The 57,671-nt window shown below is 52.2% G+C and carries 64 protein-coding genes (2 of these 64 running past the window's edge); 44 read left to right on the top strand and 20 right to left on the bottom strand.

From position 1 onward, the window contains the following. Together KA369_14740 and KA369_14735 are read left to right on the top strand one after the other, a co-directional pair. Positions 1-45 carry the 3' end of a hypothetical protein gene (locus KA369_14740; GenBank protein MBP7737234.1) on the top strand. The gene continues 399 nt to the left of window position 1, outside the view, so only the last 45 of its 444 coding nucleotides appear in the window; its start codon lies beyond the left edge, outside the window; its stop codon occupies positions 43-45. Further along, positions 35-553, top strand: coding sequence for a hypothetical protein (locus tag KA369_14735; GenBank protein ID MBP7737233.1), 519 nt, complete (start codon positions 35-37; stop codon positions 551-553). The genes KA369_14740 and KA369_14735 overlap by 11 nt, the downstream gene beginning before the upstream one ends. Positions 554-567: 14 nt before the next feature. Here KA369_14735 and KA369_14730 read toward each other — a convergent pair whose 3' ends face one another. The 3 genes from KA369_14730 to KA369_14720 all read right to left on the bottom strand — a co-directional run bounded on the left by KA369_14730 (position 568) and on the right by KA369_14720 (position 2,206). After that, complete coding sequence (locus KA369_14730; protein MBP7737232.1) at positions 568-720, bottom strand: hypothetical protein; 153 nt, start codon at positions 718-720, stop codon at positions 568-570. Between the two features lie 117 nt (positions 721-837). Next, complete coding sequence (locus KA369_14725) at positions 838-1,143, bottom strand: hypothetical protein (GenBank protein ID MBP7737231.1); 306 nt, start codon at positions 1,141-1,143, stop codon at positions 838-840. An 88-nt stretch (positions 1,144-1,231) separates the two neighbouring features. After that, positions 1,232-2,206 (bottom strand): tRNA-dihydrouridine synthase family protein, encoded by a 975-nt coding sequence (locus KA369_14720; protein ID MBP7737230.1) that lies wholly within the window; start codon positions 2,204-2,206, stop codon positions 1,232-1,234. Between the two features lie 244 nt (positions 2,207-2,450). On the opposite strand from KA369_14720, the gene KA369_14715 reads away from it, so the two are divergent. Continuing rightward, positions 2,451-2,909, top strand: coding sequence for a hypothetical protein (locus tag KA369_14715; protein MBP7737229.1), 459 nt, complete (start codon positions 2,451-2,453; stop codon positions 2,907-2,909). A 102-nt stretch (positions 2,910-3,011) separates the two neighbouring features. Further along, positions 3,012-4,346: an amino acid permease gene (locus tag KA369_14710; protein MBP7737228.1), complete on the top strand. Its 1,335-nt coding sequence runs from the start codon at positions 3,012-3,014 to the stop codon at positions 4,344-4,346. Between the two features lie 25 nt (positions 4,347-4,371). On the opposite strand, the gene aroH is transcribed toward KA369_14710, so the two are convergent. The 3 genes from aroH to KA369_14695 all read right to left on the bottom strand — a co-directional run bounded on the left by aroH (position 4,372) and on the right by KA369_14695 (position 6,906). After that, positions 4,372-4,767 carry a chorismate mutase gene (gene aroH / locus KA369_14705; protein ID MBP7737227.1) on the bottom strand — a complete coding sequence of 132 codons (396 nt, stop codon included), beginning with the start codon at positions 4,765-4,767 and terminating at the stop codon, positions 4,372-4,374. Between the two features lie 4 nt (positions 4,768-4,771). Next, positions 4,772-6,043, bottom strand: coding sequence for a 3-phosphoshikimate 1-carboxyvinyltransferase (aroA, locus tag KA369_14700; GenBank protein MBP7737226.1), 1,272 nt, complete (start codon positions 6,041-6,043; stop codon positions 4,772-4,774). Positions 6,044-6,126: 83 nt separating this feature from the next. Next, positions 6,127-6,906: a class I SAM-dependent methyltransferase gene (locus KA369_14695; GenBank protein MBP7737225.1), complete on the bottom strand. Its 780-nt coding sequence runs from the start codon at positions 6,904-6,906 to the stop codon at positions 6,127-6,129. Positions 6,907-7,247: 341 nt separating this feature from the next. Between KA369_14695 and KA369_14690 the strand changes: the two genes are divergently transcribed. Next, a complete protein-coding gene (locus tag KA369_14690; protein MBP7737224.1) occupies positions 7,248-8,066 on the top strand; it encodes a WecB/TagA/CpsF family glycosyltransferase in 819 nt (272 codons plus the stop codon). A 2-nt stretch (positions 8,067-8,068) separates the two neighbouring features. Here the strand turns inward: KA369_14690 and KA369_14685 are convergent, their stop codons facing one another. After that, on the bottom strand, positions 8,069-8,287 hold the full coding sequence (locus KA369_14685; GenBank protein ID MBP7737223.1) for a hypothetical protein: 219 nt from the start codon (positions 8,285-8,287) through the stop codon (positions 8,069-8,071). 69 nt (positions 8,288-8,356) lie between these two features. Beyond that, positions 8,357-9,643 (bottom strand): SpoIIE family protein phosphatase, encoded by a 1,287-nt coding sequence (locus KA369_14680; protein MBP7737222.1) that lies wholly within the window; start codon positions 9,641-9,643, stop codon positions 8,357-8,359. 529 nt (positions 9,644-10,172) lie between these two features. On the opposite strand from KA369_14680, the gene KA369_14675 reads away from it, so the two are divergent. After that, positions 10,173-11,450, top strand: a complete 1,278-nt coding sequence (locus KA369_14675) for a hypothetical protein (GenBank protein MBP7737221.1) — start codon at positions 10,173-10,175, stop codon at positions 11,448-11,450. Between the two features lie 354 nt (positions 11,451-11,804). On the opposite strand, the gene KA369_14670 is transcribed toward KA369_14675, so the two are convergent. After that, a complete protein-coding gene (locus KA369_14670; protein MBP7737220.1) occupies positions 11,805-12,968 on the bottom strand; it encodes a hypothetical protein in 1,164 nt (387 codons plus the stop codon). Positions 12,969-13,172: 204 nt separating this feature from the next. Here KA369_14670 and KA369_14665 point away from each other — a divergent pair, with 204 nt between their 5' ends. From KA369_14665 to KA369_14650, 4 genes are all read left to right on the top strand, one after another. After that, positions 13,173-13,661, top strand: a complete 489-nt coding sequence (locus KA369_14665) for a hypothetical protein (protein ID MBP7737219.1) — start codon at positions 13,173-13,175, stop codon at positions 13,659-13,661. Continuing rightward, positions 13,648-14,085, top strand: a complete 438-nt coding sequence (locus tag KA369_14660) for a hypothetical protein (GenBank protein MBP7737218.1) — start codon at positions 13,648-13,650, stop codon at positions 14,083-14,085. The genes KA369_14665 and KA369_14660 overlap by 14 nt, the downstream gene beginning before the upstream one ends. 262 nt (positions 14,086-14,347) lie before the next feature. Next, on the top strand, positions 14,348-15,448 hold the full coding sequence (locus tag KA369_14655) for a fused response regulator/phosphatase (protein ID MBP7737217.1): 1,101 nt from the start codon (positions 14,348-14,350) through the stop codon (positions 15,446-15,448). Between the two features lie 3 nt (positions 15,449-15,451). Beyond that, positions 15,452-15,916: a metallophosphoesterase family protein gene (locus tag KA369_14650; protein MBP7737216.1), complete on the top strand. Its 465-nt coding sequence runs from the start codon at positions 15,452-15,454 to the stop codon at positions 15,914-15,916. A 50-nt stretch (positions 15,917-15,966) separates the two neighbouring features. Here the strand turns inward: KA369_14650 and KA369_14645 are convergent, their stop codons facing one another. After that, a complete protein-coding gene (locus KA369_14645; protein MBP7737215.1) occupies positions 15,967-16,155 on the bottom strand; it encodes a hypothetical protein in 189 nt (62 codons plus the stop codon). A 629-nt stretch (positions 16,156-16,784) separates the two neighbouring features. On the opposite strand from KA369_14645, the gene KA369_14640 reads away from it, so the two are divergent. The 7 genes from KA369_14640 (at position 16,785) to KA369_14610 (ending at position 22,707) form a co-directional block, all read left to right on the top strand. Further along, on the top strand, positions 16,785-17,483 hold the full coding sequence (locus tag KA369_14640) for an outer membrane lipoprotein carrier protein LolA (GenBank protein MBP7737214.1): 699 nt from the start codon (positions 16,785-16,787) through the stop codon (positions 17,481-17,483). A gap of 3 nt (positions 17,484-17,486) precedes the next feature. Further along, a complete protein-coding gene (locus KA369_14635; GenBank protein ID MBP7737213.1) occupies positions 17,487-18,614 on the top strand; it encodes a DUF4115 domain-containing protein in 1,128 nt (375 codons plus the stop codon). Between the two features lie 246 nt (positions 18,615-18,860). After that, complete coding sequence (gene rimO, locus KA369_14630) at positions 18,861-20,210, top strand: 30S ribosomal protein S12 methylthiotransferase RimO (protein ID MBP7737212.1); 1,350 nt, start codon at positions 18,861-18,863, stop codon at positions 20,208-20,210. Continuing rightward, on the top strand, positions 20,207-20,812 hold the full coding sequence (pgsA, locus tag KA369_14625; GenBank protein MBP7737211.1) for a CDP-diacylglycerol--glycerol-3-phosphate 3-phosphatidyltransferase: 606 nt from the start codon (positions 20,207-20,209) through the stop codon (positions 20,810-20,812). The genes rimO and pgsA overlap by 4 nt, the downstream gene beginning before the upstream one ends. After that, positions 20,809-21,288 (top strand): phosphatidylglycerophosphatase A, encoded by a 480-nt coding sequence (locus KA369_14620; protein ID MBP7737210.1) that lies wholly within the window; start codon positions 20,809-20,811, stop codon positions 21,286-21,288. The genes pgsA and KA369_14620 overlap by 4 nt, the downstream gene beginning before the upstream one ends. A gap of 17 nt (positions 21,289-21,305) precedes the next feature. Then, positions 21,306-22,160, top strand: coding sequence for a hypothetical protein (locus KA369_14615; protein ID MBP7737209.1), 855 nt, complete (start codon positions 21,306-21,308; stop codon positions 22,158-22,160). Positions 22,161-22,221: 61 nt separating this feature from the next. Further along, positions 22,222-22,707 carry an HIT domain-containing protein gene (locus KA369_14610; GenBank protein MBP7737208.1) on the top strand — a complete coding sequence of 162 codons (486 nt, stop codon included), beginning with the start codon at positions 22,222-22,224 and terminating at the stop codon, positions 22,705-22,707. Between the two features lie 228 nt (positions 22,708-22,935). Here the strand turns inward: KA369_14610 and KA369_14605 are convergent, their stop codons facing one another. Both KA369_14605 and KA369_14600 read right to left on the bottom strand, forming a co-directional pair. Continuing rightward, complete coding sequence (locus KA369_14605; GenBank protein MBP7737207.1) at positions 22,936-23,412, bottom strand: GNAT family N-acetyltransferase; 477 nt, start codon at positions 23,410-23,412, stop codon at positions 22,936-22,938. A 278-nt stretch (positions 23,413-23,690) separates the two neighbouring features. After that, a complete protein-coding gene (locus KA369_14600) occupies positions 23,691-24,617 on the bottom strand; it encodes a DUF1566 domain-containing protein (protein MBP7737206.1) in 927 nt (308 codons plus the stop codon). A 464-nt stretch (positions 24,618-25,081) separates the two neighbouring features. On the opposite strand from KA369_14600, the gene KA369_14595 reads away from it, so the two are divergent. From KA369_14595 to KA369_14585, 3 genes are read left to right on the top strand one after another with little or no spacing between them, the layout of a single operon-like run. Then, positions 25,082-25,843, top strand: a complete 762-nt coding sequence (locus KA369_14595; GenBank protein MBP7737205.1) for an IclR family transcriptional regulator — start codon at positions 25,082-25,084, stop codon at positions 25,841-25,843. A 44-nt stretch (positions 25,844-25,887) separates the two neighbouring features. Further along, positions 25,888-26,874 carry a 2-hydroxyacid dehydrogenase gene (locus tag KA369_14590; GenBank protein MBP7737204.1) on the top strand — a complete coding sequence of 329 codons (987 nt, stop codon included), beginning with the start codon at positions 25,888-25,890 and terminating at the stop codon, positions 26,872-26,874. A gap of 59 nt (positions 26,875-26,933) precedes the next feature. After that, the gene (locus KA369_14585) at positions 26,934-28,577 is read left to right on the top strand and encodes a dihydroxy-acid dehydratase (protein ID MBP7737203.1); all 1,644 of its coding nucleotides are present in this window, start codon (positions 26,934-26,936) and stop codon (positions 28,575-28,577) included. A gap of 118 nt (positions 28,578-28,695) precedes the next feature. On the opposite strand, the gene KA369_14580 is transcribed toward KA369_14585, so the two are convergent. After that, positions 28,696-29,085, bottom strand: coding sequence for a hypothetical protein (locus KA369_14580; GenBank protein ID MBP7737202.1), 390 nt, complete (start codon positions 29,083-29,085; stop codon positions 28,696-28,698). Positions 29,086-29,287: 202 nt separating this feature from the next. On the opposite strand from KA369_14580, the gene KA369_14575 reads away from it, so the two are divergent. Continuing rightward, positions 29,288-30,097, top strand: a complete 810-nt coding sequence (locus KA369_14575; protein MBP7737201.1) for an SDR family NAD(P)-dependent oxidoreductase — start codon at positions 29,288-29,290, stop codon at positions 30,095-30,097. Positions 30,098-30,155: 58 nt separating this feature from the next. On the opposite strand, the gene KA369_14570 is transcribed toward KA369_14575, so the two are convergent. From KA369_14570 to KA369_14555, 4 genes are all read right to left on the bottom strand, one after another. Further along, on the bottom strand, positions 30,156-30,971 hold the full coding sequence (locus KA369_14570) for an enoyl-CoA hydratase/isomerase family protein (GenBank protein MBP7737200.1): 816 nt from the start codon (positions 30,969-30,971) through the stop codon (positions 30,156-30,158). A gap of 41 nt (positions 30,972-31,012) precedes the next feature. Further along, positions 31,013-32,011 (bottom strand): YhdH/YhfP family quinone oxidoreductase, encoded by a 999-nt coding sequence (locus KA369_14565; protein MBP7737199.1) that lies wholly within the window; start codon positions 32,009-32,011, stop codon positions 31,013-31,015. Positions 32,012-32,098: 87 nt separating this feature from the next. Further along, positions 32,099-32,683, bottom strand: a complete 585-nt coding sequence (locus tag KA369_14560; GenBank protein MBP7737198.1) for a TetR/AcrR family transcriptional regulator — start codon at positions 32,681-32,683, stop codon at positions 32,099-32,101. Positions 32,684-32,865: 182 nt separating this feature from the next. After that, positions 32,866-33,624 (bottom strand): metallophosphoesterase, encoded by a 759-nt coding sequence (locus KA369_14555; protein ID MBP7737197.1) that lies wholly within the window; start codon positions 33,622-33,624, stop codon positions 32,866-32,868. Between the two features lie 113 nt (positions 33,625-33,737). Between KA369_14555 and KA369_14550 the strand changes: the two genes are divergently transcribed. The 13 genes from KA369_14550 to KA369_14490 all read left to right on the top strand — a co-directional run bounded on the left by KA369_14550 (position 33,738) and on the right by KA369_14490 (position 45,541). Further along, positions 33,738-34,115 (top strand): DUF3467 domain-containing protein, encoded by a 378-nt coding sequence (locus KA369_14550; GenBank protein ID MBP7737196.1) that lies wholly within the window; start codon positions 33,738-33,740, stop codon positions 34,113-34,115. A 3-nt stretch (positions 34,116-34,118) separates the two neighbouring features. Continuing rightward, positions 34,119-34,694 (top strand): hypothetical protein, encoded by a 576-nt coding sequence (locus KA369_14545; protein MBP7737195.1) that lies wholly within the window; start codon positions 34,119-34,121, stop codon positions 34,692-34,694. A gap of 184 nt (positions 34,695-34,878) precedes the next feature. Then, positions 34,879-35,250, top strand: a complete 372-nt coding sequence (locus KA369_14540; protein MBP7737194.1) for a VOC family protein — start codon at positions 34,879-34,881, stop codon at positions 35,248-35,250. A 23-nt stretch (positions 35,251-35,273) separates the two neighbouring features. Continuing rightward, positions 35,274-35,906: a bifunctional 4-hydroxy-2-oxoglutarate aldolase/2-dehydro-3-deoxy-phosphogluconate aldolase gene (locus tag KA369_14535; GenBank protein ID MBP7737193.1), complete on the top strand. Its 633-nt coding sequence runs from the start codon at positions 35,274-35,276 to the stop codon at positions 35,904-35,906. A gap of 12 nt (positions 35,907-35,918) precedes the next feature. Then, on the top strand, positions 35,919-36,875 hold the full coding sequence (locus KA369_14530) for a class I SAM-dependent rRNA methyltransferase (GenBank protein ID MBP7737192.1): 957 nt from the start codon (positions 35,919-35,921) through the stop codon (positions 36,873-36,875). A 163-nt stretch (positions 36,876-37,038) separates the two neighbouring features. After that, positions 37,039-37,659, top strand: coding sequence for a hypothetical protein (locus KA369_14525; GenBank protein ID MBP7737191.1), 621 nt, complete (start codon positions 37,039-37,041; stop codon positions 37,657-37,659). Position 37,660: 1 nt separating this feature from the next. Next, positions 37,661-38,659 (top strand): hypothetical protein, encoded by a 999-nt coding sequence (locus KA369_14520; protein ID MBP7737190.1) that lies wholly within the window; start codon positions 37,661-37,663, stop codon positions 38,657-38,659. A gap of 250 nt (positions 38,660-38,909) precedes the next feature. Next, positions 38,910-39,935: a rod shape-determining protein gene (locus KA369_14515; protein MBP7737189.1), complete on the top strand. Its 1,026-nt coding sequence runs from the start codon at positions 38,910-38,912 to the stop codon at positions 39,933-39,935. Between the two features lie 73 nt (positions 39,936-40,008). After that, positions 40,009-40,890, top strand: a complete 882-nt coding sequence (mreC, locus tag KA369_14510; protein ID MBP7737188.1) for a rod shape-determining protein MreC — start codon at positions 40,009-40,011, stop codon at positions 40,888-40,890. Next, positions 40,887-41,390: a rod shape-determining protein MreD gene (gene mreD / locus KA369_14505; protein MBP7737187.1), complete on the top strand. Its 504-nt coding sequence runs from the start codon at positions 40,887-40,889 to the stop codon at positions 41,388-41,390. The genes mreC and mreD overlap by 4 nt, the downstream gene beginning before the upstream one ends. A gap of 67 nt (positions 41,391-41,457) precedes the next feature. Then, positions 41,458-43,386: a penicillin-binding protein 2 gene (mrdA, locus tag KA369_14500; GenBank protein MBP7737186.1), complete on the top strand. Its 1,929-nt coding sequence runs from the start codon at positions 41,458-41,460 to the stop codon at positions 43,384-43,386. Between the two features lie 23 nt (positions 43,387-43,409). Then, positions 43,410-44,729 carry a rod shape-determining protein RodA gene (gene rodA, locus KA369_14495; GenBank protein ID MBP7737185.1) on the top strand — a complete coding sequence of 440 codons (1,320 nt, stop codon included), beginning with the start codon at positions 43,410-43,412 and terminating at the stop codon, positions 44,727-44,729. Between the two features lie 44 nt (positions 44,730-44,773). Next, entirely contained in the window at positions 44,774-45,541 is a 768-nt protein-coding gene (locus KA369_14490) for a M15 family metallopeptidase (protein ID MBP7737184.1), read from the top strand. 23 nt (positions 45,542-45,564) lie between these two features. On the opposite strand, the gene KA369_14485 is transcribed toward KA369_14490, so the two are convergent. Continuing rightward, a complete protein-coding gene (locus KA369_14485) occupies positions 45,565-46,287 on the bottom strand; it encodes a hypothetical protein (GenBank protein ID MBP7737183.1) in 723 nt (240 codons plus the stop codon). Positions 46,288-46,480: 193 nt separating this feature from the next. After that, positions 46,481-46,750 (bottom strand): RNA-binding protein, encoded by a 270-nt coding sequence (locus KA369_14480; GenBank protein MBP7737182.1) that lies wholly within the window; start codon positions 46,748-46,750, stop codon positions 46,481-46,483. A 702-nt stretch (positions 46,751-47,452) separates the two neighbouring features. On the opposite strand from KA369_14480, the gene KA369_14475 reads away from it, so the two are divergent. The 8 genes from KA369_14475 (at position 47,453) to KA369_14440 (ending at position 55,341) form a co-directional block, all read left to right on the top strand. Continuing rightward, a complete protein-coding gene (locus tag KA369_14475; GenBank protein MBP7737181.1) occupies positions 47,453-48,649 on the top strand; it encodes an ammonium transporter in 1,197 nt (398 codons plus the stop codon). Between the two features lie 12 nt (positions 48,650-48,661). Further along, positions 48,662-49,003, top strand: a complete 342-nt coding sequence (locus KA369_14470; GenBank protein ID MBP7737180.1) for a P-II family nitrogen regulator — start codon at positions 48,662-48,664, stop codon at positions 49,001-49,003. A gap of 158 nt (positions 49,004-49,161) precedes the next feature. Then, positions 49,162-49,773, top strand: coding sequence for an NAD(P)H-dependent oxidoreductase (locus tag KA369_14465; GenBank protein MBP7737179.1), 612 nt, complete (start codon positions 49,162-49,164; stop codon positions 49,771-49,773). Between the two features lie 59 nt (positions 49,774-49,832). Then, entirely contained in the window at positions 49,833-50,288 is a 456-nt protein-coding gene (locus KA369_14460) for a GNAT family N-acetyltransferase (protein MBP7737178.1), read from the top strand. A gap of 316 nt (positions 50,289-50,604) precedes the next feature. Next, positions 50,605-51,264 carry a hypothetical protein gene (locus tag KA369_14455; GenBank protein MBP7737177.1) on the top strand — a complete coding sequence of 220 codons (660 nt, stop codon included), beginning with the start codon at positions 50,605-50,607 and terminating at the stop codon, positions 51,262-51,264. 102 nt (positions 51,265-51,366) lie between these two features. Further along, positions 51,367-52,524 (top strand): acetoin utilization protein AcuC, encoded by a 1,158-nt coding sequence (locus tag KA369_14450; protein ID MBP7737176.1) that lies wholly within the window; start codon positions 51,367-51,369, stop codon positions 52,522-52,524. Between the two features lie 61 nt (positions 52,525-52,585). After that, the gene (locus KA369_14445; protein MBP7737175.1) at positions 52,586-54,514 is read left to right on the top strand and encodes a radical SAM protein; all 1,929 of its coding nucleotides are present in this window, start codon (positions 52,586-52,588) and stop codon (positions 54,512-54,514) included. Positions 54,515-54,564: 50 nt separating this feature from the next. Further along, on the top strand, positions 54,565-55,341 hold the full coding sequence (locus KA369_14440) for a cyclase family protein (GenBank protein ID MBP7737174.1): 777 nt from the start codon (positions 54,565-54,567) through the stop codon (positions 55,339-55,341). Here the strand turns inward: KA369_14440 and KA369_14435 are convergent. Then, positions 55,313-55,948, bottom strand: a complete 636-nt coding sequence (locus KA369_14435; GenBank protein MBP7737173.1) for a TetR/AcrR family transcriptional regulator — start codon at positions 55,946-55,948, stop codon at positions 55,313-55,315. The two genes, KA369_14440 and KA369_14435, sit on opposite strands and share 29 nt — an antisense overlap. 290 nt (positions 55,949-56,238) lie before the next feature. On the opposite strand from KA369_14435, the gene KA369_14430 reads away from it, so the two are divergent. After that, a complete protein-coding gene (locus KA369_14430) occupies positions 56,239-57,144 on the top strand; it encodes a 4Fe-4S binding protein (GenBank protein ID MBP7737172.1) in 906 nt (301 codons plus the stop codon). A 21-nt stretch (positions 57,145-57,165) separates the two neighbouring features. Then, positions 57,166-57,671: the 5' end (the start) of a GMC family oxidoreductase gene (locus KA369_14425; GenBank protein MBP7737171.1), read on the top strand. 790 nt of this gene lie beyond the right edge of the window; the window shows 506 of its 1,296 coding nt (coding positions 1-506); the start codon lies at positions 57,166-57,168; its stop codon lies beyond the right edge, outside the window.

The raw sequence follows: 57,671 nt of genomic DNA, 5'->3' as shown, positions 1-57,671 counted from the left end.
TTCATGATTAAGAATTTCAAGGAAATGGTGCCCGGTGCGAAATAGGATCATCATAGGCTATGCCCTTGTCCTGGCCTTGGGGGCATTTTCAGCGCCTGCCGGCGCTTCGCAGCGGGAAAATTCATCGGAGCTGTACCGGAAGGGTGCCCGTCTGGCCATCGACGGCCAGCTGGACAAGGCGATCCTCGTATTCAAGAAAGTCGTCGAGATAAGCCCTTATTACTGCATGGGACATTACGGTCTGGGCAAAGCATACCTGTATAAATACGGCATGATGGATGACGCCATCAGGCACCTGAAAACATCGGTCAAGCTGGACCGGAAGCTGGTGAAGGGATATTTTTATCTCGGCCTGGCATATTTCATGGCTAAGCAGTACAGGCAGGCAGCCGCGGCCTTTAAATCCGCCTATGCCTATGATGATACCTATATCGAGGCGCTCTATAACCTTGGAGTGGTCTATGAAATAATGGAGCAGAGCTATAAATCTTCACTCTACTACCGAAAATATCTTGGGGAAAAAGTCAAAGAAGAAGAGGATCTTGTCTTTTAATCAACCCGCGCTGATTAGCCTTTTTTCATGCAGTTCCTGACTATCCTGGCTATGGGTTTGCCATAGTGCCTTTCGATTTCCGTGAGGCATCGCTTCTGTTCCGATGGGATTTCTTTCTGAATGAATCCGTAGAGGCACATTCCTGCGATCTTGTCGTCTGTGGTCATTGTTTATTCCTTTATTATTATGCTTATCCCCGCAGGGCTTTCCGGAACCTGATGCCATTGTGCTGCATATCAAGTTCAGTATAGTTATCGGAATAAACAATACCGAAGCTTTACCTGCTATATTTTGAACAGGCTCCCTGCCTTTTTTTTACCAAGTTCATGGTCGTAATCGGCATAATCGACAAAAACCAGGTTCGGGAGTTTTTTCTTGGTTCTTAATACGATTTCGAATTTGCCTCCCTGGGCTTCCTTTGATGTGACGTATTTGAACTCCCTGCCGCATGACGGGCATTTTTTCAGATCCTTGAGCTCTATACCAATCTTCTTGCAAGCTGGGCAATGGCCGTACTTGTCGTCGACCATAACGATATGATCCTCGATGTCCTTGAGGTCGACTTCAGTCCAGACTCTTAAGTATTCCATATCGGGCTCCTTTTAGGAATATTTCATTGTATAAACCGGCTGCTTTGTCAAGAATATATCGTTAGACCGATAACAATCAGTTTCATCATTAAAGATTATCCGTACCGGATGCTGTAATGTTAAAGTGTTTGATGGATTCAAAGCTGTTTCGGATGAAATAATCGTTTACAATATCCATTATTGGCTTGATGGCCTCCTCCTTGCGTATCCTGGTGAAGAGCTCATGGCCATAGGTGGCGTTTTGCGTGTAATAGGCGGCAAAACGGTGACTCCTGCTCTTGTGAAGACGCTCTGGCAGGTATTCGAGCATATACTTAAGTACCATTATGAACGTCTCATGGATATTGACATCCAGCTCTGCATGACCGTCGTGCATAAGGTCAGCGGCAAGTTTGAATATCCAGGGTGATTTGACCGCTTCACGGCCGATCATTACGCCGTCGCATCCTGTTTCCTGTAATCTGTCCATTGCAGCCATGGGTGTATCAATATCGCCGTTACCAATTACCGGAATGGTAAGATGTTGTTTCGCCATGGAAACCAGGCGCCAGTCGGCCTTTCGGCGGAAGGAAAGCTTTGCATACCGCGGATGGATCGTTATAAAATCGACCCCTTCGCCTTCAAGCATTTTTATGAAGTTAATATAATACTCTTCGTTGTTTTCTGTATAGCCGGTGCGCATCTTTACTGAAAGTCGGACCGGGCAGGATTTCCGGCAGGTCCGAATTATTGTACGTGCCCGATTGTTATCGGTTAAGAGGTACGCTCCCTGGCCTTTTTTGACAATATCATGGTTTGGGCAGCCCATGTTGATATCCACCCCATAACATCCGTAATCCGATAGTATCGCGCATGCCCTGGCCATTACATTAGGATCCGATCCTAAAATCTGGTATATGAGAGGATTATCAAAATCCCGCTTATGGATCAATGGCTCATTATGGGGAGCGCATGCCGCAATAGCTCCAGCGCTCAACATTTCAGAGAAGAGGACTGTTTCCGGGCAGAATTCTTTAATCACATGGCGCAAAGCCGGAGTTGATGTTTCTGCCATTGGTGCCAAGAAGAGTTTTCCAGGCAGATGAGTGATATTGTGAAGTGCCACAGTATTCCGAAATTTTATGTATTTTCTATATTATAGCAGATTCTGACTTTTAAATATTGTGACAAGTATTTTTTCCGAAAACTATCAATCAATGGAAATAAGTTTTAGAAAAAGCCATCATTGTTTATTATTTTAGGAAAAAAATTTTATTAAATATGAATACTGATCGTATATATTATAGAAATACAAAAAAGAGGCAGTCATGAATATTGAAACTACTATTAATCTCAATTCTTACATTTTTTCATTGATATCAAGAGCTGCGTTACTGACAGGTTTATCTAAAAGCGATATTATTTCAAGTGTCATGCGGAGACTTGGAGATGATTATGAAAATATGACAAATACATGGACACGTGTGCGATATCAGAAACGAGATGCAAACCCATACTGGCATATCCTGCATATTACACTTAAGCCCGATGAGTATGAATACTTTTTGGACCTCAGGAAAGTTTTTAAATTTTCTGTCTCATGTCTTGTTGCCATTGCAGTAGAGAAGTATCTCGATGAAATTATGAAAATGTTGAGTGAAAATATCGATATCTATAGATATTGTAATTATCTGTTTACACGTAGAATTATTGATGGTGTTGTTTGCTGGATATTATCCTGGGGAGTGCCACGTCACCTAATTAGTGATTATTATTGGATTCTATAAATAGAAATATCATTATAGATTTTTAACTTCAGATAACATAGTTCTTGACGTTAATAAAAAAATATATAAAAAAGGGCACGGAAAATATTTAAGGAGTTAAATGTGGACTTAAAAAGACAGATAGGCTTAATTACCGCAATGATGATAATTGTAGCAGATGTTATAGGAACAGGTATTTTCATGACAACTGGTGAAGTACTTGCAATGACAGGAAATGCACAAGCTGTGTTGATACTATTCGCCGTCGGCGGGATCATTGCCCTGACAGGTTCATTGTGCTACGCGGAATTGGCTACTATGTGGCCAGAAGATGGAGGCGAATATGTGTATTTGAAAAAGATATATGGCCCCCTCCCTTCTTTTCTGTCAGGATGGATCTCCCTTATCATCGGTTTTTCACTTGCGGCTTCAATGTCCTCTATCACAGCGGTTAATTATATCAATAAACTTTCACCGGAAGGCATCTTTACTGGAGCATGGTTGCCAAAACTAATAGCTGCGGGCATCATAGTCTTTTTTAGTATTATTCATATTATTGGTGTACAGAAGGGCGGTCTTGTGCAGAATATATTGACGATCTTGAAGCTCCTGGTTGTTTTCTTGTTTATCGTGATGGGATTCTATTTCGCAGATTGGTCTTCTGTTGTCAGGTTGTCCGATAACTATCAGATTGAGGGTGGGGCTTCCATTATGAAATGGGGGTCGGCCCTTATTATTATCATGTATGCCTACTCAGGATGGAATGGCACTACTTATATAGCGGGAGAGATTCGTAATCCAGATAAGAATCTACCGCGAGCACTTTTTCTGGGAACTCTACTTATTATTGTGATATATCTTGCGATGAATGTGATATATCTGATGTCAGCACCAGGGGAAGTAATAATGACTGATGGGAAATACACCATTGGTGCATTGGCTGCGACGAACCTTTTCGGCCCGAAAATAAGCCCTATTTTTGATGCATGTATTGTACTTATTTTACTTTCCTCTGTTTCAGTGCAGATGATGATAGGCCCCCGTGTTTCTTTTGCTATGGCAAAGGATCGGACAATTTTCAAATCGATGGAACGTATAAACCAGAGGTACCAGACACCTGATCTTGCGATCTTTGTGCAAATGGCGATAGCAGTTTTCTATGTTTTTATAGGTTTTGATGCCATCCTTAAAATGCTCATATATATGGGCTTTGCCCTGAGCATATTCCCACTTATGACAGTTATCGGTATGGTCTATTTCAGGATTAAAAAACCGAATCTGGAGAGACCATTTAAAGTTCCCCTATTCCCGGTAATCCCTATGATCTACATAGTGCTCATGGTAGGAGTTATTATTACGACATTAATTGAAAAAACAATTCCGTCATTGTTCGCTATTGGCGTTGTGTTGGCGGGTGTTGTGATTTTTTTTGTGCGGAGTAAGTTTATAAAGGACTAGATAATAACTAAGGTCCCGGACAGCATTATTTTTCCGATGTATAAAACTTATTATTGTTTGATGTGCCAATATCCGGCCTTAGTTTCTCGGCTTCGTGGAGATAAACGTGTTTTATTTCTTCCTGTGGCCGGTCCATATTGACATGTAGGAGCACACGAATACAGCTTTTAAGGCTGCCCTGAACGGGTATTTCCATCGTGCAAAAAAGAGGTGTATAAATCCACCCCATCTGACGGGCGGCCACTGCCGGGAATTCGGCATTAAGGTCGTCAGTTACTGAGAAAATGGCCGATGCTATATCCTCAATGTTAATATCATTAAGCTTTACCAATGCTTCCAGCATTTCTTTTGTCCTGGCAATAATATCGCTTTTTGTATTGGCCGGGGCAGTAGTGGCGCCCCGTATTCCTCGTACCGCCATTACCTTACTCCCTTCGTTTAATATCCGCACCAATGGATACCATCAGGTCGGAAAAATTTGGAAATGTTACTGTAGCCGATTCGGCCGTTTCTATAATCGTTTTTCCCTCTGAAGCTAGCCCAGCCACTGCCAGGGCCATTGCGATACGGTGATCGTAATGGCCATTTACCCGACATCCACGGAGTGAGCTTTTTCGTATGATAAGACCATCTGGCCGTTCCTCTATGTTTGCACCCATCTTGATGAGTTCATCATGCATAACCTTGATGCGATCGGTCTCCTTGAGACGCGCCTGAGGTACATTGATAAGGCTGGTTTCCCCCTCGGCAAAACAGGCAGCCACTGACAACGCCGGGAGGGCATCCGGAATGGCGTTAAGATCAAAGACGCCCCCCTTGAGGCTGCCTCCCCGTATTGTTATCGTTTTTTCTCCAATGCTGACTTCGGCACCCATTACTTTAAGAATATTGACCACCTCTTTGTCGCCCTGCGTGTCATTCCAATCAGGTCCCTTAAGGATGATCTCAGAACCGGTAATTGCCGCCGCAACCAGAAAGAATGTCGCTGATGAGAAATCCGCTGCGATATATTCACGAAAAGAAGGGTATTTCTGCCCCCCCGGCACTGAAAATGACCTATAGTTATCGGTGGTATACCTGATTCCTAACCGGTCATGCCAGCCCATGGTCATAGTAACATAGGGTTTTTCATTAAGAAGGGGAACATGGATAACCGTATCCCCGGCAGCGCACGGCGCGGCGATAAGAAGAGACGTCAGGTATTGAGATGTAACGGCTTTAATCGATGTTTCTCCGCCGATGATTCTCCCGCCGATAACAATCGGCGGCATGCCATTGCCCCTTGATGAGAAGGCCTTGCCTCCCAGGTCGTTAATCGACGCGATGAGGCCTTCGGCAGGGCGGCTGCGGATCTGGTGGTCGCCGGTGAACACCGTGTACCCGTCAACAAGGGATGCGATGCCGAGGCCGATATAGAGGGATGTTCCCGAATTGCCCACGTCGATCACATCATCGGGCGCGGCCATGGCGCCGCCGGTGCCGGTGACCTTCCATTTGCCTTCGGAAGCCTCGACGCGGGCGCCAAATTTTTGTATCATGGACCTGCATGAGCGGGTGTCGGCGGAATCAAGGGGCTCCTCGATAATTGACTCTCCCGATCCGAGAAGGGCGAAGGTCAGGGCCCGGATGGTATGGGACTTGGATCCGGGTATGACGACGGTTCCTTTCAGGCGAGACGGGTTAACGATGAATTCCACGATTCCATGTCCTCACTGTTCATATCTTTATACGAGGAGCAGATGTCCTGTTTACAGGAAAAGGGCGCCGGCGCAAGTATTTTTTACTGATTTGTTTTCGGCTTCTCCCGCAGATATATGCTGATATAGTACGGTTCCGATATCAAGCTCTTCTCGAGATCATAGAGCTTGACGAATTCGTCAAGGTTATCGTCGATTATGCCCAGAGGCGCATCTGTGCCACTCTGAAAATAGGCATTGAGGTAATTCGCCAGCAGGAACAGGTCGATCGGATAATAATCTATGGAGCCTTTGACAAACTTGAACTCGTTCAGCGTAAGGACGGTCTTCAGATCATCACGCAGGTAGTAATCGTTATGGAGAGGGAAGGCCGCCTTCATGAAGTCGTCATAGAGTCCCTCAATGTCGTCATCGAAGAGGACCACCCCGGCCATGAAAAGCACGCCGTCAAACTGCAGGGCCCTCCTGAACTCGTCTACGACTTTCCCCGATTCGAGAAAATTCAGGTTGTCGATGCAGATAAGGAGGTCCGCGGCGTAATAATCGATGGGGAACTCGTTGAACTCGCCGTTAATGAGATGTATCCGGCTCATGATTGGGTCCCCGGCATGACGCTTCAAAAACTCCCTGATGACATTCATTGATGGCTCCACTGCGATGATATACGCATCAGAGCCCTTGGCCAGCTCGTAGAGAAGGTGGCCGCTACCCAGGCCGGCCTTAACGATGACGCCCGGATTGTAGGTCGAGATGACGTCGAAGAGGCTTTCGCGGAGCTTTTCTGATCTTTTTTCCGGTTCGATGACAACCCTGTTGGAGAAGTCATAGTTTATAAAAGAGACGATTTCATTCAACCTGCTCATGGGGAACCTCTCATGGATAGGTTATCATCAGCGGAATGGTTTTATGCAACCATTTTTTTATCGCATCGAGGGAAAACCCAGGAGCTCTGCTCAGGGTATGAGAGCGCGCAAAACATTATGCGACAAAATACCCGGTCCCGATACATCGGGCGGGATATTTTATTATACGGTGAGATGGTTGTCTTTTCTATAAGACATAATCAGAATTCTTATTGACAGCCTGACAAGCGGGTATAATTATTCTCATCATTGCAATAAAACTGCGGGCTTTCGACAGGTATTGGGATGGCGTTCCGGGGATTCCCGGGGTCGTCATTATCAGGAGATACGAGGAGGATCACATGAAGGACAATTCCGTGTATTACGATTCATACAAAGAGGAACGGGATCTCATCCTCGAGTATAACCAGGTCGATCTGAGCGATGCGAGGATCACGAACATCATGGGCATCGGCGTGGACAACGTTACCCGGGCCCAGGCGGTGGTGCGTATAATGGAAATGATAAAAAGCGGCGGCGTCTACCACATCATTTCCCTTAACCCCTACAAGATACAGCGGCTGAAAAGCAATACCGACCTCCGTCTCATATCCGGGGCCGCGGACATGCACCTTCCGGCCGGCGCCGGGATACAGTGGGCCGGCAGGATGCTGAAAACGCCTGTTCGGGAGCGCATACCCATCCTGAGCTTCATGATGGATATCGTCAGAATTGCCGAGATCAAGGAATACTCCATCTTCCTGGTCGGAGGCAAGCCCGAAGTGGCGGAACGCGCCTTTTTCAATATCAAGAAATCATTCCCCAAGATACGGATCGTCGGGCGTCACGGCGGCTATTTCAACGCCGAGCGGGAAAAGTCCGTCATAGAGGCTATCCGCAAATCGGAGGCCAACATCATCTTTGTCGGCCTTGGCTTTCCGAAAGAAGAGAAATGGATCCATACCATAAAGGGCGAGTTCAAGAACGCGATCTTCATCAGCGTTGGGGGCAGCATCGACGTCATATCGGGCGAAAAGAAAAAGGCGCCGGCGTTTTTCGTTGAGAGGGGCCTTGACTGGTTTTACCGCATTATTTCAAAGCCGTGGCGTATCGGCAGGCTGATGAGAACCATGATGTTTTATATAGGGGTGATTTTTAAGAAGCTGTTTTCCAGGAAATAACCTTACTTTTCGTACCTTCCGCGCTTTGCCACGGTGTCCCGCGCGCTCATGAGTTCGGCGTTGCTGAGTTTCCCCCTGCCGAGCGTGAAGTTGGAAAGGATTTCCCTGTTGTTGCAGGAGCGGCATTGTACGATCGCCTTTCCGTCCGAGGTCCATTCGGAAATTTCCACAAAGCGTGAGCTGCAGTTTCTGCAGAAAATGACCGATACGAAATTGCTCATGGCCCCCCCTTACGAATTGGTGTATGCTGCTATGGCCGCGTAATTATTGCAAGAAATATTTGCCGTCATTTATTCCACGCGCAGGGCGATGACGGATATATCTTCCCTGATGCCCAGCTCCTCGGCGAAATCGCCCGCAAAACTCAAAATGGACTCGATGATGCTTTCCGATCGCGGGAAATCCTTTTCAAGGAATCGCATCAGGTCCTTCAGCCCCAGCTGCTTTCCCATTCTGTTCTTGATCCTGAGTATGCCATCGGACAGCACGACGAAGAGGTCTCCCGGCTTGAGGGAAACGGCGACGCTCTTCGACTCCTCGATATTCTGCCCCAGGCTCCGCTTGCCGAACCTGAGGTAGCGCGCGACGCCGTCGCGGACCAGTATCGGGTAGGCGACGCCGGCATTGAGGAAGCGGAGCTTTCTCTCCGGGAGATCGAGGACGCCGTAAAGAAGCGACGCGTTGCGAATGGGCCGCTCGTCGTGTTCCATTATGAGGTGGAGCATCCGCACCAGTTCCACCGGGTTTCTTCCTTTTAATTTTGCAAGGGCCCGGATGGCGCCGCTAACGATTGACGCGTGCAGGCCGCCGGGGACGCCCTTCACATGGAGATCGCCGAGGGCGATGCCGATATGTTCGCCGTCAAGGGGGAACAGGCCGTGGAATTCGCCGCCGATCTCGCGCGCCGTTACTGACTTGGCTGTTATCCTGATTGGGCCGCGCTGGATATCAACGTCAGGGATGAGGGCCTCCTGAATGACCTGCGCGGAGACGAGCTCGCTCTTTATCCGCTCCTCTTCAAGGGCGTTCTGGAAATAAATGGCGTTCTGGACCGCCAGTGCGGCCTGGTCGCTGAAAACCTTGAAAAGGCCCATGTCCTCGTCGTTGAAGCCGGGCCTGTTGGTCGGGTTGATGGCCTGTATGACGCCGAGGAGCTTTCCTTTGAAGAGAAGTGGCGTGCAAATGATGGATTTTGTCGTGAAGCCGGTAATGCGGTCGAACTCCGGATCAAAGCGCCGGTCGTCGTACACGTTGTTGATGAAGATGGGCTTCCGCATTTCGGCCACCCATCCGGCGATTCCCTGTCCAAGTTTAATCCTATACCGCTCGGTCAGTTCCTTCCCTGCCTCTCCCAGGGCCACCTTGAAGACAAGATCGTTCGCTTTCTCCTCGTAAAGGAGGAGCGTACTGGCCTCGGTGTCCATGATGTCCTTGATCGTCTCCATGATCACGGTCATAAGCTTACCCATGTCAAGGGTTGAGTTGATCATGCTGTTGATGTTGACCAGCTTGGAGAGGTTGTAAATCTGGCGTTCGACAACGGCGAGATCGGCTGATGGCTGTTTTTTCTTGAACATAATACGGTCAGTTCCGTCCGGTTATGTGTTATGGGATGATCGGGATCCGGATTGCGTTCCGGCGAAAATGACGCGACGTACATCGCATCAGAATTGACCATAACGTGATGTGGAATAAAAAGCAAGCACTATTTTACTTAGTGTAAAAATCATTGGAGTAAAAGCTGTATTATCACTTCTTCATCGGGTCGGCAAAATGAAGTTTCCTGCCTTCTTCCTTATTATAATAAAACACATGTTATTAAGAAATTGTTACGCTTGGTAAATCTCATTTCTTGTTTCGTTGCTAATATTGCATGAAAAATGTTTTAGATGTTTTACACTCTGGTTACAAAAAAAATATTGACATTATAATTTATTTATTTTAGACTTTATGGGTGTTGGTTACAATAATAATGGATAAAGCCTGATTTTAATAATCTCTGTTGAGCAAGCGGGACTATTGGGGTCAGGTATTTTGTTATTTAGCTGTCTCTTGGTGGGAAAAATTTAAAAATGCTTTAAAATTTTTAAGGAGGACGAGGACTATATGAAGAAACTGTTTGTAGTCTTAGGGGCAATCCTGTTTGCTTCTACATTCATAGTGGGCGATCTTTTTGCCTATACGTACAGCCACAGCACGGGTTTTACCAGGACCATGGCCAGGGCGGCGACCATCAGCTCCCCTGATTCGGTCTACTACAACCCGGTTGGTCTGGTGAAAATTAAAGACGGTCTGTACCTTGATCTCGGCAACCAGGCTGGGATGAAACGGTATGAGCACAGGATCATAGGTGCCGCCAATTATCATGATGCGACACCTTCCTTCACAATCCCGAATTTGTCACTTTCCTATAAGAATGGGAAAGGCGCCATATTCCTTGCCGTATGTATTCCTGCAGGCGGCGGAACTGTAAATTATAAGAAGAATATGGGAATAATAACAAGTTCTTTATCGGGATTTCTGCCTTCAAGGTTCCCGCCGGCGCAAAAAATCAAGGCCACCAATTTCTGGATCCAGGGATCGGTTGGCGGCGCCTTCGCGCTTACTGAATGGCTGGCGGTCACCGCCGGTATGAAGTACAGCATGTTTTCCTATGAAGTATCAATGGGTTATAATGGATTCGGCACCGCCTATAAGAGCAAAACTTCGGCCAATGGCTTTTCCGGTTTCGGCGGCATCATGATCACCCCGATGGAAAAGATCAACTTCACGGTCCTTTACTCGAGCATGGTCATAGCCCGGGGCAAGAAAACCGACCTGAAGTTGCACTACAGCGAGATCGCAGAAGAAAGGCTTCCGGATTATCTTCTGTTAGGCCTCAATTTCAAGCCGAATGATGCCATAGAGATCCAGGCGCAATATCAAATGAACTTCAGCGGGCAGCGCAATTACGGATCAACCAGCACGCAGCAAATAGGCACGCTTTCCGTCCTTCGTGATTTCGTTTACGGCGGTTACAGTTATGACGCAGTGGCCGGAACAATTACAACCAAGCTGGGCGGCAATGTGCAGGATTACAAGAAGAGACTCCAGCATAAAGTCGGCCTCGGTCTCGAAAGCAAGGTCCACGAAATGCTGATCCTGAGCTGCGGCGTCTCCTATGAGTCACAGGAATCCTATCCCGCGGCGCAGAACCCGCTCGATCCGGATCTGAAGAACATCGGCGTCGGTATCGGCGGCAAGCTCATCGTCAATGAGCAGCTCACCCTCGAGCTGGCCGGTGCACGGTATTTCTACATAACCGACCATACACGGTTTGGCCTGATTAAGATGAACAAGAGCGTAACGTCTTTTGGTCTGGGCCTCACCGCGAAGTTAATGTAATACCGGAAAAAACAATCTGTAATATAAAAAGCTCTCTGATCGATGTCAGAGAGCTTTTTTTATGTCATTTCCCCGGTCAGCGTCGAATACCGCCGCTTAAATCCGGGATGGAATACGATGCCATAAGTCTGGTTCATCGGGGTGAATTATTCCATTTCATTTTTGTGTGTATGGTAATCCGGATCGTTCGGCCATACAGGGGGCATCGTTCCGGAAGGATGTTCTTCATGTTTTGCTGTATCATAAATTCAGAGGGAGAAACTTAGGACCGCACCCGGCCGGAGATCGGCACTCAAATAAAAAAGGCGCGTATTGGTGTACGCGCCTTTTTAGGGTTCTATGAAATTGAGCTCGCTACTTTATCTTCTCCGCCGTCATCAGGTTTGATTGGCCCTGCTTGTAAACATAGCCATAGCTGAAGGGGAGCCTGCCGGTCGATTTTTCATCCATCGCTTTCTTGAGATCCTTCTGCATGCGGTTGGCGAAGAGGCCGATGGGCCCGTCGTAGTAGCCATGGAAGGCGAGCTTCCACTTCTCCGGCTTGAAGTAGCGGAGGGGAACACCGGAATCGTCCTGCACCAGGTAGCTGGTGGACTCGAGGACCGCGGCACGGATCTTCGTGAACTTGGTGTTATCATTGTGCATCAGGTACGACGCCGACTTTATGATGGTCGCGTAGGGCCCTTCTTTTTTAAGATAGGGGATGAAATTGGGCGAGCTCGTCGCCAGGGCCTGGTCGATCACGTTCAGCATGTAATAGCGGACGGTCTTTACTTTCCCGGAGCCTTTACGGAAGGATATCTCCACGCCGGGTATGCGAGATTTCGGCGGGTTCTGCCAGTTGATCCGGTCGTCCGACGGTTTGCCCGGCGCCACGTCGCTGTCGGCGTCGATGGCGATTTTTCTCGCGTCAACGACTGTATAGCCGTTGGTGGCGAGGAAATACATCATGATGCCGCCGATGCTGTTGAAGGATTTGTTGCTCATCTCCGCGGCCATCCCTTCGGTCTTGAAAAAGTTCATGTGAAGAATATCGCCCAGGGAACCCCGGAGCCCGTTCAGGCCCTGGGTGATCTGTTCCGCCGACATGCCCGCCGGCGACGGTATCACTCCTGGCGGCTCGAGGCCGAACATGACGATGGTGTCCGCGTCCGGGAAAAAGGTGAGGGCGTTCATGATATCGGGCCCGCTGAAGGGATACAGCACCGAGCCGCTGTGCCGTGCCGGCTTGTATTTCTGCCACCATTCCGTGATCTTCTGAAGGTTCGGCTTCTGCAGCCTGTTCCATGCCGAATCCATCTGCTGGCTGTAGGATTTATAAAAGCCCGACTGGCTATACTGGTAGAGCTTCGATTCTTTGGGGATTTCCTTGCCGGCGAAGAGAAGGGCCGTTTCATTGATGCCTTCGAGAGGGGTATTTTTGGCGAATCCCCTGTCTTTCTGCTCGCAGTAGGTAAATGATATGAGCAGGAATACAATGGTCGTCGCTATGACCGGTTGTTTTCTTAAGATGTTCATCCGAGGTCTCCAGGTGAGAGTGATTATGCCGGTATCCGGCACTGCGAATATAGGAAGCAGGAATCAGTCGTGTCAAGCTTTTATGGCCGGCCGGTATATTTTTCTTGACTAAAATCAATTAAGCGAGCAGTTTGCTTTGAACAAGTTGAACGCCTGCGGCATGGCGTTGTAATATATTGAAAGGATTTGACGCGCGGAATGACCATGGAAAAGATATATGCGGCATTGATTCCGGTTCTGATGGGCGCACTGGTTCTCTCCGGGTGCGCCAAGATGCCGGAAAAGCTTGTCTCCCCGACCATAAAGATCGAGCCGGTGATCAAGGACAACAAGGAATTATATAGGCTGATGGTGAGCACGGGCATCCAGAACGAGAACAGCGATACCGCCTTTGTCGACATGAAGGGATCGGTCGTGTTCCTGGACGGCAAAACCCGCGTGCTGGCCATCCCCTTCACGCTGCCCGTCATTCTTCCCTTCGATACCGGGATCATCGAGGCGGAGAAGACCTATACCGAGAGTGAGATCATGCCCCTGGTGACCCTCTTCGGTTCCGACAAGGAAAAGCTCATGAACGAGAAGGTCCTCGAGCGCTCTTTCATCGACGAAAAGAACATAACCTTTGAACTGACCGAATACGGGAAAAAGAACATCCTGGACCTGCTGAAGGACAAAGTGAATGAAAAAAATTGATGATTCAAGAATATACCTCATCGCGGCCGTAACGACGCTGGTCGCGGCCATTATCCTCGGAGCGGTGGCCTTTTATTCGATCCTTTCGGTGGAGCCGCGGATCGAAACATTGCTCAATGCCAGGGACAATATCAGCGCCAACTACAAGAAGGCTTACCTGATGCTCCGCGATCCCCAGGTCTTCGCCGGATACGGCTACTTTGACGCCGAAGGGGTATCGGTAAAGAATTCCCTGGCTTATTTTGACAAACGGGTTTACAATGGCGAAGAAATCGACGCAACCCGCAAGGCTTATCTGGAACTACTTCTCGACAGGAGAAAAAAGGGTTCCGTCCTGACCAGGAATTCCATGGTCTTTTGCCTGATTCTTTCCCTGGTCTTCTGGGCCGTATTTATTCAGGAACGAAGATCTTCCGGAAAATAATAATCCTCAATTTATTCTGTCATTTAGGGCAGATGACGGTCTTTCCCGCTTCGGTGTATTTTTTCGCATGCCAATAGTATCGTTTTTTATCGCAGAGGGCGAAAATTTCCGGAGCCTTGCTCCGGGTATGAGAGCGCGCAACACATTATGCGATAAAAATCCCGAAGCCTGCCGCGGGGTTTTTTATATTCACAATTGATTAATTGTTTGATTTGTCAGCCTGATTTGTTATTATGGCCTGCGATCGCTTTTCGTAACGTTCATGAAAAAGAAGATAATGGTCATTGATGATGAGGAGCAGATTCGAAAGCTCCTCACGCGCATCCTGTCCACCTCCGGATACGAGGTGATCACGGCATCGAATGGAAAAGAGGCCATGGATAAGCTCCCGTCCGTATCCGTAGACCTTATCATGCTGGATATGAACATGCCGGAAATGGATGGATTGAGCTTTCTACGCAATGTGAAGGATAACAATCTTACCCATGTGCCGGTGCTTATGATCTCTGGCGAGCACAATCCCGACAATATCGTGGAAAGCTACAAACTCGGCGTGTATGATTTCATCCGCAAGCCGGAGCAGACCGAGGTGATGCTGAAGCGTGTTGAAAACGGCCTGAAAATCGGGGAGATCATCAATTTCAACGAGTTCATCAGGGTCGAGCTGTTGATGGCCCGGAAGCTGCAGAAATACCTTTTCCCCGAGCCGATCGTGAAAACGGACCGGGTGAAGATCAATACCTGGTCCATGCCCCTGTCCGACATCGGCGGCGATCTGTACGACTATGTCATTTTCAGGGACGACCGTGTCATGTTCTTCATTGCCGATGTTTCGGGTCACAGCATTTCCGCGTCGCTCTTTACAGCAATCGTGAAGATGGTATTCCGCAACGCCCTCCAGAAGACCGATGTTCCGGGGGAGATCATGGCGATCATGAACCAGGAGCTGTCGGGGAACCTCCCGGTGGAATCCTTTGTTACCGCCTTTTGCGCCCTGTTCAATCCGACGACGCGGGAGCTGACATATTCCAATGCCGGCCACCCGAATCCTTACTGTATCACCGGCGACGGCATGATCCAGCTGGGCGGGAACGATTCGTTTCTGGGTCCCATTGTCGGCGCGGATTACGAAACCCATACGATGAAGTTGGCGGGGTCCGCAAGCATTTTCGCCGTAACCGACGGTATTCTCGACATCATCAACGACACGGAAATGGCCGTCGGGGAAAAGCTCATCAATGAAGTCCTGTCGGCTAAGGAAAAAACCTCCCTCGAAAAGTTCAGAATGATACAGAAATTCGTGACCGGCCCCGATGTGGTGGTCATGGACGACTGCACCCTGATGCTTGTCGATCTCTCGTAAGCCATGGCCACCATACTGGTCGTATCGGATTCCCACGGAAACCATGTGAAACTGAACCGCATCATAGCCAGGGCATATCCCTTTGAATACCTCGTCCATTGCGGGGACGGCGTCAACGACCTTTTCCATGTCGACATCCCGGAGGGAGTCACGGTCGTGCGCGTGAGCGGCAACATCGATCTGGCCCGGTGCCCGGACATGGAGCGCATCGCCATGGTTGATGCCGGACCGGCGCGGTTCATGGTCGCCCACGGCGACCAGTTCGGCGTCCATGCCGAATACGATCGTATCGAGCGAGAAGGCAGGAACAGGAAGGCACAGGCGGTCCTCTTCGGCCACACCCATATCGCCTATCACAGGGACGGAAAACCCGCCCTGTTCAATCCGGGCCCCGCGAACAATGGCATGTACGGTCTTATTTCCCTCGGGAACCCGCTCGTGTTCACTCACGGAAAGATTGAAGACTAAAAACGCCGGCAGGGCCGGCGCGTCGCTGTTTCGATTGATTATCGGAGAGACTATGCCGAAAAGGTGGGATCTTTCTTGATCAGGATCTCCTTGATCTTGGCATCTCCCGCGGAAAAGTAAATGATCGGCGATTCCATCAGCGAATATTCATCGATCAGGCGGATGAAATCCTCATCGCGCCTGAGCTCAAGTAGGTCTATTTCCCTGAATTTTTTATTCCCGATAAATATTGCTTTCATGGTAAATCCTGTAAGATGGTGTTTGGCTAACTTCGCTTATTGCAAGGCGAAGTTACCAGTGCATTGTTAGGCTACAGCTGTTTTCTGATTCGTAAGATAAATATTCGTTGTTGCAATAACCGCTTGGCAAGTATTTTATATAAAACAAGGTTACAACCATTAATATATTTGTCCAGCATTTTTAGTGAGAATTTATTTGCAGGAAAAATATTTTTGAAAAAATATTTCTCCTGTTATGTCTGATAGGTGCATTTTTGTCATCATGCATTTTGGTCAAGTAGAAATTCTAGATGCTCTTAAAAAGACAGTGTGATTGCTTTCACGTGAAAGACATACGTGTTTCATGTTGTTCCACGGATAAATGACATAAACCATGGTGGATAATATCACTTCTCTTGTCGTGTACGGCATTATCCCCGGCACATGAGAGCCCTGTCCGGCACCGGATATATTTTTTTCATTAATAATAAACGGAATTATTCCGCCGTCGGGATCTGATCGGGACATTGCTGATATCGCCACAATGACAAAGCGATATTATTAAATTTCCGATTGACTTTTAAAGGTACGATAATATACATTGACCCCAAATTTAGGTCAGTGTATCTTACCGGCAGGTTCATTATATCATGAAATTATCAGGCAGATTGGCGTTCTTTTTTTTCTTTATTGTTTTATTGGCGTGCCCGGCCACTGATCTGTTCGCGTTTAAATTCGACTTTACGACGGTCAGCGATATCGTTGATAATATAAAGAAGAATTTCGGTAAGATGGATTCATACCAGGCGAATTTTACAATTGTTTCAGATAAAGGCGGCAGAACGAACCACCAGGCAGGAACGATAAAATACAAGGCCCATAACAAGCTTTGCATCGAATTCAGTCAGCCCATCGGACAGAAGATCGTTTCAAACGGCAAAACGATGTGGATTTATATCCCTTCCATGAACGTGGTGGCGGAACAGGACCTGAATTCGGACACCGGTATTTTTACATCCGGTTCAAAGAGCGGCCTGAGCTGGCTTTTTTCGAAATATCACTACCGTTTCGCCTCCAAGGATCAGCCCGAGACGCAGGATGACGGCACCAAGCGGTATACCCTCATCCTGAAGCAGAAGGAGAGCCGGAGCGGTTTCAGAAAGATGAAATTATGGGTCACTGAGCGGTATTTTATCATAAGGGCCCAGGGTGAAACATCCACGGGAAAGAAGGTCGATATAGCGTTTTCCGACCTGAAAACGAACGTCAGCTTGCCCAATGGCCTGTTCAAGTTTGACGTGCCCTCGCGGGCCCGTGTAATAAAAAATCCAATGATAGCAGAGGAGTAGATCTTGGAAAGCATCGGCGAAACATTACGTCAGGCGCGGGAAGCCAGAAAAATATCCATCAAGGACGTGGTCAAGGAGACCAATATCAGCCCGGTATATCTCCAGGCCCTTGAGGAGGAAAAATTCGACAAGTTTCCCAGTGAAACCTACCTCATCGGCTTTTTGCGCACCTATTCGGAGTTCCTCAAGCTTGATGTCGAGGCCATTGTCCAGGCATATAAAGGATACAAGATAGGTGAAAGCGCCACCCCGCTGGAAGAGCTGACCAAGCCGACGAAATCCAATTTCAGCATGATGGCGTCGTCCTTTTTAAATAAGAACCGCAATGTCCTCCTCATAGCCGGTGTTGTGGTGGTGTGCATATTCCTGATTTGGGGGATCAAGGCCCTCTTCACGTCAAGTGTCGATGTATCCAGCGGCGATTCTACGGACACTATTAAAGAAGAATACGCTAAGAACAAGGAACATGAAATAGAGAACCTCCGCAACCTGCAGCTGACCAACAACAAGGGATTCATCCTCGTGTATAAAAATGAAGCGGTCCAGTTCCTGGTGGAAAATAAAGAAGTTGTTTTTCTTTTGAAGAGCATCAACGGCGAAACCGTAACGCTGGAATTGCTGCCCGGTAAAAAGCTCTATAAATTCAAAATAGAGGACCCGCGGACCCTGACGATCGAGGGATGTCCCCGGGACGTAACCTTTACCCTCAAGGGCCTTACCGAGAACAGGGCAAAGATAATGGTTTCCCTGGGCGATAAAAAGGAAGTCGAAGAAAAAGTAGCCAAAGAGGATGAAAGAGAAACCAAAGCCGACAGCACCAGTGTCGAGGCGCAAAACCGGCAGAGCCTGAAAATAGTATTTGAGGCGGAATTTGTACAGAAATCCTTCATTGAACTGTACCTGGACGGCGTGCGCAAGGTGCGCGGTTTCATACCCCAGGGCCAGGTTGAACGCTGGGAGGCGACCGAATATATCCAGATCAAGATCGGCAATGCCGGCGGCATCAAGGCCCGCATCAATGGCAAGGAATTTTCCTTCGGCGCCGCGGGCCAGGTCGCGAACAAGGTCATTACCTGGAAAAAAGACGTCCAGAACCCGAACCTCTATCATATCGTGGTCAAGGACTGGTAAGAAAAGGCCTCCGGTAGCCGGGGGTATCGCGAGTCATTTGCTCTGATATAACTGAACCCCTCACCCCCTTGATCCCCCTCTCCCATTTCGGTATGTAGAAAGGAGAGGGGGAAATCTTGAGATAAATCACTTAATAAAGAAACCCTCTCCTTTTTACCAATTTTAATGGGAGAGGGTGTCCCGGAGGGACGGGTGAGGGCATTATTAGTTGAATAACCGGTGATGTATTGATTGAGGTTCCATTCCGTGTTTTCATCCCAGGACATATCCTTCTACATCATATCCCTCGGTTGCGCCAAGAACCAGGTCGATTCCGAGAGGATCAACGGGGCCCTGGCTTCCGCCGGGTATGCGCCGGCCGAATCCTCTGAAGATGCCGATGTCATAATCATCAATACCTGCGGTTTCATCACCGATGCCAAGGAAGAGTCGATCGAGGTCATCTTTGACGCCATAGGGCAGCAGCGGGCCGCGGGTAAAAAAAACATCAAGCCGTTTTACGGTGACAATACCATGGAAAAGCGCGATTTCGGCCGCAGGGTCGCCGTGGTCGGGTGCCTTTCCGAACGCTATCGCGAGGAGATCCTGTCGGACATCCCGGAGATCGATTTTCTCTATGGCCTGCCGGACGGCTATTTTGTCGATGCCCTGAGCAGGGCATTATCCGTCAAAATACAACCTCCCCGGTCCCTGCGGGAGCCCCTGGTCCGGGGGCTCTCCTACGCCTACCTCAAGATCTCCGACGGGTGCTCCAATAATTGCGCCTATTGCGCGATTCCCCTTATCCGCGGTCCTCACCGGTCGTGGTCCCCTGAGATGATTCTCGATGACGCGCGGCGCGAGGCGGCCCGCGGCGTGAAGGAGCTGGTCGTCGTGGCGCAGGACATATCCGCCTACCGGTGGGAAGATACGGGGCTCCGCGACCTGGCGGCCATGCTGGACAGGATCGACGGTATCGAGTGGTTGCGGCTGATGTACTGCCACCCCGATCACCTTGATGATGGCATCATTTCGATCTTCAAGGATGTGGGTAAAGTCGTGCCCTATATAGATATCCCTTTCCAGCACGTGAGCGCTCCCATTCTTCGGTCCATGGGCCGCACAGGCGATGCCGATAGTTATCGGGCGCTGATAGGGCGGCTGCGAGACGCGGTGCCGGATATCAGGATCCGCTCCACCTTCATGGTGGGATATCCCGGGGAAACAGAAAAGAATTTCGACGAATTGACGAGATTTATCGAAGAGGCTATTCTTGACCGGGTGGGGGCCTTTACATATTCCCCGGAGGAGGGGACGCGTGCCTGGGAGCTCAACGACCCGGTTCCGGCCGAGATCAAAAATGAGCGGTATCACCGCCTCATGGCGATCCAGCAGGAAATATCGGCGCGGAAGCTTGCCGCCATGGACGGAGCCATCGTGCCGGTCCTCGTGGAGGAGCGGATCGACGAAGCCACCTGGGCCGGCAGGTCCATTTATGACGCGCCGGAAGTTGACGGTATTTTTTACTTGACCGCGAGGGATGCTGCGGTTAACTCGATTGTTAAAGTCAGGGTCACCGGATCCACCGAGTATGACCTGATTGGTGAAATCATATGAAAGTACCTAAATTCATCTTTACCATCCCGAACCTTCTCTCCCTTTCGAGAATCGTGCTGATTCCGCTTCTCATCTATCTTATTTATGCTAAATTATGGATCTACGCCCTCGTTCTCTTCGCCGTTGCGTCCTTCACCGACATGCTTGACGGTTGGAGCGCCCGCAAGCTCAACCAGGAATCGGAATTCGGGATTTTCATCGATCCCCTTGCCGACAAGTTCCTGGTCATATCGGTCCTGGCGGCCCTCATGGTCCTCGATCCGTACCTGGAAATATTCGATTTCTGGATGATCCTGGTGATCGTCGGCCGTGATGTGTTGATCACCTTTATGCGATACCTGGCGATCCGGCGCGGCCAGACACTGAAAACGAGCCGTTTCGGCAAGGTCAAGACCGCTTTCCAGATGATCTCCATTGTCATCATCATCATGATTTATTTTGTCCGGAAGAGGGGGATCTATATAACTCACCAGTCGGTTCCCTACTGGATAATGCTCGGCGTCACGATCCTCACGGCGCTGTCCGGTGTGCGATACCTTTTTACGAACTGGCGCCTCTTTCTGCCTGAAAAACCGAAAGGGGAACCCGATACCTCCGCATGAAGATCAAGGAATTCCTGTTCACCGCTTTTTACGCCGGGTATTGCCCGATCGCTCCCGGAACGGCCGGTTCCCTCGTCGGGATGGCGCTCTACTTCATCGAATATCTTATCTTCGGCGAGATCAGCTGGGTCGTGAATCTGGTCGCTGCGGTCGCGCTGTTCTATCCCTTCATGAAGCTGGCCGATGAGGGCGAGCGTTTTTTCGCGGTAAAGGACCCTGAGATGGTAGTGATCGACGAGGTCATGGGATACTGGATCAGCGTGCTGTTCTATCCCTTCAACCTGAAGATCGCCCTTGCCGCGTTCTTCCTATTCAGGGTGATGGATATCGTCAAGCCCTGGCCTGCCGGAAGGCTTCAGCGTCTCAGGGGAGGCCTCGGAATTATAATTGACGATTGCGTGGCCGGGGCGTATACAAATGTAATTCTGCTGGCATCGGTCCTTGTGTTAAAGCTCTTTCATGTCGATATATACTAAGAGGAGCCATTTAACATATGATACACACTCTTTTCAAACTTCCAATCCTATGCCTTGTCCTTGTGGCTGCGTCAGGCCCGTCGCTGTATGGTGATGAGAAAAAGAGGCCTGATAAGGCCGTCGAGAAGGACAACTGCGCCCGCTGCCATGAATCACTGGATAAGGAGAACCTGAAAAAACCCGTGGATCAATGGTCGAAGAGCGTCCACGCCACCGCCGGAAAAAAATGCTCCTACTGTCACGGCGGCGATCCCACGACCGACGACAAGGTAAGGGCGAAGAGCAAAGAGGCGAATTTTATCGGCAAACCGAATAAGAAGACGATATCAGAATTTTGCGGCAGGGAGGGCTGCCATGTCCTGGCCCTGGAACAGTTCAAGCGGGGGCCGCACTATCAGACGGTGCTGAAATCCGGCGAACCGGGGTGTAATTCCTGCCATGGAACCCATAACATTCAGCGCTCGTCAATTGACGTCATCACCGTGTCATCGTGCACCACCTGCCATCCCGCCGATTACTCAAAGAACATTATAGCCACAATAGCCGGGATCGACAGGAGTTTTAACGCCATCGACAAGAATATCAATTACATCACGGAGAAGCAGGGCGAGGTCAAGAAGCTGCGGGAAAGGGTCAATCACGCCAGGCACCTGTTCCACCAGTTCGTGCACGTGTTCTCCCGCGAGGACATGGAGACCACCAAGAAGATCCTTGATATGGAAATAGAGAGCCTTGACTCGGATACCCGGTTGAAGGTGGCCTCTATCAAGCGTCTCGACATGCTGTACATAGCCATGCTCGTGTTCGGCGTGGCCATTGTTATCGGGATCACAACCTATTCGATCATCATGTACGGGAAGCGGAAAATCTGACGGCGTCCGCCACGGCGGCTGATGGCCGGTGCCGGCTCTATCATACTGTCGTATCATCGCTATGAGAAATCATTTATTCAACACCGATAAGCTTTCATATGTCAAGGGCGACAAGCCCAGGGTGGAGTGCATCCTCTGCGCCATCAGGGACGGCAATCCGGATGTAAAGAACTTCGAGGTGGCGCGCCGGGACGGCTTCATCGTTTCGGTCAACCTGTATCCGTTCAATCCCGGCCACCTGATGATTTTCCCCGAACGGCATGTTGAAAACCTCCGCGATCTTTCCGACGATGAAGCGGTAAATTACCATCGCCTGCTGGCGGATACTATCGATATACTTGCCGATGAATTCGGGCCCGAAGGTTTCAACGTGGGTTACAATCTTGGCCATAGCAGCGGCGCCAGCATTCCGCACCTTCACCTCCACGTGGTTCCCCGTTATAACAATGAGGTGGGATTCATGGATGTCCTGGCCGGGACCCGCCTTGTTGTGGCGGATCCGGCTGAATCAAGGGATCGACTTCGGAAACGATTTGCAAGCTTGTAGTATATCATCCAGGAAAGCGTCCTTGTGCTGCCAGCGCCCGGGTGACACATTGCCTTTAATCTGAAATGATTATGGCGCTACTGAAGCCTCGAGACAAGCAAAAAGCCCCGGACAGGTGTCTTTTAAATTTGGCGCATGATGCCTAAGCACCTCAAACACAACCAGTACAACTGCTATTGTTATTATCAGACGTATCATATGAGCATCCGTTACCCGTAATTTCAGGCTTTATTTATTCAAATTGAGCCTCATTGCAACGCGGTCTTTGAGTCCCCTTTTGTCCTCATCCTCAAGTTGTGCGGCCAGATTACCTTCAAGTTCATACTCTTCAAGGCGTCTGAAACCGAGCCTTTCATAATAAGGCGCATTCCAGGGTACTGTTGAAAATGTTGTCAGCGTCAGAGCGCTTAATTTCTGCGCTCTGGCCCAAACGGTGGCAGCTTCGATAAGGGCTTTTCCAATACTTTTTCGGTGATGGTCAGGATGGACATCAAGCTCAATAATGTACGCAATGTCTTTTATTACTCTTAGAACTATGAAACCCACAGGCCTGTTCATGCTATCAGATGCAACCCACAAACAGCCTTTGCTTAATGCTGCCTGAAGGATATATAAAGGAAGCGTCTCACTCCTGATATTGTCAGGAAGAGACCCTTCAGGAAATATCTCAGTGGCAGCAAGCTCGATTTCCGAAAGAAATCTCAAATCGTCAGCGCATGCTTGATGTATATCATAATTGCTCAACATTTTACTTATTTACCCGGAAAATATGTTTATCAAATTTCATTTTTTCATCTATAGGAAAAAGGTCCTTGTTCTACCAGTGACCAGGTGACACAATGCCTTTAATCTGAAATGATTATGGCACTAGTGAAGCCTTGTGACAAGTAAAAAGTTCTGGACAGGCGTCTTGAAATTTAACATCCGGTAAAGTGCCGTGTAATATTGAAGGGTTTCTCGACCATCTTTGAATTATTGAATTGCTAAAAAGCCCGAACAGCCCGAACCCTGCATGTTAATCCCTTAGCTGTATCGCTCTGGAAGCCATTGAGAAAAGTCTGGAACCACGAGGAGCTGGCTCCGTACTCAGACGAGCTCCAGTAGAAATCCTCGGCGAAACCGCCAATCAAGCCTCTATTATCATAGAGCTTGCCCAATTCATTTTTGGACGGCAGGTACCAGTCTGTGTAGCCTCCGTCAATACATGCGCGGGCCAGTCCTGCCGCATAGGTGCTGCCTGTACCATTCTGGGCGATTATCTTAACGGTATTTGACAAGCCGGTCCCCAGAGCGGTGCCTGTTCCACCAACTGCTGTTGCTTGATATGCCGCTATCGCCCAAATAATTGATACACCCTGATCTCCACTCGCGGCAATGAGACCGCGCTGTTCGCCCGCAACATATCCAGGGTCTCCAGTAGCCAGAATATAAGCCACCTTTCCGCCTAAAGCAGCTTCACCGACAGCTACTGCTGCTGTCGCGGGGAATACCGCGGTTATAACGCCAGAGTCGGCGCTGTTTGTGACGCTCGTTGACCCCGGCACGGTAAAAAAATTCGATGATACCCCGGTCAGGGTATATCCTGATTTGGCTGTCAGGGTAATGGTTGCCGTGTAGGCTTTGTCGCCGCCAAAACGCGTTGACCATGCCCAGCCCCCGTCCCAGGCAACTGTGCCCGTATACTGGGCGGTTTCTGAAATTGTTGTCACCGGTATCGCACCAAGAACCGGTGCGGTGACACCACTCATTGCGGCGATGTTTATAACCGTATTACCGGTCGATCCGCCTCCGCCCAGAAGCAGTAGCAGAAACGAGCTGTTGTCATCCTCTACATTATTACAGGAAGTGAAGCTCAGCGTTGCAGCAAGCATAAGTGCTACTAATACACGCATATATATCCCTATATTCATATTTACAGGACCCCTTTTTTTAAATTTAAAATCATTCTGTTAAAATTTATGGAGAACCACAAATCCCCAATAATGCAATAAAGCCCCTGAAAAGGGGCTTTATTGCATTAGTTTACTTGCTATTTTTATCCCACATTATTTCATTTTTGTCGCCCATGTTTATAAACCGTGACCGTTTTTTTATTTCTCTTTTTAAAATTCCGTCGGAGTCGGAAAGCTGATTCGTAGTAATTGAGAGAACTTGGCTGAATGTCGCAAAGGCGAACGAACATGCAGGGTGTCTGGTTAAAAATTTTAATTTTTACTCTGACACCTGATCGAAGATAATTATTAATTAATTGTTATTGACATTGTAACAGTAGATATGACATTATAATATAGAGTATGATAATATCATACACCAATTCTTTCATTTCTTATTTGATATAATAAAGGTGTCAGAGTAAACATCGGGAAGAGAGTTCATGCCTGGATCGATCCAATCATTAAAAAAAGCCGCCAATATCCTGAATCTTTTTACCCAGGAGAGCAAGCTATTCGGGATCACCGATATTGCGAAAAAACTGGAGCTTCCCAAGCCTACGGTCCAGAGCCTGGTGCGCACGCTGGAGGAGATCGGCTATCTCGAAAAGGACTTTGTAACAAGTAAATACATGCTCGGTCCCGCCCTTTTCCAGCTCGGTATGAGATTTATCGCCAACATGGACCTGGCGGTAATCGCCCGGGACTGGATGGACCGCCTCTGCCGTCAGTTTGACGAAGCGATCCACGTGGGCATGATGGTTGGCGTGAAAGTGGTCATTGTCCTCCGGGCGGATCCGGCGTCGCGCTACATGATATTCCCCCAGGCCGGCACTGTGATTCCCGTTCATACGTCGGGGGTCGGTAAGATCCTTCTCGCCTTCATGGAGCAGGAGCGGCGTGACGAAGTGCTGGCCGGGTGCGCCTATCCGAAGCTTACGGAGAAGTCCATTGACAACCGGGCCGATTTCCTGGCGGAGCTGGACCGGGTCCGCGGCGATGGTGTCGCCTTTGACCGGGAGGAGTCGCTGACGGGCCTCTCCTGCGTGAGCGGCCCTGTATTCAACAACAAGGGGCAGTGCATGGCCGCCTTTTCCGTATCCGGGAACGCCCATACCATTGAAACAAAGCGGGAGGAGATCATAAGCGCGGTGTGCTACGTGAGCTCCCAGATTTCAGCACAGCTTGGATTTCATAAAGGATAACAATCTTTACCGGCCGGCAATACATACATTCCTGGAGGATCATGGTGAAGAAAAAAGTAGTGTCCCTTTCGACCCTCGGCCCCGAGCTGTTGATGCTGATGATAAAGAACAACGGCATTGCCAATCCAGAAGACGTGGAGGTCATCGGGGCAAACCATCTGCCTGACAGTGATATCATAGAGCTGTTCAGGGATGCCGATGTCATCTTCGGAGATTTTACCTTCAATAAAACTATCACCGCTGACATGGCCCGGGCCTGTACAAAGGCGAAATTGATACAGCAGCCGAGCGTCGGCTACCAGAATATCGATGTCCAGGCCTGCACCGATGCGGGGATACCCGTGGCCAACACCGCCGGCGCCAACACCGTGAGCGTGGCCGAACATGTCGTGATGACGGCCCTCTGCATGGTGAAGAACCTCCTGGTGGCCCACCGGACCACGGTGGCTGGGGAGTGGCGCCAGATGGATATCGGCGCTGGTGAATTGCAGGGAAAGCTCTGGGGCCTCATCGGCATGGGGAGGATCGGCAGGGCCGTGGCGGAGCGGCTGCTCCCCTTCGGCGTCCGCATGGCATACTACGATGTGGCGAAGATGAGCGGGGATGATGAGGCCGGGTGCCATGCCGCGTACAGCGGGATGGAGGACCTCCTGAAAACCGCGGATATCATCAGCATCCACTGTCCCCTCACCGATGAAACCCGGGGGATGATAAGCGGCGGCAGGATTGCCCTGATGAAGCCGTCGGCGTTCATTATTAACGTGGCCCGCGGCGAAGTGCTGGACGAGGAGGCCCTAGCCCTTGCCCTGAAGGAAAAGCGCCTGGCGGGCGCGGCCCTTGATGTTTTTTCGGAGGAGCCGGTCCCCATGGGAAATCCCCTCCTCAAGCTGGAGGGGTTAAACGTGGTGCTGACGCCGCACATTGCCGGCGTGACCCAGGAAGCCAAGATGAGGATAATCACCGCCGCGGTCAGGAACGTGGTGAATGTGCTGAACGGCGGCAGGCCCGATTTTGTAATAAATGAAATATAATAAAGTTCTTTAACCCCTCCCCTCAAGGGAGGGGGAGTAAAAACTCCAAGGAGAAGAGCATGAAGAAGCCCAAGAGCGCCCCCATTTTCAACGAAAAGGATTTTCCCCTGAACCTTATCCGCGGAAATTTTTTCTACGGCACCGGATACGAGATAACAGAGCTCAAGGAAAAGCCGATCATTGGCATCGTCAATTCCCAGACGGACATAAATCCGGGCCACGCCCATCTCGATACGATCTCGGAGCGGGTCAAGGAGGGTGTCCACGCCGGCGGGGGCCTTCCTTTTGAGTTCAGCGTGCCCGCCCCCTGCGACGGCATGACCGAAGGCCACGAGGGGATGCGCTTTGTCCTGGCCCAGCGCGACCTGATCGCCGACATCGTGGAGACGCACACCCGCAGCATGCTCTATGACGGACTGGTCTTTATCGCCAGCTGCGACAAGATCATCCCCGGCATGATCATGGCCGCTGCGCGGCTGAAGATCCCGTCTATCTTCATTACCGGCGGGCCCAACTCAATGCAGGTCAGGTACCGGAACCGCAGCAACCGGAGCGTGGACCAGGAATCGTACACGGACCTGATGGACAAGATGGCCACGAACCAGTGCGCAACCTGCGGCGCCTGCGAGTTCATGGGCACCGCTAACACCATGCAGTGCCTCACGGAAGCGCTGGGCCTTTCGATACCGCGCTCGGCGAACTCCCCGGCCTACGGCACGGAGAAGTTGATGTTCGCCCGCCAGGCGGGGAAGCGCATCGTCGCCATGGTTGAGGAGGGCCTGACCTCGGACAAGATCCTTACCATGAAGGCGATCGAGAACGCCCTCATGGTGGACCTGGCCATCGGCGGGTCCACCAACTCGGCCCTGCACCTTCCGGCCATAGCCCGTGCCATCGGGATGGAGCTGCCCCTCAAGGCTTTCAATGATTTTGCGAAAAAGATACCGACGCTCTGCGCCATCACCCCGAACGGCCCTCACGGCATAACCGAGTTCTATATTGCCGGCGGTATCCCGGCGGTGCTGAGCCGTCTTAAAAACGATCTCCACGGCGACGCCATCACGGTCACCGGGGCCACCATCGGGGAGATCGCGGCCGCTGCGAAGGTGATCGACGAGGAGATCATTCCCGACAAGTCCAATCCCCATTCGCCCGAGGGCGGCACGGTGGTCCTGTATGGGAACCTGGCGCCGGACGGCGCCGTGGTGAAGCAGTCGGCCGTGGTGGAGGACATGCGTGTCTTCACCGGCACGGCCCGGGTCTTCGAATCGGAAGCGGACTGCCTGAAGGCCATACACGAAAGGACCCTCAAGGAGGGCGAGGCCGTGGTTATTCGCAACGAGGGGCCCCGGGGCGGGCCCGGAATGCCGGAAACGCTGATGGTCACCATCATGCTGAAGCTTCTCAAGCTCAGGCGGGTCGCCCTTATCACCGACGGGCGCTTTTCCGGATACTCGTCGGGTCCCTGCATCGGCCACGTGTCGCCGGAAGCGGTGGCCGGCGGGCCCATAGCGGCGGTGCGCGACGGCGATCTGATCACCATCGATATCCCCGGGCGGAGCATCACGGTCAATCTTACCGATGAGGAAATCCAGAAGCGCGTTAAGGAGTGGAAGCCGGTGCCGAGGGAAATTCCCTCAGGCTATATGCGCCGCTACGCCAGGCTCGTCAGTTCCGCCGCCCAGGGAGCGGTCCTGGAATAAGCGGAGCGCCCCGACGGTTCTGAAACAATGGGCGCGGGGGCTGATAGCGGCGCGAGAAAAATATTATCCGACAAAATAACCCGCGGCTTGCTGCGGGTTGTTTTATGAAGATGACGGGCTATTCCGGCGTCAGCAGTTTCTGCCCGTTTTTTTGAGGCAGCCTCTCCATGTCGTTGATGGACAGCTCCTTCAGCACCTTCCCGCCTTTCACCACCTGAATCACAGGATAGTCCTCGGGGATATGCTTGTTGTACTTGACAAGGAGGAACTCTGAGTATCCCCCGTCCATGGCCGGGATTCTTATCTGGTAGGTTCCGGCCTTTTCCGGTTTCACCTCCTCGAATTTTCCCGACGCCTTCAGCTGTAGGAGCTTGTATTGTGCCGGATTTTTCGATGCGATCGTCATGGTGATAGTGCGGGGCATGCTTGACACTTCCACGATGCGGCATGAGGCAATCGCCAGCGGGAGAATGAGTAACGGGACCAGGAGTGCGTGTCTTTGTTTCATGTTGCCAGCCAATGATCGTATTCTTAATACAGTTCCTTAGCATCATATCACTCTATCCGTTTATTGCAATAAAAAAATAAGAGAATTATCACCCAGTACTGTTATAGCATCAATTATTATGCATCTTAATAGGTGTAATTATTCCTTTACATTTTCCCGGCCCCTTCATATCACAAACGCTGACAGTAACAGGAGGAAAGCAATGGATCATGGAGCCTTGGCAAACAAATACGGCCCCTGGGCCATCATCACCGGCGGGGCGTCGGGAATCGGCGCCGAGTTCGGCCGACAGCTGGCCGCCATGGGCCTCAACCTGGTGATCGTCGATGTGCAGGCTGCCATGATGAAAGAGCATGCCGGGAAGCTGATGAATCAGTACGGCACCGTCGTGCGCTGTGTCAGCGCGGACCTTTCAAAAACCGATTTCATGAAGAAAGTCCGTCCGGTTATAAGGGATATATCCATCGGCCTCCTGGTTAACAACGCTGCATGGGGATCGGCAGGGGAGTTCATGAAGACCGATATGAAAGACCTGGTCCTCGCCGTGGAAGTGAACTGTCGCGCCTCCATGATCCTGACCCGGGAGGTCGGTCCCGCCATGGTGGAGCGGGGCAGGGGCGGCATAATATTCCTATCGTCAAGCTCCGCCATGCAGGGCACGCCCATCGTGGCGAACTACGCCGCCACCAAGGCCTTTAACCTCATCCTTGCGGAGGCCCTGTGGGACGAGTTGCGCGGATACGGCATCGATGTCCTGGCTCTCTGTCCCGGCGCCACCAACACGCCGGCCTTCGCGAAATCGGGGGCGAACATTGACAACGTGCCGGGCATGCCCTTCATGGAGCCGGCGCAGGTCGTGGCCGAGGCGCTGGAGGCCCTGGGAAAACGCCCCTCTGTTATAGCCGGTACAGTGAACCGGGTTGCGGCTTTCGTGTTCGCGCGGCTCCTGTCGCGGCGGCGAGCCGTGACGCTGACCGGCAGGAACACGAGGCTCCTCTATCCTGACCGATAGTTATCGGTTGTCACGGTCACTGCCAATGTAAAGGCCGATAACTATCTTTGCTATATTATCAGACAATATCTGGGAACTCCGGTTTCCTTTTTTCCAGAAACGCCCCGACGCCGTGGAAACATTCCCCTGACGCTACCAGCTCCGCAGCGAGTTCCGCTTCCATTTCCAGGGACGCGCTGCCTGTCTGGTCCGCCCTGGCGCGTATAAGCGCAAGGGCGTGCCTGACGGCGCGGGGGCCGTTAGACGCTATCATCTCGGCCATTGTTATCGCTTCATCGAGGGCGCGGCCCCCGGCGCTAATGCGATTTGCCAGTCCCCTGGCAAGGGCCTCCTCGGCGCCGACCTTTCTTCCCGTGAGAATCAATTCGGCGGCTAGCGACGGCCCGGCGATCCCGGTCAGCGCGGTCCCTCCGCCCCAGTCAGGCATGAGGCCGAGCTTTGCTTCGGAAAAGCATATGACTGCGCCGGGATCAAGCACCCGTATGTCGCACCTCATCGCCAGCTCGGCGCCTCCGCCGTAGGCGATTCCGTTGACAGCCGCGATCAGTGGTACCGGGAGGCTCGCAAACCCGTCGACGGCCCTCCTGATGGCGCGGATAAGCTCTTTTGCCGGCTCCGGATCTTTTTTGGATGCCGCGTCCACAATGCGCTTGACCATGGGGTTGGCCGGATTTACGTCGAAGCCCGCGCTGAAGGACTTCCCGCCCGCCCCGGTGATCACGACGGCGCGGGGAAGGCGTGATTTCAGTTCGATCGTCACGTCTTCCAGGCCGGCAAACATCTGCTCGTCAAAGGCGTTCATCTTCTCAGGCCTGTTGATGGTAACGATGGCCACCGGTCCTCTTCGTTCCATAAACATGGATTCACTACTCATACTGTTCCTCCGGGACTTTTGGTACATGGCTGATAGGAAATTCAATCCTTCATGTTTACGATTATTCTGCCCCGGTGGCTTCCGGCCCTTATCCTGTCGATCTGGGATATCACGCCGTCAAGGTTGATCTCCGCGGCAAGCGTTTCGACCCAGGGGAACTTCCATTTTTCCGCCAGCATGTTCCATGCCCTGAGTCTGCGATCCATGGGGCAGTTCTGCGAATCGATGCCGAACAGGGCGATGCCGCGAAGAATAAACGGATAAACGGTAAGGGAGATGTCCGCGGAGGCCGCGTTGCCGCAGCAGGTCACGGCGCCGTTTGCCTTCACCGATTTCAGGGCGAAGACAAGCAGGTTCCCGCCGACCGTATCAACGGCCGCATCCCATTTATCCTTAAGCATGGGCTTTCCGGAGGATTCCGCCGGATCGGGTATGGGAATGATTTCGGAGGCTCCGATTTTCTTTAGAAAGTCAGTTTCGTCGTTCAGGCCGTTAACCGCGGTTACCCTGTAGCCGGCGTGGGAGAGGATGGACACCGCCACGCTCCCCACTCCTCCGGTGGCTCCCGTTACGAGTACGCCGCTGCCCTCTTTGATCCCGTAATCGACAAGTCTCAGCACCGAGAGGGCGGCGGTGAACCCGGCCGTTCCGAAGATCATGCTTTCGCGGAGGGAGAGATTCGCCGGCTTTTTTACGACCCAGGAGGCGGGGACTCGTATGTACTGTCCGAGCCCTCCGGAAGTGTTCATGCCAAGGTCATAGCTGGTGACGATCACTTCCTCACCGGGCTTGAACTCCGGCGAGCCGCTCTGCTCGATAATTCCGGCTCCGTCGATACCCGGCGTGTGCGGATATTTTTTTGTGACGCCCCTGTTGCCCGAGGCGGAAAGCATGTCTTTATAATTTAACGACGAATATTGTATTCGCACCAGCACGTCCCCGGCTGGCAGGCTGTCGGGCGTCAGGTTCTCGATAGCGCAGGTGAATTTTCCATCCGCTGATTCCCTGACCACAAGCGCTCGGTATGTATTGTCTGCCATAAACATCCTCCTGAATGATTTGTTTGAGACCGACCGGTCTCCCTTTAATAGTATAGAAGAAAATTCCCAACTTGCTGTATTGTCAGTTTACCTCCGTGAATCCATGCTCCGCAGGTATGCAATTAACGAAACAATCGTGGAATTGAGCCGCTTCAAGGATTTGTCCGAGGTGTACAGCACGCAGGCGCCGAGTAGTCCGGAGAATATGAGGTTGGCGGCATCCGCGGTGTTCACTGAACGGCTGAGCCCTCCCGCTGTTTTTTCTTCATCCAGGAGCCGTTTGATCATGGAGCCCAGACGGACTAATCCTTCATTGACTTCATCCGCGAGCGGGGGAGCCTGATCGCTCAGCTCCACAACGAGATTGACGAATATGCAGCCGCCCGGAAAGTTCTTTGAATCGGCAAGGTATCTGTCACGATAGTTTTCAAGGAGCAGGCGGATTTTTTCAAGTGGCCTGGGTTCGGCATCCAGTCCATGGAGGTTCCTTTCGCGCCATATCCTTCTGGCCGCGCCCAGGATCTCGTGAAACAGCTCTTCCTTTGTTTTAAAATGGTTATAGAAACCGCCTTTTGAGGTGCCGGCCGCCGCTATGATGTCAGAAGTGGAGGTGTTCATATAACCCTTCACTGAAAATAGCTTCAGCGATTCTTCTATTATTCGTTCTTTCAAAGGGGTTGATTCATTCATGGCATACAGACCGACCGGTCTCCCTTATACTATCAGGCCCCTGGATGTCAATATTTTTTTCAATTATTAACACAGTGTCCCCCCTCTCTATTTACAGGAGGACTACAGGGCCCGATGGTTATCGGTGATGAAAAGGAGTTTGGCTGCCGCATTGTTCTTGGACATCATATCTCTATCACCCGCACCAGTCTTTTCCGCGTTATGCGCGTTTCCCGGGGGTAGCCGAAGGCATTGTTGATATACAGTATCCCGTCCCGCTCGATGCGCCGGTTCACATGGGTGTGGCCGTAGATGTGGGCCTGCGGGCCGATGGTCCGGATCTGTTTTTCCAGAATGGTCGTTCCGAGGACGGGATAGAGGAAGCGTCTCTTTTCGGGGATGATCGACGGCATCAGGTCGATGCGGGGCATGAAGTGTGAAAAAGTTATGACCCGGTCGTTCCTGATCGAGAGCGCCTCCCTGTTCATGTCCGTGAAGCGGCGGGTGATCGATCCCTCGTCGAAGCCCTCCGGCCATGAGCAGGCCACGTAATCCATCCACATCATTGAAAGCTCCTCCGACGGTTCACCGAAGGAATAGTCATACCAGCCGTTGAGGGGTATGATGGTGAGCCCGCCGGCCGTGTAAGGCTCGATGCGTACGCCCAGTTCCCGGGCGATGTTCCGCACGTGGTCGAAGGCGGCCAGTGAATCGGCCATGCCGTTCCGGTAGGTCCAGAGGTCGTGGTTCCCCGGCACGAAGATCACCTCCCGGAATTTACGTGTCAGCTCCCTGAAGGCCGCTTCTATGAGTTCAGGAATGTCCGCGATGTCTCCGGCCAGGATGAGGATGTCGTCGCGGTAATCGTCGTTTGACAGGTCCATCATCCACGCCCTGTTTTCGGCGTAGTCTATATGGATGTCGGATAGGGCGAAGATTCTCACTGCGTCACCTGATCTTTTTCTCGGGGATGGAGCGGATCCCCGGGACAATTATATTTTTCGCGCCGGTATTTGTAAATTGTTATTGAATTTTTTTCAGTGCTGGTGATAGGTTTTTGCAGAAATCAAGACCGGCGAGCCGGGAAGCGCGTCGCGGCGGATGCGCGCGGCATCATTCGCTCAAGGAGATCACCATGCACCAGAAAGAAAAGGACGTAAAGATAGAGGTGAAAGTCGACGAGAACATCGCCATGGGCATATTCTCGAATTTTTCCAACGTAAGCCATTCTCCGGAGGAGTTCGTGTTTGACTACATTTTCGTGCACCCGGCGCCGCCCCCGGGGTTCGGCAAGCTCATGTCGCGGATCGTGTTGACGCCGGGCCACGCCAAGCGGTTCCTCCTGGCCCTCAGCCAGAACATACGCGAATACGAGGAACGCTTCGGCGAGATCGACATGCACGCCCAGTCCGAGGAAGGGGGGCGGCTCCAGTAACTCATGAAGTCCCGGCTGCGCAATTCTAATTCTATCAGGCTGCTCGCCGTCCTTGTCATCACGATGGCGGCGGGCCTCTACTTCGCGGGCGTTCCCGGATCCTGTCCATGCCGCCATGGGGTGTCGGCGGCGGGGCTCTGCGCCATGGAGCCGTCCGAGGGGGTTAAGAATTTTTTTCTTCTGCAGAAGCACTACCAGTCGTGGCACGACGGATATTTCGGCAGCCGCCATTACCATGAAGGCAAGCTGCGCTCTTTTCTCCTGAGACTCCTGGGCAGGGAAATTACCACTGAAAATGATTTCATTATAGTTACCCCGATGGGGAACGATGACAGGAGCGTCCTGTGCGTGTTCCAGACCTACCGGTGGCTTTATATCCACGGAAACCTGGATGTAGAATCAATGAAGAATGCCGTTGGTAAAGATTATGCCGCCAGGAATGATGCCGAGCGTTCCCGTATGCTTCTATCCCTTGGGGGAAAGGTGAAGAATTTCAAGCTCGATTGGGACGCCCGGGGTGACGTCATACACATCTATCTCGAAAAGGTCACGGTTTTTTCCGATAACGGGAAGAAGTAACGGCGCCGGTTCCAATCATTTTTTCACCGTATCCCGGTATATTGATTGACATAATCCGCCTGTTTTGAAGAATATAACTGTTTGGCGGGATTATTCCCGCCTTTTAAGTATCTTCAGGGCTACGAAATTTTCCCGGCCCCTGGGCTGGTTTAACCAGATTTTTTAACACAGACACGAGGTAGCGATGATAGTCATAGAAAGCATAAACCATATAGGGATCTCCGTATCGAACCTGGAGGAATCGGTCAAATTCTACAAGGAATTGTTCGATTTCGATACCATTGACAAGGCCAGCGGGCCGGGCATCACCTTTATCAGGGTTGCCGATATCACCATCGGACTCTATGAAGTGCCGGGTTACAAGAATGCCGATGGCACCAAGAACAGGATTTCCTTCTATGTCGACGAGGAGGATTTCGAAGACGCCGTTGATGAGATCCAGGAGCGGGACATCGAGATCATCTTTGGGCCGGAAGACATCCGCAAGGGGAAAACGGTCGTGTTCCTCGATCCGGACGGAAACCAGATAGAGCTCTCATACCCGATGGTGGGGTAATAATCCGCGGGAGAACGATGCCGGTGGAACAGGATCTTGTATCTATACTCAAAAAAAACAGGGTCATACCGGTAGCGCAGTTTGACAACACCCAGTCGGCTCTGAAGACCGCGGAGCTTCTGCTGAAACACTCCATCAATATCATTGAAATAACCTTCCGCACGGCCGGAGCCCTTGAGAGCATCAAGGCCGTGCTCAGGGAGTTTCCCGGGCTGACGGTCGGCGCCGGGAGCCTTCTTACCATGGAGGCGCTCCGCAATGCCATCGACGCAGGCGTGGCCTTCTGCGTCGCCCCTGCCCTGGATATGGAGCTGGTCGATTACGCTGCTTCCCGGGGTCGTCCCTTCATTCCCGGCGTGGCCACTCCCACGGAATTGAACATGGCGCTGAAGAAGTGCGCGGTGATCAAGCTCTTCCCGGTTTCGGTGCTGGGCGGCCCCGAATACATCAAGGCAGTGGCCGCGCCGTTCCGCGCCAGGGAATTCCACCTGGTCCCGACGGGCGGGGTGACCCAGGATAATTTCCTTGAATACCTGAAGCAGGACCGGGTCATATCCGTCGGCATGTCCTCCATCGTCGACAGCGCCCTGATCAAAAAAGGCGACTACGCCGCCCTTGGGGAGCGAATGAAAAAAGTGATGACGGCCCTGCCGTAACTCCCCTGTGCGATGCAGATCGAAACCTTCCTTAAAAAAGCCATTCTCAAAAGAGAAAAGCTTTTTACAGACACCGCCACCGATTGTTATCGCCTCTTCAACGGTGACGGAGACGGCATGCCGGGCCTTACCATCGACTGGTACGGCCGGTATATCCTTGTCCAGTTTTTTGACGATGGCCTGATTACCGCGGTCGATGATATTCGATCATCGATCCGAAACATTGAACCAATGCTTCCCGCCAGGCCGGAGGGGATCCTCCTGAAAAACAGGCTCAGGCCCGACGACACGAGGGATATCGCCTCGGCCATGAGGAGCGTCGTCCTGGAGGGGGCGGAGCCCCCCGAGGGGTTCAGCGTCCGCCAGAACGGCATCCTGGCCCTGGTCGACCTGGTGGGTGGTCAGAGCACCGGCATATTCCTGGACATGAGGGAAGTGCGGGACCGCCTTGGCGGTTACTACACTTCCTCTGATACCATGCTCAATCTTTTCAGCTATACAGCTCTTTTTTCGGTCCACGCGGTCAGGCACGGCATCACCGGCGCGGTCAATGTCGACCTTTCAAAGGGGGTCCTGGAGCGCGCCAGGGAAAATTACCGCCTCAACGGGCTGAAAGTCGACGAGCGGGATTTCATCTACGGGGATTCCCTTGAATGGATCAGGCGCTTCAGGAAAAAGGGAAAAACCTTCTCCCTGGTCGTCTTCGATCCTCCCACGTTTTCACGGAACAGGCGAAGGACCTTTTCCACGAAAAAAAATTACCGGGAATCCCTCGACCTTGTCAGCGGCCTGGTGGAGAAAGGCCGCGTACTCACGTCGGTCAATTCCCATGGGATATCCCGCGAGGAATACCTCTCCTTTCACCCGGCGGATTGGGAGCTGGAATTTATCGCCAATGAATCATCGGATTTTACCCACCGCGGCAATCCCTACCTCAAGGTCGGCCTCTGGAAAATAAAAAACTCTTGACAGGTCTGTTTTCAGCATAAGAAAATTGTATAATTGACGGTTCAAGAATCACTAATCAATGATATTTCCCCCGCCGCCGAAGGCGGCGGGGGAACAATAATTAATAAGTAATTTTGAAACAAGTCTAACTTTTACTGCTTGGTAGTCTATGTTATACCTTTCATTGGCTCTGATCTTCCTGGGGATTATCATCTTCCTGTACTCCATCATACTTGACGCGAAAAGACGACGCGATAAGGCCCATGTGGCCGCGGATCCTGACAGTGTCGGCGCTCAGGCCGATAAGGCTCCGGTCAGCGGCGGTGTCCCTGAATCACAGGGGTCCTCCGCGGCCAGAGGCGGCGCGGGTAACCGCGGAAAGAGGGTGCCGAGGAGCGCCCCGGCCGGGGCGAAGGGGCCCTCTCAGGAAGAAAAACGATCCGTCGGCGGTGCTGCACCGTCCAGGCTGGAGGAGAAGGCCGTCCTGTTTGAGGATAAGTCTGACATCATCGATTATGGCAATGAGTCGGGAAGTATCGATCCCAGCCTGGAAAAATACAAGAACATCAAGCGTATCGGCAGCGGCACCATCAGCGTCGAGCCGGGGGGATTGACCTTTTACATGGGCAAGAAGATCTACCGCTACGATTATCACCGGATCCGCGACATCAAGGCCGGCAAGAGCCACCTGGCGGTATTTCTGATGGGAAGCGGGTCGGTTAAATTATTCATAATTGAGCCTGGTGCCGATATAATTAATGCGGCCATTAATGCCTTCCGGGAATATGTAAGGAGCTCGGCATAGCATGTACGACAGGTATAAAAGCAAAAGAAAGAACACCGGGATTTTTAAATTTTTAGGCATTATCATACTGGTAGGCGCCCTTATTGCCCTTGGCTTCAATTACCGGCATTATTTGGCCTTCTGGAAGTACGGCCAGAACAAGCTGGAAAAGCGCATCGACACGGTAAAAAGAATGAAGGACCTGGTCAAAAAGCGGGAAGCCCTGGCCGATTATGCCGACTTATACGAAAAGCAGAAAGAGGAGCGCATGGTCGATGCTGACCTGTTCTTTCATTCCGGCGAGATCCACTACCTGATGGGGGAAACCTATCTTCCGGGCAGCTTTTCCGAGCTTTTCATCAATGACAGGACCGATGAGGTCAGCAAGGAAGCGAGGCAGGAGTTCCTGAAGGCCATCAGGGACATCAAGAAGGGATGCGCCCTCGGTAACGACGCGCCCGACGATCATCACAGCTTCATGCTTGCCAAGGCCGCGTTTTATACCGGTTTCTACAGCCCCAGGGATATTTTCGAGATGGTCGAAAAGACCGGCGATTCAGCCAGGCTCAAGGATATTGAGAACGTCAGGTTCTTCGCGGTTTCCAATATCATTAATAAAAAAGAGGATCTCGGCCTGAAATACCTGGCCCAGAACGGCATGGTAAAGGACAATATCCAGGGACTCCTGTTTTACGCCACCGCGGAGCGCGTAGCGAAAAAGTATACCGGCGCCATCGTGAGTTATAAGGATGTGCTCGCCCGGACGTCGGATGAGGGCATCCGGAAGCTGGTCCACGTCAATCTCGGCAAGATTTATTTCAACCAGTCGCTCTACCGCGAGTCTCTCGATCAATTCAGCCAGGCGTTAAAAATCGACGAAAAGGATACCACGCCCAAGATATGGATCGGCAAGAACTACTCTGCCATGGGTGAGAAGGACAAGGCCAAGGCGATCTGGAGCGAGGTGCTGACGACGGACGGAGCTAATACGGAAGTGAAGCGCCTGATGGGGACCATGTGACATTGCAGTGACGATGTAAAGCACGCCCCGTTGACAACGGGGCCTACTTTATTAGAAAAATAATGATAATCACTTGACAAAAATCGTGCTTATTGTAGTAGAAAGTTCTGTAATCAGTATTTAATGCCATCGGAAAAGCCGGCTGCGAGTGCCATTACAGAAGTACCAATAAAACCGTCCTGACCCCCCGGAGGGGGCTTTTATTTATCAGGATGACGTAAAAATCGCTACTTACCAGAGGAGTATATACATGTTTCTTGATTCGCTCTACGGGATGTTCTCAAACGACATGGGCATCGATCTTGGCACCGCCAATACGCTGGTCCATGTCAAAGGCCAGGGGATCGTTCTTTCCGAGCCGTCGGTTGTGGCAGTGCAGACCAGCACCGGCAAGGTCCTCGCGGTTGGCCATGAGGCGAAGCGAATGCTGGGGAGGACACCGGGCGATATCGTGGCGATCCGCCCGATGAAGGACGGCGTTATCGCCGATTTCGAAACCGTTGAGAAGATGATCCGTTATTTCATCGCCAAGGTGCACAAGAGAAAAGCCCTGGTCCGGCCCCGCGTCGTTATCGGCGTTCCGTCGGGCATCACCGAGGTGGAGAAGCGGGCGGTGCGGGAATCCACGGAGCAGGCGGGAGCGCGCGAGATATTCCTCATCGAAGAGGCCCTGGCGGCCGCCATCGGCGCCAATATCCCGATCCATGAGCCCGCGGGCCACATGGTGGTCGACATCGGCGGCGGCACCACGGAGATCGCAGTCATATCCCTGGGCGGCATGGTCATCGCCGATTCCATACGGATCGCCGGGGACGAGTTCGACGAGGCCATCGTCAAATACATGCGGACCCAGTACAACCTGGTCATCGGCGAGCGGATGGCTGAGGAAGTGAAATTCAGGCTCGGGAACGCCTTCCCGGAAAAGAAAATTGAAACCATGGAGCTGAAGGGGCGCGACGCCATATCCGGTCTGCCCCGCACCCTCGAGATAGACACCACCGAAGTCCGCAAGTCCCTGAAGGAGCCGGTGGACCAGGTGCTGGACGGCATCAAGCATGTTCTGGAAAAGACGCCCCCGGAGCTTGCGGCGGACATCGTCGAGCGGGGCATTGTCATGACCGGGGGCGGCTCTCTCCTGAAAGGCCTTGATAAATACATCAGCAAGGAAACCGGCGTCCCGGTCATCCTCGCGGAAAACCCGCTGACCTGCGTCGTTCTCGGGGCGGGCAAGTTCCTCGAAGAGCTCAAGCACCTGTACCGGGCGAATTTAAAATAGCATGCAGCAGGAAAGCGCGGTCACGTGACCGCGCTTTCAATTATATATCACCAGTAAAAGAGAATTATCAGAATTGGAATTCATAATACGACATAAAAGCGTCGTCGCCTTTATATCCTTCACGCTGTTTTGCATCATCTCACTTTCAATCCAATCGAGCACGCTGGTCCTCACAATGGAGGGGATCATCAGCGCCGTCACCATGCCCTTCCAGAAGGCCTATGACGGCGTCCAGGGAGGCGTGTCGCGGCTATGGGCAGGCTTCACCGAGCTGACAGAGGTCCGCGAAGAACTTAAGAAGACCAGGGGCAATCTGCAGAAGTACGAGTCAATGGCCGGCGAGATGAGCGAGATAAAACGCGAGAACGATCGCCTCCGCGAGCTCCTGGGCATGAAGGAGCGGGTCGAGTACGCGTCGATCCCGGCGACGATCATATCCAAGGACCCTGACAACTGGTTTCGCACCATCATCATCAACAAGGGCTCCGGCGACGGCATCAAGGTGAACATGCCGGTCATCGCCTACCAGGGCGGGCAGAAGGCCGTCGTGGGCACCATCATCGAGGTGCGGGGCAGCATCTCGAGGATTGCTCCGATCATATCTCCCTCGGTCAGGATCGGGGTAAAGCTCCAGGAGAGCCGCTTCCCCGGCCTCCTGTGCGGGTACTCGGGCAACTCCAACCTCTGCAAGATGGATTACATCAGCCGCGCGGCCTACATAAAGTTCAATGACATGGTGATAACGTCGGGCCAGGGTGGTGTGTTCCCGCCGGGCCTCCTGGTCGGCGCCGTGATCAAGTCGTATTCCCTGGAGTCGAGCGCCTACCAGCGCGCCATCGTCAAGCCGGTCATTGATTACAATCTCGTGGAAGACGTCTTCGTCATCAAGAAGGACCTGGACAAGGACCTCTTCGAGATATTCGATGAAGATAAGGAAAAAGAGAAGGAACAATGATATTATCGTACATCTATACCGCTGTTATCATTCTGGTTTCCCTCCTGGTGCAGGGCCATGCCTCCTTCGACGTTGTCCGCATCGCCGGGGTGAAGCCGGACCTCATGTTCATCGCCATCGTCTATCTTTCATACTGCTTTGGGTCGTTCTATGGCGAGGTCACGGGCTTCGTCAGCGGGCTCCTGCACGACGCGGTGTCGAATTCGCCCCTGGGCCTTCTGACCTTCCCGAAGGTGGCGGTCGCCTTCATCGTGGGCATGTTCGGGAGGCAGCTCTTCAAGAACAACATCCTCACCACGTCCCTGCTGCTCTTTGCGGCGTCGCTGGTCAAGGGATTGCTGACCCTCTTCCTCTGCTACGTGTTCCACGAGGCGTCGGCTTCTTCCATACTGAGCATCATCCTGCCGGAATCGTTCTACAACGCGCTGCTCGCGCCGCCGCTGTTTTACATATTCGACAAGATATTCGAACGGGAGCTGGAGCGAGAGGGGTACATGTAACATGCTGATGCAGTCGTCCTTACGAGCGAAGCTTCAGGAAGCCTTCCGGTTACGGATGTACTTTTACATGACGGTGACCGCCGTCGCCTTCGCGGCGCTGCTGCTCCAGCTCATCAACCTCCAGCTCATACAGGGAAAGGAATACAAGGCCAAGGCGCGCCTCAACATGGAGAGCAACGTACCCATACCGGCGGCGCGCGGCGATATCTATGACCGCAACTTCAAGGACGGCGAGAAGAACGTTGTCATCGTGTCCAACCGGCCGTCTTTTAACATAACCACCATACCGGCGAAGTTCAAATCAAAAAAAAAATTGTATGAGATCCTCGATCTCATGTCCCGTCTCTTCGACGTCAACAAGGATGAGATCATAAACGAGATCAACAGCGGCAATCCCTGGGAGCGGATCGTCCTGAAGGAGGACGTCGAGTTCGACACCATCGTGAAGATAGCGTCACACCAGGACAAGTTTCCCAACATCGACTGGGAGGACGCCTCGGTGCGCGTGTACAATTTCAGCGAGATGTTCGCCCACCTCGTCGGGTACGTCGGGAGCATCAGCCAGGACGAATACAAGAAGCTCAAGACCGAGGGATACAAGCACTACCAGAAGGTCGGGAAGTCCGGCATCGAGAAGCAGTATGACATCCTGCTCCGGGGACGGGACGGGTACGTGCGCCGCATCGTCGACGTGCGGCAGAGGACCGAGGGCGAGGAGGTCGGCCAGCGACCGGTTGCCGGGGACAACCTGGTGCTCACCATCGATTACACTATCCAGAACGTCCTCTACGACGCGATGAAGGACATGAAGGGCGCCGCCATCGTGCTGAAGCCAGCCACCGGCGAGATAATTGCCATGGTGAGCAAGCCCGATTTCGATCCGAACCTCATCATATCAAAGAACAACACCGATATCATCAAGCAGCTGCAGAAGGACAAGGAGCGTCCCTTTCTCAACAGGGTAATCCAGTCCAAGTACCCGCCGGCGTCGACCTTCAAGCTGGTCACCGCGGTCGCCGCCCTGGAGACCGAAAAGGCCACGCCGGAAAAGTCGTACTACTGCCCGGGCAAGTATACGCTCAAGGGCTACAAAGACCATGATTTTTACGATTACGACGCGCACGGCACCGTCGACCTCTACTGGGCCATCGCCAAGTCGTGCAGCGTATATTTTTACCAGCTGGGCCTCCTGACCGGACCCACGGTCCTCATGCGCTACGCCGAGGATTTCGGCCTCAACCAGAAGTCGGGCATCGATATTCCCGGCGAGGTGGCCGGCTTCGTGCCTTCGCGCCAGTGGAAATACAAGGCCTTCGGGCAGCCCTGGTTCGACGGCGACACGGTCAACATGTCCATCGGCCAGGGCTTCCTCCACGTTACCCCGATGGGAATGTGCGAATTCGTATCCGCCCTGGTCAACAACGGCATCGTGTACCGGCCCCATCTGATCAAGGAGATCCGCACCAACGACAACAGCCGGGTACTCAAGACCTTCCCCCGGAAGAAGATACGGGAAATCCCGCTGTCTCCCCTTACCCTGGAGGCGGTCAAGAAGGGCATGCGCATGGGTGTCATGAGCGGAACGTCGGGACGGCTGGGATACCTGAAGGTGCCGGTGGCGGGGAAGACCGGCACGGCCCAGACCAGGTCCATTCGGCAGGAGAAATATTCGCAGCATGCCTGGTTCGTGGGATATGCACCCTACGAGGGCACACCTGAAAGCTCCATCGTCACGGTGGTCCTTGTCGAGTACGGCGTCGCCGGTGCGGCAAGCGCCGTTCCGATCGCCGAGAGGGTCTACACCAAGCTGAACGATCTGGGCTATTTTACCGGGGCCGTCCCGATACTGGCGCAGCCGGATACGAAGAAGAACGAGCCTGCCGGGAAAAAACAGGTCCTGGCTCCGCAGCTCCCATTGAAGAGGGACGGCGCCGCATCCCGGGGCATGGCGCCGCCGGCGCCCGCCAGGCCGGGTGACATTATCAAGGTGCGATAAGCACGTGTTGAACGAGGGATTGTATGCTGATCAGTAAAGAGGGATTGAGCAAGATAGATTATACCCTTGTCATTGCGGTGATTGTGACCGTTATCATAGGGATCCTGATGATCTACAGCGCCGGCTTCGATCCCATCGACAAGGTGAACAACGGCCTGTACCGGAAGCAGATCCTCTGGTTCATTTTCGGCTTTATACTCATGCTCGGGCTGACCATCCTCAACTACCAGTCGCTGGGGGAGTTTTCGCTCCATATCTACGTCGTGCTTGTTGTCCTGCTGATCATAACGACCATTTTCGGGACGCCGGTACGTAATACCCGGGCGTGGCTCAACTTCGGCGTCTTTTCCATACAGCCGTCGGAGTTCATGAAGCTCGCCCTGGTCATCATCCTGGCCAAGTACCTTGAACTGCGCGAGCGGGACATCAACAAGCTCCGCGAGCTGGTCGTCCCGGCTTTGCTTACCTTCATACCGATGCTCATCATACTCAAGCAGCCCGATTTCGGGACCGCCATCATATTCATCCCGATCCTGTTGACCATGCTCTTCGTGGGCGGCGCCGATATCTCCCACCTTGTCGCCATCGTGCTGATCGCGACGATCGCCATGGTCGTACCCATGGTGCTCACGTACCGTGAATGGATCGGGGCGGAAGGATCGAATTTCCTCCTCGATTTCTTCCAGGATGTGAACCTTCTCCTCATCGTGTCGGGCGTCCTCCTCGCGATCACGCTGGTGACCTTCGTGCTTCACTTTTTTTCCGTGAAAAAGTTCTTGCGGAAGATCTACGTGCCCGGCATCATCATATCGCTGGGCCTCATGACGTCGGTCGTCATCCAGAAGCTCTTCAAGGTGTATCAGAAGCGGAGGATCCTGGTTTTCCTCAATCCGGACCTTGACCCGCAGGGATCGGGGTACAACATCATCCAGTCAAAGATAGCCATCGGCTCCGGCGGCTTCTTCGGCAAGGGCTTCCTTAAAGGCTCCCAGGCGCAGCTGGGCTTCCTTCCTGAGAAGAGCTCGGACTTCATTTTTGCCGTGGTGGCGGAGGAATGGGGGTTTTTCGGCTCCGTTATCCTCCTCGGCCTCCTGGGGTTCATCGTCTTACGCTGCGTCCAGACAGCCTTCGAGTCCAAGGACAAGTTCGGCGCCCTCCTGGCGAGCGGCATCACCACGATCCTGTTTTTTCATATCCTCATCAACATAGGAATGGCCGTGGGCATCATGCCGGTTACGGGCCTCCCCCTCTGCTTCGTGTCCTATGGCGGATCAAACCTGATGATGTCCATGATCTGCGTGGGCATCATGCTTAACATCCGGGCGCGGAAGTTCGTGTACTGATCGGGCGCCTTTCAATGTCCGGCCCCTCCGGTCGGCGGGGAGTCATGATGAAGAAGATAATAATTTTAATGATGGGATTGGCCTGCTGCTTTTCCCGCTGCTACGCCGCCGATGACGAGGCGGTCTATGGCGCGGTCAAGCCGGATGACTATGTGACCGGCAGGTTCGACCCATCAAAACAAGAGATGTTTGTCTCCCTTGCCGACACGGGCATTCCCACCAACAAGTGGCGCCACCTTCTCCGGCGGGAGGCGGCCGAGGCGCTGAAGAAGATGTATGACGCCTTCAGGAAGGAAAATCCGAAGGCCCCCTTCTGGGTCCAGAGCTCTACCAGGAATTTCTACGACCAGAAGGGCATCTGGGACGGAAAGTGGAACGGCACGATCACGGTGATGAACGTGTCCCTCAATAAAACGATCAGGGACCCGCTGAAGCGCGCCCTTGAGATCCTCAAGTATTCGTCGATGCCCGGAACATCGCGGCACCACTGGGGAACGGATTTCGATCTCAATGTGCTGAATAACAGTTACTATGAGACCGGCGAAGGAAAGCAGCTCTACCAGTGGCTCCTGAAAAATGCCGGGCGCTACGGCTTCTGCCAGCCCTACACGTCAGGGAGAAACGCCGGATATAATGAAGAGAAATGGCACTGGTCCTATGTCCCCCTGTCAAAGGTCTTCATCGTCAAGTGGAATGATCTCTATCGGAAGAATCCCGGGGCATTCTCAAAGAAAGGGCTCTTCTGCGGCTCCGAGGCCGCCGGAAAGCTGGCTCCCGCCTATGTGAACGCCATACAGAAGGATTGCGACTGACGCGGATTGACCGCGATTTTTCCTCAGAAGATCAGGAGCAGGCCCAGCCCGATCGATACTCCCGTGGTATCGTAATTGAATTCGCCGGACCTGTTGTCAAAGTGGGAAACGCCGGTTATTCCAACATTGAACCGCGTGTCCTCCGAGGTGCGGACCAGGAAGCCGAAGCCGAAATGCGTGGTGAATGAATTTATGCCATATTCCCTGGCAATGCGCTCCAGGGACGTGGACCCGCGAAGATAAAACTTCCTGTAGCCATAACCGATACCCGCGGTAAAATAGGGCGTGTACGGATACTTCTCAAGATCGAGAAGCAAATAGCTGAATTTGAAGGGCAGGTCGAATTCCACCACATGGCCGTTCAGCCTGGTGCGCAGAATGCTGTCAAGGAGGCTGGATTTGGTCTTGCGAAGCGATTTCGCGTTTGAATAGTGAAGGGTCGTGTCAAAGACCATGATGAATTGGCCGTACTGAACTCCCAGCGGGATCCCGAAGCTGGCGCTGCCGAAGCCTTCCCGCGCATTGACTCCCCCGGCGATACCCATGATGAATCTCGGCTCCGGCTCCTTATTCACTAAATCCCGCACGGTCTTTTTTTTGTCATCTTTCTCATAAATATACTGGGCCGTCAGGATGCCCTGATCATCTGTCAGGCCGGCTGCGTAAAGGCCTGCGGGACGAGCGATGAGCATGGCCAGGAGAAGCGCCGGTATGGTTATTATGGCAATACTAATCCTCTGTTTCATGACGGTATACCTGTCGTTAAGTGGGTGTCGCGATATCCGGCTGAAAACCGTCTTCGCTACCAAACAGATAGATCGCCTGCGGTCATAAAATCAATAAAAAAATGAATTTCGGAATATTTTGAGATGTTTGCGGCATGGTGGATTGAAAGGGCGATACTATCCCCGTCTCCGCCATGAACATAGGAAGGAGAAATTATTTGAAGAATCTGCCAAACAGATAGATGAAGCGGTTTTGCAGAGAGTTATCCATGATCTGAATTTTCATCGATCTGCCCCAGAGTACGGAGCCATCTAGCTTTTTACATGCCCGCTTTGCCTCTGAAACGGATGTCATTTCGACAAAACTAAAACCCTTGTTCATCCTGATCTTTTTGATGTCACCATAGATGGAAAAGAGATTATCAAGGTGCTTCTCCGTTGTCATGGTATCCAGGTTCTCCACCATGAGTCTGTTTGTTATCATGTGCTGTCTCCTTGTGGTTTATGATTCAGCAACAAGTTAAAAATATGAATATACGCTCATGGGGACAAATCAAATATTATGACAAACATTACAGCCATGTAAAATGAATCTCCGTTTATTATCCCCGCTAACTTTTTTCGGCATTGTTCTATAGTAATGCTAAATCATCGGCATGGGCCTGGCCTCGCTCCGCGGTTCCCGTCCTTCGGCAGTTCGAAAGATTTATTTTGAACGCAGACCTCACCCGCGCGATGCGCACGCCGAACGCTTTTTGGCCGTCCTGGCCGCGTTCGGCACTGCGACCTCCTGTCGGGAGTCTCTCCCTGGCAAGAAGATGGTTTCAGGGGAAATGAATTCTTAAATTTCTCCCCTCTCCATTTATGGAGAGGGGCTGGGAGTGAGGTGGAAATAAAAGAGACGCGCTCCCCGAGCGGAGCCGAGGGCGGTTTTGTTACGGCGGTGTTACGGCGGTGTTACTTGAATGTTAAATTTGCCCGAATTGGATGATCTTGAAAAATTTACTTTTGACGATTGATTGCGCAATTATTAACTATTGACCCATGAGCATCGAAAACGGCATAAAAAAATAACAACTGTTATGCATTAATTGCCGTGTTTCATGTGGTCTGCGGCCCTGTGTGCCGGCAGATAGATATTTCAAAGAGGAGGATTATCATGGTAAATTACATTGACACTGCGTGGATGCTTATCGCGACAGCCATGGTAATGATCATGACGCCGACACTGGCCTTTTTTTACGGGGGGCTGGTTCGAAAAAAGAATGTTCTTTCGGTGCTGATGCAGACCTTTGTGATCCTGTCGGTCATTTCCCTGCAGTGGATCCTGTTCGGATACAGCCTTTCCTTCGGCCCTGACCTGGGACGCGTGATCGGCAGTCTCAGCTACGCGGGACTGAACGGCGTCGGCATGGAGCCGATAGCCGGCCAAACGATACCTCACCAGGTCTTCATGCTGTTCCAGATGATGTTCGCCGTCATCACCCCGGCCCTCATTATCGGGGCCTTTGTCGAGCGGATAAAGTTCAGCGGCTTCCTCGTCTTTGCCCTGCTCTGGACGACATTGATATACGATCCGATGGCCCACTGGGTGTGGTCGCCGGACGGATGGCTGGCGAAGCTGGGCGCCCTTGATTTCGCAGGGGGAACCGTCATCCATATCCTGGCGGGCGTTTCCGCGCTGGTCATGGCGCTCATGCTCGGCAGGAGGAGCGGTCTTCCGAACGGGCATGCGCCTCACAACCTGCCCCTGGCCGTTCTCGGCGCGGGATTTCTCTGGTTCGGGTGGTTCGGTTTCAACGCGGGGAGCGCCCTCGCGGTGGGGCCGGTCACCGTGTCGGCCTTTTTGAACACCAACACGGCGGCGGCGGCGGCGGGCGTAACCTGGATGCTCCTGGACTGGATGGAGAACAAGGTGCCTACCATGCTGGGCGTGATAACGGGTATCGTGGCGGGCCTGGTGGCCATTACGCCGGCGGCCGGGTACGTGAAGCCCATGGCGGCCATAATCATTGGCGCCTCCGGAAGCATTGTCGGCTTCATATTCGTAACAAAGATCAAGGCCCGCTTTAAATATGATGACTCCCTTGACGTGTTCGGCGTTCACGGCATGGCCGGCATAACCGGCGCAGTCATGACCGGCATTTTCGCCACCAAGGAGATCAATCCCGCCGGCGCGGACGGTCTTCTCTACGGGAACCCGTCGCAGCTGCTGGTGCAGATCCTGGCGGTCGCCGTGGCGATTGTTTTCGCCGCCGTGGGAACATTCATAATTTTTAAACTGGTAGATATGACCATAGGCCTCAGGGTTGATGCGAAGGATGAGTATATCGGTCTCGATCTTACGCAGCACCATGAAGCGGGCTATACGGTGATGGAATAAGGAGGACAGACCATGAAATACGTTATCGCGATAATTAAGCCGCACAAGCTCGAAGCGGTAAAGGCGGAGCTGGAAAAGGAAGAGGTGCACCTCATGACCGTCACGGAAGTCCTCGGGTGCGGAAGACAGAAGGGCATCGCGGAGGTATACCGCGGAGTGAAGGAAGTGGACAACCTTCTGCGGAAAGTGAAGCTTGAGATCGCCGTAAACGATGATTTTCTCGAGAAGACCATTGGCGCCATAACACGCGGAGCCGGCGAAGGAGAGATCGGGGACGGAAAAATATTCGTGTTCGATCTCAAGGATTGCATACGGCTCAGGACCGGCGAGCGGGGTGGGACCGCCATTGGATAAACCGGTTGCCGCCTGAATTTTCCACTTTGCGTATTGTTTAATAACTGTGGCAGTCCCCCCTTAATGAAAGGGGGGATTTTTTATGGCCGGGCGCGGCCAGAGGGCAGCTCTTTCATATTTGGCTTGACGACCGGTGAATCCGGTATCATTCAATAACCATGGAATGTTATAGGAAAAAGATTATAGTCATGGTCGCGCATCCCCGTGAAGGGAGCTTCAATCACGCAATAGCTGAAACCGCCGCCGCGGCGCTTCGCGACCTTGGTCACGAGGTTATATTCCATGATCTGTACAGGGAGGAATTCGATCCGCTGCTTCCCGATAATGAGATTCCCAGGGACGGAGATGTTGACCCGGTGGTCCTGAGGCACTGCGGCGAACTGCAATCCTGCGACGGGATAATTATCATCCATCCGAACTGGTGGGGCCAGCCGCCGGCGATACTGAAGGGATGGATTGACCGTGTCATTCGCCCGGGCGCTGCCTATGAGTTCGAGGAGGGCGATTCGGGCGAGGGAGTGCCGGTGGGATTGCTTGCCGGTAAAACCGCCCTGGTCTTAAATACCTCAAATACTCCGGAGGAGCGCGAGCGGGTGGTTTTCGGCGATCCCCTCGAGCTCCTCTGGAGAAACTGCATCTTCGAGTTCTGCGGTGTCAGCGTCTTTTACAGAAAGATGTTTCGCGTCATCGTGACCAGCACCGCGGAGCAGAGGAGCCAATGGCTCTCTGAAACGAGGGACCTGGTGAGAAACTATTTTCCAGGGACCTGATAGGTCTTGCCGGTAAAGAAGGGTCCTATGCGGGTAATGAATTAAAAGTGGTAGAGGCAATGAAGGATTACACATATCGAAGTATCAACAAAAATGATATCTTCCTTGTCAAGAATCTCTGGTCGAAGTTGAATGATATCCACCATGATGACTCGATCTATTTCAAGGATCATTTTGCATCATTCACTTTTGAGAAAAGGATAACAAAGTTCGCCGATTGTGGCGAAGAGTCGATCATGATACAGGTTGCCGAATCGGACGACCGCACGCCGGTGGGGTACTGCATTTCAACTGTTGACCGGGATGGCGTCGGTGAGATTGATTCTATCTTTGTTGACGATCACCACAGGGGCAACGGGATTGGTGACATGTTGATGCGTACCGGTATTTCCTGGTTGCGGGAACGGGGCTGCGCAAAGATCAGGGTTGGCGTGGCCCATGGACATGAATCGGTCTTCCTCTTTTATCAGAGATACGGGTTTTTCCCCAGGATGACGTTTCTTGAAATGAAGTGATTTGCGGCTACACCGATAACTATCGGCCATCCCAATGCCATTTCGTGCACAGAACATCTTTCATACCGATAACTATCGAGACCCGCTGCCGATTGTTATCGGTATAATCGAAATCAAAATGCCGAAACAGGGATGCCTGTGCTCCGGTTGCATTAGAGATCCTAATTAATTTTGACCCGGACCCTGACAGGTACCGATAACTATAGGGAAACCGCTATTTTTGCGGTTCTTGCGCAGAGTGTATCTTTACAAATATAAAAAAATGATGACATTTTCCCTGGATGGTTAATACATATTCATGTGTAGTTCATGATCCATGATAAGAAAGAGTGATATCATCAATCCACGGGAAAAGTATTTATTGCCAGGCCCTGACCAGGTCCGATTTGCCGTGGCAGGCCAAACCCTTTCCCTGGTCCTTGGCTCATGCATTTCCACGGTGTTCATAGGAAGAAACAGCGGCTATATCGTTTCCGCCAATCACATCATGATTGCCCGTGAGCGCAATTATGGGGTAATAGCAAAGAAAAGCGCCCGCCAGCAGATAGACGAGATCCTAAACACCTACCACGAAGAGTTCCGGATCCCGGACGAGGAGATCCGGTGCCTCCACGTGGTGGGGGCCGGGAAGAAGGTGAATGATACATCGTTCCGTGTCCATGATGAGAATATCGAGGAGACCAGGCTGGTCCTGTCGGAAAAAAATATAATCACCCTCTTTGACGATACGCGGAGCTATTATTTCGCGACCTATTCCCTCAGCGGCGGCGATTTGTCGGTGTTCATAGAAGATAAGCTGGGAAACACCCATATGTCTTATATCATTGACCTGGACAAGCTCTTTTCCCTTGATCTGCAGAAGCTGTCAGGCCTGCCCGCGTCCGCGCTGAAGCCGCGTAACAGGGGCTTCGAGGAGTTTGTTGATCATGGCGCGATCGTATTCATCACCGGTGAAAAGAACAGGGCCAATGTTTGATCGCCGTCCTTCATCGCTCCCGGGGCGATTTTTTTATTTATTCTATTTGATTTTTTATTCTGCGCGTCCTGATAATGTTCAAGGCGGCCCATGATGCCAAACATGAACGACCATGACAACGCGGACCGGTTGAGGAAGGTTCTGATTTATTCTGATAAGCTCGCCGGCTTTGATTTCGGCCCGACCCATCCCTTCAAGCCGGCCAGGGCGAAGCAGATGATGGATCTTCTCTCCCGGTATTCGCTCCTCCATGAAAAAGACCAGCTGATTGTCGATCCAGAGCCGTTTCTGGAAGAGCACTTTTACGGTTTCCATGACAGGGCCTACCTCGGACTCCTGAAAAAGGCGGACCAGGGCGGATTCACCATGGATATGCTCGAGGCGGGTCTCGGGACCGATGACTGTCCCATCGTCCCCGGCCTCTGGGATTTCTGCATCGGCGCGTCAAGCGGCACATGCCTGGGCGCCGCCATGCTCGCGGAAGGATCGGCGCGGGTGGTCTTCAATCCCCTGGGGGGGTTCCATCATGCAGGACGCGCCCATGCCGAGGGATTCTGTTATATCAACGACCTGGCCGTTGCGATCAATGACCTGACAAGCCGGGGCCTCCGCGTCGCCTACATCGATATCGATGTCCATTTCGGCAATGGCGTAAGCGACGCCTTCGCGGACCGCGGCGACGTGCTGTGCGTATCAATCCATGAATCGGGAATGACCATCTATCCCTGGACGGGCTTTGTCGAGGAAATCGGCGAAGGCAAGGGAAAAGGATACACCGTCAATATACCCCTCATGCAGGGGAGCGATGATGAGATTTTTATCGGCGCCTTCGAATCCGTGGTGCCGCCCCTCGTCGAATCCTTCAAGCCCGATATCGTAGTTGCCGTCATCGGCGCGGACACGCACCGGGAAGACCTCCTGGGTCACCTGAACGTCACCAGCGGCGGCTACGAGAGGGTTGTCAGGATCATCAACGGGTTGTCGCCGAAGCTCCTGGTTGCCGGCGGGGGCGGGTACAACGTGTACAAGACGGCGGCCCTCTGGACCCTCGCGTGGGCAGTCCTGTGCGGCCTCGAGCCAGCGGACACTTACGCGGGAATTATAGGCGGCATGATGTACGGTCCCGAGGCCCATTCAGGTACCCTCCGCGACCAGCCCTATGCGATATCGGGTAATCTTAAAGATAAATGCGCCGCTCATGCCCGGGACATGGTCGAATATCTGAAAAAAAACGTTTTTCCCATTCACGGCATAGGATAGCGGTTCACCGCGGCTGCGATATCTGAATCGTCGATCTTGTTATCATGACACCGGGGAACCATTGAAGATACTATTAATAAGCCCGAGCGGCACGGATGATATCATAAGCAGGACCGTGAAGGACATCCCCTACATGGATTCCGGCGCCTTTTTCGCTCCCCACGCCCTTGCGGCTGTGGCTGCCCTCACCCCTCCCGGCCATGATCTGGTCCTCCATGACGAGCATATGCGCGGCCCCGCCGATGACAGTATCATCAATGGGGCCTTTGACATCATCGGCGTTTCCCTGATCACGAACCAGCTCCGGCGGACCCTGGAGATAGCCGAATTCGTGAAGGGGAGGGGCGTGGGAGGCTGCTTCGTCATCGGCGGGATCGGGACGACCAATGTGATGCGGAAGCTCAAGGACCTGGCCGATGTCATCTTCATAGGAGAGGCGGAGGAAACGTGGCCGCAGTTCATCCGCGACTTCCGGGCCGGCTCCCACAAGAAAACATACCAGCAGATATCGAAACCGGACATGGAGAAAACCCCGGCGCCCCGGTGGGACCTCATCAGCCCTGACATCCCGAAGTACGGAGCCGTGTCCGTGCAGACATCCCGGGGGTGCCCCCACGACTGCAGCTTCTGCGACGTGATCTACACCTACGGACGGAAAATCCGGAGCAAGTCCCCGGCCCAGGTTATCCGGGAGATCGGGCTCCTCATGGACCTGGGCGCGAAGATGATCATGATCGCCGACGATAATTTTACCGCTAACCGGGCCTACGCGAAGGAAATCCTCCGCGACCTCGTGGTCCACAACAATTCCCGGAAAATGCCTCTCAGCTTCATGACCCAGGTCGATATAACGGTCGCACAGGACAAGGAGCTCCTGGAGCTTCTGGCCGATTCCAATTTCTTCGAGCTCCAGATCGGCATCGAGTCCTTCGAGGCGGAGTCGCTGAAGCATATGAACAAAAGGCAGAACCTGACCCTGGACATCGTGGAGGCGATCCGGACCATCCAGTCCTACGGGATCGCGGTGCAGAGCCACCTTATCATCGGCTCCGACGCCGATACCACGGCGACCTTCGACCGCACGGCCGAGTTTGTGAGATCGGCCAATATCACGCACCACTCCTGCCATCCCCTGATGGCGCCGCCGGGTACCAGGCTCTGGTACGAGCTGAAGCGCCAGGGACGGCTGGTGGAGACCGATGACCGCCTTAAGGACCAGCTCGATATAACAAGCAATATCATCCCCAAAAACATGACTCGCGTTGAAATGATGGAAGGGATGGCGCGGTACTGGGAGACCGTGACGGCCGTGAAGCACTACCTGCCGCGCGCCATCGGGTTTATCAGCGGCATTACGCGGAAACCACGGGTCAAGGAGCCCGGCCTGGGCGGCCTCTGGTCCATCAGGGGGATGCTCTTCAGGGTATTCAAATATTATTCGACGGGAGTTCCGAAGGAGGACCGGGAGGCCTTTTTTACCCTGTTCCGGGCAGCATCGTCCAGGGGGAGGCACCTGGTGCCGAAGGCGATCTTCCTGTACACGCGCTATATCATGGACCGGATCCGAGATACCCACAGCATCGCTGTCGCCCGGGAACAGGCGGCCTGGGAGCGCGCCAATGCCGATGGCGTAACCGTGCTGCCGCCGGAAGTCCCCCTATCCGCCAATTTTCGTGAACATTATAAGGATATATTCAGAACTGCATATTTGCGCGTCAGGCAGTCGGCTTCCTCAATGGAAGAGTTGTACCGCGTAGTCCTCGACGCGATGATAGATTATTCGGACCGCCTTGATAGTATAGAAGAGTTCGATGATGTCCAGCGCGAGAATATCACCCTGTGCTGTGAAAGGAGCCTGGCTAAACCGCGCGGGGCCTTGGAGCCGGGTGACTTGGCTTTTCCCGAATCCCCGCCCTTCGGTTTCGAGCGGGAAATGCTCGATGCCCTTGATCACGTGAAACGATACGCCCGCGATATGGCCTCCGGATAGATCAGGGGATCTGAAGCCGGCAGGATATAAAAAATCAAAGGAGAATGATTATGCCGAAGCTTATCGACTGCAGCATTGCCATAGAAAACGACCTTCCCTCGGATCCGCCGATGATGATTCCCAAGATACAGTACCTGGGTCATGATTCCGGCGCTGAACAGATGAAGCTCTTCTTTCCCGATATCGATCCGAAAAAGGACCTCCCCGGCGGCAAGGGCTGGGCTGTCGAGATCGTCACTCTGAGCACCCATGGGGGCACTCACCTTGACGCGCCCTGGCATTACCATCCCACCATGGATAAGGGGGTGCGATCCCTTACGATCGACGAGGTTCCCCTGGAATGGTGTATCGGCCGCGGGGTGAAGCTTGATTTCCGTCATTTTGGCGACGGCTACCTGATCACGGCGAGGGACATGGAACAGGCCTTCAGGGACATCGGCCACGATCCTGCCGAAGGGGAAATCGTGCTGGTGAATACCGGCGCCGACAAATGGTGGGGAAAGCCGGAGTACCTGCTCAAGGGCTGTGGCATGGGGAAGGAAGCCACCCTTTGGCTATGCGACCGCGGCATACATGTTGTAGGGACCGACGCCTGGAGCTGGGACAGGCCCCTGCCGCTTATTGCTAAAGAATTCAAGGAAACTCGGGATCCATCAATTATCTGGGAAGGGCATTTTGCAAGCATTGAAAAGGGATACTGTCATATTGAAAAACTGACGAATCTTGACAAATTGCCGGCCCAAGGATTCACCTTTCATTGTTTTCCGATTAAAATCAAGGGCGCCAGTGCTGGTTGGATCAGGGCTGTTGCGATGATAGACGACTGACCAAAATGCCGCCCATGATAATCTGGTAAAACTCATCGGCCATTTTTTCAATATTGAGCAGCCCATCTCCATTGCTCTTTTTAACCACAAAATAGTAATAATCAACCCGGAGAAAGGCCCCTGCGGCGATGTTGGCGGCGAGTTCGACATCAATATCCGGCTTCACTATGCCCAGTTTGATGCCTTCCTTGATATAAATCATGATATAATCCAACAACTGCTGTTCAAAACGAACCAGGTAAGGCTCGAAGATTTTATTGAGTCCCGGCCCTATTCGGAGATATATATTGCAAAGATCCTCATTCTCTTTGAAAAATTTGAAGCTTCTCCTGATAAGAATCTTCAACATTTCATGGATATTATCTTCCCTGATTTCTGAAATATCAATGGAAGCAACTTCCTCCCATTCCTTGAGGAATTTGATGAGGAGGGATATAAACAGATCCTCTTTATTCTTAAAATAAAGGTAAAAAGTACCTTTTCCGACCTTGGCTTCCTTGATTACTTCTTCTACATATGTCTCATAATAGCCTTTTTCTGAGAATATTTTCTTTGAACATTCAAGGATTTGATTCTTTCTGAGTTCTCCTTTCATTCTTTTTTGCATGATTGGGTAAAAAACTCCTGAAAATGTTGTGAAAAATACCGATCGGACGGTATTTTTTATTGACATTTTATAGAAATAATCATATTTTGTCAATAATATATATCAGACCGGACGAGTCCGGATTATTTTTTGTTGACAGTATACATTGATATTTTATATGTTATTTAAGTGATTGGTTGATTGTCCAATCAAAATTATTGAAAAAGCACACATTTTAATATCATGAATATTAGTGACACTATCAGTATCATTGTCCAACAAGAAAAATATTAAATATGGAGTGATACAGCATGAAAGCATCAACAAAGATTATGATGAAGAAGCATGGATGGAGATTTGATCGGTTCATTCATAATTATATTTATTTCAAGTTCTATCATCCCTATGTGAAATTTGTTTATTATCTCTTTAAATACCTATCAAAGTATCTTTCATGGTTCAAGCCCCTCAACCTGATCCTCTCAATGGCCCTGTCGCGGTATCACTCTAAAGTTCTATCCTTCGGCGATACAAAAAAGATATTCACGCTGAACGAGAATATATCGGCCATATCCGCCCAGAACAAAAAGATTGTGCCCTTTAAATATGCCCACAAGATCCTGTTCATGGAACCGGAGCATATCGCGGTCATGGACTGTCCCTGCAAGGTCGCGCTGGGCGATAAGGATGAGAATATATTGTCCTGCCTTGCAGTCGGAAAGGGGCTCTCATCTTTCTGGCTGGAGCATGGGAAGAAGTACAACGCGAAGAAGATCAGCCAGAAGGATGCCCTGGCGCTGATAGAAAAATTCAGGGGGATGGGTTATCTCACCCAGGCGTTCTTCAAGGTGGCCACCGGCGGCAGCACCGGAGTCATCTGCAACTGCCACCCCGACACTTGCGTGTCCCTCCTGGCCACGAAATTCGCGAAGAAATTCGACAATAAGTTCACCATGAACGCGGATTCTGGATACTCGGTTGAGTTCAAGGAGAAGAAATGCAAATGGCACGGCACCTGTGAAGAGGTGTGTCCCGTTGGAGCGATCAAGGTGGATAAGGCCTCCAAAAAATGGATCTACGACAAGGATGCCTGTATCGGCTGCGAGCTCTGCGTGGAGCGCTGCCCGGAAAAGGCCCTCTCCTTCTACAGGGATGCGGCCAAAACGGTTCCCCTTGATATTGATATCGTGAAAAAAGAATTTGTCACGCCTAATTAATTTTTTATCTGGAGCATTACCATGAAGAAGGAGCAAAGAAAGGAATACGACGTGATCGTAGTGGGGAGCGGGGCCGCCGGCTGCACCGTGGCCCGGGAGATGACGAAGAAGGGAAAGAAGGTCCTTCTCCTCGAGAAGGGCGGCCGCATGGAGTGGCTGGGCAATACGGCCACGGTGGCGACCATGATCGACCTGCCGACCCTGCTGCGCAACTACAAGGATATAGTCATTTTCGTGAACAACTACGGCGGCGCCTCGAACATAGCCGCCGGGTGCGCGGTGCCGCCGCCCAAGAAGATATTCGCCCCCCTGGGGATCGACCTTGCTAAAGAGGCGGCCGAGGCGAAGAGCGAGATGTGGATCCAGCCGATGCCGGACGAGCTGATCGGCGAGAACAACATGCGCCTGCTGGAGGCGGCCAACAGCCTGGGCTACCACTGGCAGAAGGTGGAGAAGTTCATCGATCCGGGCAAGTGCAGCGGCTCCGGCAACTGCATGCTCGGGTGCAAGACCGGGGCGAAGTGGAC

This window comes from Spirochaetota bacterium (genome assembly GCA_017999915.1).
Taxonomy (GTDB): Bacteria; Spirochaetota; UBA4802; order UBA4802; family UBA5550; genus RBG-16-49-21.
Note: the sequence above shows the minus strand (reverse complement) of the source record. Positions and strands in the feature narration are given on the sequence as shown.

Coding starts and splice junctions, on each gene's coding strand:
- KA369_14730 (MBP7737232.1), bottom strand. CDS start 720: ATGACCACAGACGACAAGATCGCAGGAATGTGCCTCTACGGATTCATT.
- KA369_14725 (MBP7737231.1), bottom strand. CDS start 1,143: ATGGAATACTTAAGAGTCTGGACTGAAGTCGACCTCAAGGACATCGAG.
- KA369_14715 (MBP7737229.1), top strand. CDS start 2,451: ATGAATATTGAAACTACTATTAATCTCAATTCTTACATTTTTTCATTG.
- aroH (MBP7737227.1), bottom strand. CDS start 4,767: ATGGCGGTACGAGGAATACGGGGCGCCACTACTGCCCCGGCCAATACA.
- KA369_14695 (MBP7737225.1), bottom strand. CDS start 6,906: ATGAGCAGGTTGAATGAAATCGTCTCTTTTATAAACTATGACTTCTCC.
- KA369_14690 (MBP7737224.1), top strand. CDS start 7,248: ATGAAGGACAATTCCGTGTATTACGATTCATACAAAGAGGAACGGGAT.
- KA369_14685 (MBP7737223.1), bottom strand. CDS start 8,287: ATGAGCAATTTCGTATCGGTCATTTTCTGCAGAAACTGCAGCTCACGC.
- KA369_14680 (MBP7737222.1), bottom strand. CDS start 9,643: ATGTTCAAGAAAAAACAGCCATCAGCCGATCTCGCCGTTGTCGAACGC.
- KA369_14675 (MBP7737221.1), top strand. CDS start 10,173: ATGAAGAAACTGTTTGTAGTCTTAGGGGCAATCCTGTTTGCTTCTACA.
- KA369_14670 (MBP7737220.1), bottom strand. CDS start 12,968: ATGAACATCTTAAGAAAACAACCGGTCATAGCGACGACCATTGTATTC.
- KA369_14665 (MBP7737219.1), top strand. CDS start 13,173: ATGGAAAAGATATATGCGGCATTGATTCCGGTTCTGATGGGCGCACTG.
- KA369_14660 (MBP7737218.1), top strand. CDS start 13,648: ATGAAAAAAATTGATGATTCAAGAATATACCTCATCGCGGCCGTAACG.
- KA369_14655 (MBP7737217.1), top strand. CDS start 14,348: ATGAAAAAGAAGATAATGGTCATTGATGATGAGGAGCAGATTCGAAAG.
- KA369_14650 (MBP7737216.1), top strand. CDS start 15,452: ATGGCCACCATACTGGTCGTATCGGATTCCCACGGAAACCATGTGAAA.
- KA369_14645 (MBP7737215.1), bottom strand. CDS start 16,155: ATGAAAGCAATATTTATCGGGAATAAAAAATTCAGGGAAATAGACCTA.
- KA369_14640 (MBP7737214.1), top strand. CDS start 16,785: ATGAAATTATCAGGCAGATTGGCGTTCTTTTTTTTCTTTATTGTTTTA.
- pgsA (MBP7737211.1), top strand. CDS start 20,207: ATGAAAGTACCTAAATTCATCTTTACCATCCCGAACCTTCTCTCCCTT.
- KA369_14620 (MBP7737210.1), top strand. CDS start 20,809: ATGAAGATCAAGGAATTCCTGTTCACCGCTTTTTACGCCGGGTATTGC.
- KA369_14615 (MBP7737209.1), top strand. CDS start 21,306: ATGATACACACTCTTTTCAAACTTCCAATCCTATGCCTTGTCCTTGTG.
- KA369_14610 (MBP7737208.1), top strand. CDS start 22,222: ATGAGAAATCATTTATTCAACACCGATAAGCTTTCATATGTCAAGGGC.
- KA369_14600 (MBP7737206.1), bottom strand. CDS start 24,617: ATGAATATAGGGATATATATGCGTGTATTAGTAGCACTTATGCTTGCT.
- KA369_14595 (MBP7737205.1), top strand. CDS start 25,082: ATGCCTGGATCGATCCAATCATTAAAAAAAGCCGCCAATATCCTGAAT.
- KA369_14585 (MBP7737203.1), top strand. CDS start 26,934: ATGAAGAAGCCCAAGAGCGCCCCCATTTTCAACGAAAAGGATTTTCCC.
- KA369_14580 (MBP7737202.1), bottom strand. CDS start 29,085: ATGAAACAAAGACACGCACTCCTGGTCCCGTTACTCATTCTCCCGCTG.
- KA369_14575 (MBP7737201.1), top strand. CDS start 29,288: ATGGATCATGGAGCCTTGGCAAACAAATACGGCCCCTGGGCCATCATC.
- KA369_14570 (MBP7737200.1), bottom strand. CDS start 30,971: ATGAGTAGTGAATCCATGTTTATGGAACGAAGAGGACCGGTGGCCATC.
- KA369_14565 (MBP7737199.1), bottom strand. CDS start 32,011: ATGGCAGACAATACATACCGAGCGCTTGTGGTCAGGGAATCAGCGGAT.
- KA369_14545 (MBP7737195.1), top strand. CDS start 34,119: ATGAAGTCCCGGCTGCGCAATTCTAATTCTATCAGGCTGCTCGCCGTC.
- KA369_14540 (MBP7737194.1), top strand. CDS start 34,879: ATGATAGTCATAGAAAGCATAAACCATATAGGGATCTCCGTATCGAAC.
- KA369_14530 (MBP7737192.1), top strand. CDS start 35,919: ATGCAGATCGAAACCTTCCTTAAAAAAGCCATTCTCAAAAGAGAAAAG.
- KA369_14520 (MBP7737190.1), top strand. CDS start 37,661: ATGTACGACAGGTATAAAAGCAAAAGAAAGAACACCGGGATTTTTAAA.
- KA369_14515 (MBP7737189.1), top strand. CDS start 38,910: ATGTTTCTTGATTCGCTCTACGGGATGTTCTCAAACGACATGGGCATC.
- mreD (MBP7737187.1), top strand. CDS start 40,887: ATGATATTATCGTACATCTATACCGCTGTTATCATTCTGGTTTCCCTC.
- mrdA (MBP7737186.1), top strand. CDS start 41,458: ATGACGGTGACCGCCGTCGCCTTCGCGGCGCTGCTGCTCCAGCTCATC.
- rodA (MBP7737185.1), top strand. CDS start 43,410: ATGCTGATCAGTAAAGAGGGATTGAGCAAGATAGATTATACCCTTGTC.
- KA369_14490 (MBP7737184.1), top strand. CDS start 44,774: ATGATGAAGAAGATAATAATTTTAATGATGGGATTGGCCTGCTGCTTT.
- KA369_14485 (MBP7737183.1), bottom strand. CDS start 46,287: ATGAAACAGAGGATTAGTATTGCCATAATAACCATACCGGCGCTTCTC.
- KA369_14480 (MBP7737182.1), bottom strand. CDS start 46,750: ATGATAACAAACAGACTCATGGTGGAGAACCTGGATACCATGACAACG.
- KA369_14475 (MBP7737181.1), top strand. CDS start 47,453: ATGCTTATCGCGACAGCCATGGTAATGATCATGACGCCGACACTGGCC.
- KA369_14470 (MBP7737180.1), top strand. CDS start 48,662: ATGAAATACGTTATCGCGATAATTAAGCCGCACAAGCTCGAAGCGGTA.
- KA369_14465 (MBP7737179.1), top strand. CDS start 49,162: ATGGAATGTTATAGGAAAAAGATTATAGTCATGGTCGCGCATCCCCGT.
- KA369_14460 (MBP7737178.1), top strand. CDS start 49,833: ATGAAGGATTACACATATCGAAGTATCAACAAAAATGATATCTTCCTT.
- KA369_14455 (MBP7737177.1), top strand. CDS start 50,605: ATGATAAGAAAGAGTGATATCATCAATCCACGGGAAAAGTATTTATTG.
- KA369_14450 (MBP7737176.1), top strand. CDS start 51,367: ATGAACGACCATGACAACGCGGACCGGTTGAGGAAGGTTCTGATTTAT.
- KA369_14440 (MBP7737174.1), top strand. CDS start 54,565: ATGCCGAAGCTTATCGACTGCAGCATTGCCATAGAAAACGACCTTCCC.
- KA369_14435 (MBP7737173.1), bottom strand. CDS start 55,948: ATGCAAAAAAGAATGAAAGGAGAACTCAGAAAGAATCAAATCCTTGAA.
- KA369_14430 (MBP7737172.1), top strand. CDS start 56,239: ATGAAAGCATCAACAAAGATTATGATGAAGAAGCATGGATGGAGATTT.